This is a genomic window from Mariniflexile sp. (genome assembly GCF_052728615.1).
Map to the genome: position 1 here is coordinate 1 of NZ_JBFVFE010000029.1, position 52,937 is coordinate 52,937.

Here is a 52,937-nt window from a genome sequence, read left to right on the forward strand (position 1 = left end):
AAAAATAAATCCATAGGATAATTACGCTCTGATGGCACTCTAAACCCCCTTTGAATACGCTGTATGTTAATCCTTATAAGAAAAATAAGGCAATAGTATTTGAATTAAAAAAATTAGCAAAAAAAATGACAGAAAAACACGGGTTCAATACAAAAAAAGTCAAAAAAATTATCCGAAAAGATTACTTTTACCACATAAAATAAATGTTTAAAATAGCAAATTAATCGCTTGCGGATTTAAGGTTAATTACAAAATATAAATAAATAGCAATTAAAATGATGAAAGCAATGGCATAAATAAATGCTGAAAATTTAATGATGCTCTTATCCATAAAAACTACATATAATATGCCCAATGATATAGCAGTGTTTATAAAATATCGCAATGAAGTAAATAATGTTACTTTAAATATTTCGCGTCTGGGGCTATCAATATATAGATAGTCATTTTGAAAGAATGTTAAATAGGGGTCGTAAAATAATTCGTCTTCAAAAACCCGGATTAAAATCAATAATCCGAACAATACAAAAAGCAACATGTATTTTACTGTGCTATCCATTATTGGTTTTTAGTTTAGAAAATCGGTTCACCCAAAAAACCCATAATAAAAACACCAAGCCATAAATTATAGCTGGAAAAATAACGGTATGAAAAATATCTTTTTGGTTAGGATAATGATACAGACCCGCAGTTAATAAAACAATACGCAATAAATTAACAGTATAAATCAACACACTGCCAGCAAGGATATAAAAAAACGTGGTTTTAAACTTAGCGGCAAACGCCACGATAAACGACACGAACAAAATAATAACACTAATTGAATTACAACCTTCAATAACACGCGCTAAATACCTGTCATTTATTATCAATTTCATTGATGGCTCGTTGGGATGCGGCACAACCTGTGCGTTATATCCAAAAGCATTTAATAACGCCTCACTTTGTTTAGCGACTACATGCGTTAAGTAATCAGGGTAAAATTTTGACCCGTCCGAAAACTGTAAATAAAATTTATACACCACAGACAAAGCAATATACACCAACAAAAAAGTAAGTATAAATTTGATGACCAATTTGTATTTTATAAAGAGTGTATTCAAAAAACTATAATCTATTTTTTAAGGTTAAAATTATCAGGGCAAACACTTTCAATAACTTAATAATCTTTGTGGAACTTTGTGTTATTGCACAGAGATTCACAAAGAAAGAACAGGATACACAAAGCAAAAAAGCTGTATTAAATAAAAGTGTTTATTAAAAGTTCTACAAGAAAATCTTGTAAAAGATTTTACCGTGTTAAAATTATACAAACCAAATATATAATTTACCCCTTTTTAAATACTTTTGCCAAAACTTTTGAATTTTATGATTTTTGAAAAACTAAAACCTAAAGTAGAAACCATAGTGCTAAACACTGAAAAACCAGTAAATGAGCGCCTTTTAGATATTTGCGAATTACTCGAAAAACATATTGGTTACTATAATTGGGTAGGATTCTATTTTAGAAACGGTAAAAAAGAAGAACTCATTTTAGGCCCTTATGTCGGCGCACCAACCGACCACACCATCATTCCTTTCGGAAAGGGTATTTGCGGGCAAGTAGCCGTTAGCAATCAAAATTTTGTGGTGCCAGATGTGAGTGCTCAAGATAATTATATTGCCTGTAGCTTTACCGTAAAAGCGGAAATTGTTATCCCTATTTTTGTGAATGGGGAAAATATTGGGCAGATTGACATCGATTCTAATACTCCAGACCCGTTTACTGAAAAAGACGAACGCTTTTTGGAGTTTGTTTGTGCGCAGGTGGCTGCTATACTTTAAAATGAAAAATTCCAAATCCCAAAAAAGCTAAATCCCAAAACTAAAGCGTCAAATTCCAAAAGACCTGTCAGGTTTTTAAAACCTGACAGATCTGAAACACAACCTGGTTACAAATCAATATTTCATTAAAAAATGATGTAAGCTTTTGGAATTTATATTTTGGAATTTTAAAAACCTTGTTGATAATTTTCCGATTTAGTTAAAAACTCCCCTTGTTTTTTATTTTATAAACCCTTGTGTTTTAGTTGAAATAACTACTTTTGCAACTTATTATTAGATTTAAAAAATGAGCAACGAAAAAACAGTAAAATCAGCATTAATTTCCGTATTTAGTAAAGACGGTTTAGAGCCTATTGTTAGAAAACTAAACCAGCAAGGTGTAACCATGTATTCTACTGGTGGCACCCAAACATTTATTAACGATTTAGGCATTGATGTGGTTCCTGTGGAAGAAGTAACATCCTACCCATCCATTCTTGGTGGACGTGTAAAAACATTGCATCCAAAAGTTTTTGGGGGTATTTTAAACAGACAAAATCATGCTGGAGATGTTGCGGAATTAGCGGAATATGAAATCCCACAAATTGATGTGGTTATTGTTGATTTATACCCGTTTGAAAAAACGGTGGCTTCGGGCGCCAGTGAACAAGATATTATTGAAAAAATTGACATCGGTGGTATTTCGTTGATTCGTGCGGCTGCCAAAAACTTTGCAGACGTTATTTGTGTGGCATCTGTGGCCGATTATGCGGAATTTTTAGATCTTATTTCGGCAAACAACGGAAGTATTTCTTTAGAAAACAGAAAGCGTTTTGCTGGAAAAGCTTTTAACATATCATCACATTATGACACGGCTATTTTTAACTACTTCAATAAAAACCATGAAGAAGCGGTTTTAAAAATCAGTGAAACCAATGGTAAAGTGTTGCGTTATGGTGAAAATCCACATCAAAAAGGATTTTTCTTTGGCGATTTTGATGCCATGTTCACCAAACTTCATGGTAAGGAATTGAGTTATAATAATTTATTGGATGTTGATGCTGCCGTTAACTTAATAAACGAGTTTAAAAACGATGCACCTACATTTGCCATTTTAAAACACAACAATGCCTGTGGTTTGGCACAAAGTACCACGTTGCACCAAGCATACAAAGATGCTTTGGCAGTAGATCCCGTATCTGCTTTTGGTGGTGTTTTAATCAGTAATGAAGAAATTGATAAAGCTACGGCGGAAGAAATCACCAGTCTGTTTTGTGAAGTTATCATTGCACCTTCTTACCATGCCGAAGCTTTGGGAATCCTTCAAGGTAAAAAGAACAGAATTATATTGGTGATCCATGAAGTTGAAATGCCTCAAACCAATATAAGAAGTTGTTTAAATGGTGTTTTGGTTCAAGATAGAAACACAGTTACCGATACTATTGAAGGGTTAACCTATGTTACCAACAGCAAACCATCAAAAAACGAGTTGGAAGATCTAATATTTGCTTCTAAAATCTGTAAGCATACCAAATCGAACACCATTGTTTTGGTTAAAAACAAACAATTGCTTGCTGCAGGTACGGGGCAAACCAGTCGTGTGGATGCATTGGAGCAAGCCATACATAAAGCAAAAACCTTTAATTTCGATTTGAATGGTGCTGCCATGGCGAGCGATGCGTTTTTTCCGTTTCCAGATTGCGTGGAAATTGCCAAAAATGCTGGTATTACTGCGGTTATTCAACCGGGTGGTTCGATTAAGGATCAGTTGAGCATTGATTATTGCAACGAGAACAACGTGGCGATGGTGATGACGGGGACGCGCCATTTTAAACACTAAAATTCCGCGCCTGCCGGCAGGAAAGTAGGAATCCCATCATCGATTATCACAAATTTTGGTGTTCTTGAATTTTAGCTGATGGTGGCGTTAGGGATTACTCATTGGCTAATATTTTTAAATTAAGGAAATCGTGAATGCTTTGCATCCTTTTTAAAACCAACACGAAAATAACATGGTGCTGAACTGGTAATGGGCACATGGCCAGGTCCTTCGCCCTACCATTGATAAGTGTTTTATGTATTTGATTTTCAAATATCACTCACATTTTAAGAACACCCCCTAAAATCCCCTCTAGGGGACCATCCATATTTTCAAATTTTCAGTTTCAAATTCAATTTAATTGCCAACAATATCGCTTGATAATTTTTTTTTGTCTGATACCTCGCAATGACGTTTTAAAAAGATTTAGCCCTTCAACTCCGCTCAGGATAAACTACAAGCCCGACCCCGAACAAGATTGCTCGGGAAAGGGGAACGCACTAAAATCATTCCCATTAGAGAACTGAAGCTAACTGTTGTGTTTTTTTGGAGATGTTAATTTGAAGTTGGTATTAATCTAAATAATTCCCCGACGTTCTGCGTCGGGGTTTCCGATTATGCTTCCCCTTTGGGAAGGTCGGAATTGCCTTTTCACAATTCTGGGTGGGCCAAAATGATCCCGACAATCATTGGGACGGCGAAATACTTCTATGTCCCGATAGCTATCGGGACTGCCTCGAGGATAGTCGGTTTCAAGAAATTTTTTATTTCTTGAATTAAAAATTTCAAAATGATGCGTAAATACTATGCTTGGTTTGTCCGGGCCATTTTTAAACGACAACTAAACAATTTGATTTTTTTAGAATTCTTGATAAGCTTTATTTTTTTGTATAAATTTAAAAAGCTAGCCCAAAAGTCTGACAATAATTAAAAAAAGCCTAAAAAGCACATGTTGATGCACTACAAATATTTTAACCGGACAACAATGAAAAAATGGCTTTTAGGTTTATAAGGGAGCTGATTTCTTAAAAACATTAACGTTTATGGCCGTTAAATCTTAATGAAAATGTAAAATTTGGGTTTGTTGTGTTAAACATTTCTAAATAGATTTTAATACTTAAAAATAAATACGTCAATTTGTACTCATATTAGTTTTAAGCATATAAATATAGAATCTTGCTTTTAATAGTAAGATTATTATATATGGTTAGTTAGTTTAGTTGGTTAGTTAGTAAAAACCCGGTAATTTAAAATTACCGGGTTTTTTATTTTGAACATTACTTCAACTTTTCCTTAAAAAAAGCAATAGTGCGAGTCCATGACAAGGTTGCTGCGGCTTCATCGTACCTAGGGGTTGTATTGTTATGGAAACCGTGGTTTACTTCTGGGTAAAAATAAACAATGTATTCTTTATCATACTTTTTTAATGCGGCTTCATAAGCTGGCCAACCTTCATTGACTCTTTGGTCCAACCCTGCATAATGAAGCATTAATGGGGCATTTATTTTTGAAGTTTCTTCTTCGGTGGGTTGGCTACCGTAATAAGGTACCGCTGCGGATAGTTCTGGAATGCGTACTGCCATCATATTAGAGATCCATCCTCCAAAACAAAAACCAACCACCCCAATTTTACCGTTGCAATCTTTATGGGACTTGAGGTATTCAAAAGCTGCAATAAAATCTTCAAGCATCCCATATTTATCACGTTTTTGTTGCAAAGCCCTGCCTTCATCATCATTGCCAGGATAGCCTCCCAAAGGCGAAAGGGCATCTGGTGCCAAGGTAATAAACCCTTCAACAGCAGCACGTCTTCCAACATCTTCTATATAAGGATTCAGACCTCTGTTTTCATGTACTACAACAATGCTAGGTAATTTTACCTCCATTTTTTTCGGTTTTGAAAGTAATCCACGAATAGCACCTCCGCCTTTTGGTGATTGGTAAGTGATATAATCTGATTGTAATCTGGAATCGTTAGGTTTAATAATAATGGAATCAATGTAATTGGGCATTATAAAACTTAGAAGCGATGGGATGGTAATGCCTCCAATAGCGTACAAAGAAAGTTTCTCAAGAAATTGCCTTCTATCTACTTTGTTATGGGCGTAATCATCATATAGATCAAAAACGTCCTGACTGATGTCTTCTTTACTGAGCTTTTTCATGGGAATACATTTTATATCAAATTAGCATTTAAATTTCGAATTAGAAGTTAGCTTGGTTAAATTACAAATTATTGAAGACACCATCAAATAAAAAAGAGAACCACATGGTGATTCTCTTTTTAATGATATACTGTAATCTCGCTTTCGCGGAAATTTATATACTAAACCATCTCAACAACCAAATCATCATCCGTTTTAGTAACGTTTGCCAATTTATGTTTGGTTAAGCCTTTAATGCCTTTGTCCCAAGCTTTGTTGCTTAAACCAGATTGCGATTTCAATTCGATTAAAGACATGCTTTTTTGGGATTTCAAAATTTCAAATATGGCTTTTTCGGCGTCACTTAATTCCACTGCTTTTTTCTCTGGGCGCATTTGTGGGAAAAACAATACTTCTTGAATGGATTGATTGTTGGTTAAAAACATAATCAACCGGTCCATACCAATTCCCATCCCTGATGTTGGGGGCATACCATATTCCAAAGCACGTAAAAAGTCGTAATCGATAGTGCCTGTAGCTTCGTCATCACCTTTTTTTGCCAGTTCCATTTGGTGTTCAAAACGCTCGCGTTGGTCTATGGGGTCGTTTAATTCAGAATAGGCATTGGCAATTTCCTTTCCGCAAACCATCAACTCAAAACGCTCTGTTAATTCTGGGTTTTCACGATGTTCCTTGCACAACGGACTCATCTCTTTTGGGTAATCAATAATGTAAGTAGGCTGTATGTAGTTGCCCTCACATTTTTCTCCAAAAATTTCATCAATCAATTTTCCTTTTCCCATGGTACCATCTACTTCAATACCCATGCTTTTTGCAGCAGTTCTTATTTCGTTTTCAGTTTTTCCTGCAATATCAAAACCTGTAAACTGTTTTATGGAATCTGCCATAGTAACTCGGGCATACGGCGCTTTAAAATCTATGTCGTGTTTGCCAAAAGTCGCTTTTGTAGTGCCGTTAACCGCTATGGCGCAATGCTCTAACAAACGCTCACAAAACTCCATCATCCAGTTATAATCTTTGTACGCCACATAAATTTCCATGGCGGTAAACTCTGGGTTGTGGGTTCGGTCCATGCCCTCGTTTCTAAAGTTTTTGGAAAACTCGTAAACGCCATCAAAACCACCAACAATCAATCGTTTTAAATACAATTCATTGGCAATTCGCAAATATAAAGGAATATCCAAAGCGTTATGGTGTGTTGAAAACGGACGCGCCGCAGCACCACCAGCAATAGGTTGCAAAACAGGGGTTTCTACCTCAAAATACCCCGCATCATTAAAAAACTGACGCATGGCATTGAATAATTTGGTACGCTTTACAAATACGTTTTTAACGTGTGGGTTTACCACCAAATCGGCATAGCGCTGTCTGTAACGTTGTTCTGGGTCGGTAAAGGCGTCAAACACCACACCATCTTTTTCTTTAGGTAGGGGCAACGGTTTTAAGGCTTTGCTTAATAAGGTAAAGTCTTTGACACGCACACTTTTTTCACCAACTTGGGTGGTAAAGAGTTCGCCTTCAATCCCAACAAAATCTCCAAAATCCAAGAGTTTTTTAAAAATCCCGTTGTATTTTTCTTTATCGTCGCCAGGGCAAATTTCATCACGGTTAAAATACACTTGTATTTTTCCATCAGCATCTTGTAAATCGGCAAAACTCGCTTTTCCTTGCACCTTAACCATCATCAAGCGTCCAGCAATAACCACCTTTTTACCGGCTTCAAATTGATCCTTTATTTGTTTTGAAGTATGTGTTACAGGGTATAAATCTGCTGGATATGGGTTAACACCCAATTCGCGCAATCTTGCTAATTTTTCTCTCCTTACTAATTCTTGTTCTGAAAGCTGCATGCTAATTTATTTTGAATGCTGTCTTTTGCGACAGATGCATGCAAAATTACATTATTTTCAAAAAATTAGCATACAACTTATTAGTAGATTTTTTTAAGTACATGACAAAAAATTAGATTGACCTTCTGTAAATGGTACTAATCCCACTGAAATTGAGACCTGTCAGGTTTTTAAAACCTGACAGGTCTGGAACACATGAGATTATTAAACTGCTGACAATTAGTTATATAACATTTATTTTTCAATTTTTGTCATGTACTTATTAGATTTTTATAATATGATAAAAGCCTCTTAGAAATTAGTTTGATGCTGGTTCAGGAGCTAAAACTTCGCCTTTAATTCGCAATACTTTACTGGCTTCGGATGCATTGGAGATTACCGTGATGGTTTTTTTGAAAGCCCCAATCCTGTTGGTTGCGTATTTTACTTTAATATCGCTAGATTCTCCAGGAAGAATGGGTGTTTTAGAATATGATGGCACGGTACAACCACAAGACGTGTTTACTGCAGAAATAACAATAGGCGATTTACCTGTATTGGTAAATGTAAAAGTACGTTCGCCATCGGCGTTTTGTTGAATGGTGCCATAATCTATTTCATCCGTTTTAAAAGATAATACGCCCGCATTTGGATTACTCGCAACTTCTTGCGAGAAATTTGTAGCGTAAACAAATAAGCAAACAACTAATAAGAATTTTGATTTTGCAGTTTGTAATGTGTTCACTGAAAAATTCATAATGTTTTGGGTTTTTAATACTGAAACTAGTTCAGCACGGGTTAATAATGGAGCAAACATCATGAAAATATGGGAAAGATTGCTAAAATTTGAGGTTGATATAGGTACTAGTACCTAGGTTTAATTTTATTAACTAGCTGTTGAACAGCGATTTAATAGCCTCCCGAGATTGCACATTTAGTTTTTTATAGATGTTATTTACATGGGTTTTTACGGTACTCAAACTAACAAAAAGGGCATCGGCAATTTCTTTATTCGATTTTTCTTCCAATAAGAGGTTCAGAATATTCTGTTCTTGCTTGGTAAGTTGCTCCTTGGCTTTGTTGACGGTTACGGTTTGTTGCTTTTTTAGTGAAAACCAAAACCAGAAATTACCCATTAAAGACACTGCCAAAAGTGGATAAAGCACATAATTCCAACTGAAACCCATACCGGTGTCCTTATTAATTATAAATTCATCTGAAGTCAATTCTGCCTTATATTGTTTGGTGTAAGGAGAATTTGGGTATGTTTCATTTAACCGATTCAGTAAATTATCATAGTAAGTATTGTCCATAAGATCTTCCAAATAATGTTCGTGAAGGTCGTTTCTTCTATCCGATAAAAATGAATAGATATAAAGTTCGGCGATAGGTTCGTTCAGCTTTTCACCAAAATCCTGTAATGTTTTAAACCATTTTTTGTTATTGAGTTTCCGGTTCGCCTCACTTCGGTATTGGCTAAAGGCAAATTTCATCTCTTCCCTTATAGAATCAATTTTAACAAAAACATTGGATTTTTCGTTGCTGGAGTTTATATCGCAAAACATTTGTTTGTCAAACGTAAACGGAAATTCTATGGAATCGGTGTTTTTTGCTATAAAAATCACTTCTTTACTATCATCGCAATTACCATCAAAATGATTTTGGTTTTGTGCATCATCAAAACAATTATCAACATGGATTCTGTAAATTCTATTTTCATTTTCAAGCTGATTTCCTGTAAATTTAAAATACCCCAAGCTATCGGTGCTTGTTTTGGCAATGATTTGTTCAGAATAAACGCCTGACATTTTTCGGTAATCCTCAATAATGGAGAGGTACACATTATTGTGCCATTGGGTATTATCTACGTGCCCCGTAAAACGATACTGCGCTCTAACAGAAAATGCGGTCAGCGCAAAAAACAATAAAATTAAGTTTGTTTTCATGGCACTAATCTACTATAATTTATTCTAAATTTAAACGATTGTTTTCAAAAGTATTTGTAACAAAAGGCATTAAATAACGTCGTATAAGCAATCATCAATTAAAAAATCAAACCATGGGTTTCTGGAGAGTTTTACTGTCTATAATATGTCCGCCTTTAGCCGTTATCGATAAAGGTTGTGGCTCTATTATTATTGTTTTCCTACTATGGCTTTTCGGCTGGGTGCCAGGAGTTATTGCAGCATTAGTGATAATTAATAATCCTAAAAGGTAGTTTTCATTCGCAGTCGCAGTCGCAGTCTCAGTAAACAGTTGCAGTAAAACAAATCTTTGCGACTTTGCAGCTTTGCGAGCATAAAAAATGTAATTTTGCACCCTATGAATAAGCAAATAGAACTGCAAGATTTAGGACTAAAAGATTATAAACAAACTTGGGATTACCAAGAGCAGTTGTTTAAAGGTATTGTAGATACCAAGATTAAGAACCGAAAGGAAACTACCCAACTTAAAACCAATAATTACTTTCTGTTTGTAGAGCATCCGCATGTATATACGTTGGGTAAAAGTGGTGATTTGTCCAATCTGCTGTTAAGCGAAAAGCAACTCACCGAAAAAGGTGCAACCTTTTATAAAATTAATCGCGGTGGCGATATTACGTATCATGGTCCTGGGCAAATTGTAGGCTATCCCATTTTAGATCTGGAAAACTTTTTTACCGATATACACAAATACCTGCGTTTTTTAGAGGAAATAATCATTTTAACCTTGGCTGAATATGGTTTAAAAGCCGAAAGAAGCCCCGGTGAAACAGGTGTTTGGTTAGATGTGGGCACCCCGTTTGCACGTAAAATTTGCGCTATGGGCGTTCGTGCCAGTCGCTGGGTTACCATGCACGGGTTTGCACTAAACGTGAATGCCAATTTGGGGTATTTTGATAATATTATACCCTGCGGCATTCGGGGGAAAGCGGTTACTTCTTTAAATGTGGAATTAGGTATTAAAACTATTTCGGTTGAAGCCGTAAAAGGAAAATTGTTAAAGCATTTTAGTGTGCTTTTTTGTGCCGAATTTTTAAATTAGTTCGTTTAACTACAAGGATATGAAATGTTTAATGTTTTATATCCGAAGTTGGCATTCATTCAACAGAACGAGAAATTTCGAGAAAAATAGAAGTAAATATATTAGAAATGAAACCTGGTAAAAATGATATAAAGGCAGAAATTAAATTTGAAACTGACGAACTGGAACTGTTGCAAGAAAACACTTGGCAGATGGCTGAATCATTTGGACTAGACAGGCGTATTGATAACTTGACAGGAAAAAGAAAAGTTGGTTTTTACAGTTGGGATTTGGACTGTTTAGAATGTGTCGTTTCAGATTTGCAAAAATCTCCCAAAGACAAGGAAGTTGCAGATAGAATTGCAAGGAAAATAGAAGAAAGCTATATGTTTATTAAAGGAAAATAAAATGATTGATAATATATTGACTATTTCAAAAATAGGAATATGAAGCGTTTTTACTGTAAAAAAATATGACTCAGAAATCTTAGACGAGGATTTAAGCAGAATATTATTTATTCGGAATTATATAGAAGAATGCTCACTATATGTAAAAGAGACCAGTAAAGGTGTATATGCAGGAGAATATTTCACTGAATTAAAAAAATATGCTCTTGAATTGTTTTTGATACAATGTGAAGACGAAATACCTGATGAAGAAAAGAATAGTGAAGATTTTAATCTTGAAGCTCATCAAAAAAAAGATGCAGATTATTTTAACTACACCCATGACAATCTGAAATACCTTGAATAAGGGTGGATTTACAAGAATCAAGATGAAAAAGAACGAAATGTCAACAATGTGTATAATTCATAAGGGTTCCAGAGGTTTTCGAGCGTTATCACACGCATCAATTTTTGGTGGTAACTTGATAGGCTTGAAGACCTAAATCCCTTACGAAATCATACACTCAACGTTGCGGCAAATGCAAAAGCAACCAACGAAATTTAAAATAGTGAAAGCCATTAAACATTTTATTATATTTGAAATAAAAGATTATGGAAGAAATAAACAAACATATAGAGCAAATAAAAAAACTTTGCGAAGCGAATGGAGTTAAATCTCTTTTCGCATTCGGCTCGGTACTTAAAAACAAATTACTACCAAACAGCGACATTGATTTACTCGTAGATATTGACGACCAAGACCCTCTTACCTATTCTGACAAATATTTCGACCTGAAATTCAACCTAGAAAAGATTTTTGACCGTAAAATCGACCTTTTGGAGTTGCGAGCATTGAAGAACAGGTTCTTAAAAAAGGAGATTGACCGGACTAAACTCCAAATATATTGAGAATGAAATCAACACTTGGCTTGAGGACATAAATCAAGCCATTGAAGAGATAAAACTATTCCTTCCCGAAAAGAGAAACTATTTGGAATTTGAAAAAGACCTGAAAGGAAAACGTGCAATTGAACGGAGTTTAGAAATAATAGGAGAGGCTGTAAGTAGGATTTTAAGGCCAAAGCTGATTTTCCCATAACAAACGTCAAAAAAATTGTTGACACCCGAAATAGAATTAGCTACGGTTACGATTCTGTGTCGGATGCTGTTGTTTGGGGCATAATAGTTAGGGATTTGGACAAACTACAAGCGGAAGTGAAAAATTTACTCAACGAATAAGCACTTACCACAAAAGACCGTTAAAGAAAAAGACCGTTAAAGAATTTATAATTTTTTTTCTGATAAAGTCAAGTTATAATTTTTTTTGATACTATTCTTTATCAATACTTCTCCGGCACAAAAGTCTGATAGTCCATGGGTGGGCGGATATAGTCCTTATCATGTGGTAATTCGGGAAGTTCTATGGGTTTTAAATCCATTTTTTCATGCGGAATCTGACTTAAAACATGACTGATGCAATTTAATCGGGCTCTTTTTTTGTCATCTGAATTCACCACATACCACGGTACTTGTTTGGTGTCGGTAAAAGCAAACATATCATCTTTTGCTTTGGAGTATTCCATCCATCTGGCGCGCGACTCTAAATCCATGGGGCTGAATTTCCAACGTTTTACGGGGTTTTTAATTCGGTTTTTAAAACGTTTTTCCTGTTCTTCATCACTCACCGAAAACCAATATTTTAATAATATAATGCCCGATCTAACAAGCATTCGTTCAAATTCAGGACACGAACGCAAAAACTCTTTGTATTCTTTATCGGTACAAAAACCCATCACTTTTTCAACACCCGCTCGGTTGTACCAACTTCTATCAAAAAGAATAATTTCGCCAGCAGCGGGCAAATACTTTACATAGCGTTGAAAGTACCATTGCGTTTTTTCTTTCTCGGTTGGCACACCCAAAGCCACCACTTTACATACACGCGGATTTAAAGGTTCTGTAAACCGTTTTATGGTGCCGCCTTTTCCAGAGGCATCTCTACCTTCAAAAACAATAACCACTTTTAGCCCTTGTTTTTTTATCCACTCTTGAAGATGCACGAGGTGTGTGTGAAGTTTAGATAGTTCTTCTTCGTAATTAAATGAATTGTTTTCTCCCATTCTCAAATTTAAGAATAAAACGTTTACAATATATTCATTACAAAAAATTAAAAGGGTTTTACAATAAATTTAGATTGAATCTAACTAAATTTCTACATTAAAGAACACTTTCGTTGTCTTGACCGCTTCCTAACCATTTTGATTCAGAAAATCTGAGATTTGTTTATGGATTGCTGGGATTTTATTTGTAGGGTTTTGCGTACCAATACCGACATTGCCATTTGCAGCAACCGTTAGTTTAGGGCTGGCGGAAGTCACCAAATGAACCTTACCTGTAGTATTACCTCCTCCTGTTCCAAAATCCATATCATCATTACCAGTATATATCCCTGAATAGCCTTTGTAGCCACCAGCAGAATTGTATGATATGTAATTATTAGTGCTAGTTGTTGTTAATCGAAAAGGATTTCCAGATGTTGATGAAATCTCTTGGCTCCCATTAATACGTAAAAAATCTGTATCAAATTCACCGTAGATTAATGGTGTTAGAGAACTTGAGTTTTCTATATATAGGCGATTGCTATTTAGTTCTTTACTTCCTGCGTTATATCCAATAAATATTCCAGAAGATTTTTCGTGTGTTGTACTACCTCCGGCTTGAGTGTCACTTCCAGCACTATATCCTAAAAACACATTATTACTACCTATTACTTTTCTGCCAGCATTATTTCCTATTGCAATATTATAACCTCCTGAAATATTGCTTGAAAGCGTATTAACGCCTATTGCTACGTTACCATCTCCATCAATATTATCAATAAGGGTATTGTAACCTGTTGCGGTATTATAGGATCCTGTTGTGTTAGATTTAAGTGAGCTTTTACCATTTGCTGTATTATAGAATCCTGTATTATTAGATAAAAGCGCTTGATAACCAATTGCAGTATTATGAGACCCAAATAATGCACTGGTTTCAGATCCAGCGTTGTTTAAAAGCGCTTGATAACCGAATGCTGTATTGAAATCCCCAATTAAATTGTTTTTTAAGACTTCATAACCGATTCCAACATTTGCATTATTTGTACTGTCATCATTTAATCCTGCATTTTTGCCAATAAATAATGAAGAACCGTCGTTGGTACCATCATTATCAGATTTTCCATCTATTAAATCGTTAATCTCTTTTACAGCTCCTTCAACATTTTGTGCATTCAAAGCATAAGGCACGGTCTTAAATTCGGTAGTGTCAAGATTAATCAAATTATCAAGACCACCGTCGATATCGATCTCTGTTTTTAAGGAGGTGATTTTGCTCCAGTCTATTGCCCCAAAGGTGCCTGTTGTTGGTGTACCTTCACCAATGTTAAGTATAACAATACCATTGGCATCGGTGGAGGATGTTGTATGGGTTTCAACATATTTTGTTACAGCATCTTCAAGAACTGTGAATTGTACACCAATAGTTTGATTGGCAACAATATTACCGCTACCATCTTTAATAACGGCTTTGTAATTAATACCTTGTTGGGCGAAACTTGAAATTGTGATTAATAGGGCAACGATTAATGTTATTGACTTTTTCATGATTTTTTGATTTTAAAAAAGGGAAATAAATTAAGAAAAGCCTAAGTATTTCCCTTTTAAGTTGATTAATAGCAAACCAAATTATTCAATGATTATTTTTTTGGTAACAAATCCAGAATCATTAGTAATGCTCAAGAAATAAATTCCAGCTTGATAGTTTCTAAGCTGTAATTCATTTTTACCTTGATTTAAACTTCCTGTATTCACAATTTTCCCGAATATATCTATAACTCTGTACTTGCTTTTTATATTTACACCAACATATAGTAAACCTTCTGTTGGGTTTGGATATACCGATAGCACATTGGGCAATTCAGATGGTTCTGTTGATAAGGTAGCACCACCACTTTCAAACAAGGCATCGTTAAATTGTGTTCCGGGAAAACCAGCACAGTCATCAAAACCAACGCCACCAGTAGAAGGTCCACAAGCTGTAAAAAACTGATCTCGAGATTTGTCCACTCCAGGAGGTTGCGTTTCATTGTCTTCAAAAGCGACCATAGGGAGTTGTCCTGAATCTGTAAATTGCATTTTTATATGAAATAGTTTTGAAGGCGTAGAGGTTACATTATCCACCATGGATCCAGAACTTATTCCTTGCTGATAGGCAAATGAAAATCGTGTATTCGTATTATCATTGGTAATAAAATCGGAGTAATAAGGGAATCCGTTTACTTGACCTAAAATATATCCGGCAGGATACGTAATTTCAAGTCCACCTCCAGTATGTATGCTATTGCCAAAAGCTGATGGATTATAATTAATATAAACCTGACCTATTCCCAGTTTAAAATCTGCTTGTCCTTCAACCGCAGCAATCATAATATCAGCTTCATAAAAGTCAAAACTGGCATCATTGGTTATTTGCGCATTAGTAAAAGTAAATTCAATATTCTGAGCATTCAAGCTCAAAGTTATCATCAATAATATTAAAAATGTAATTTTAGTCTTCATGTCTTTGTTTTTTAGTTTGTTAATTTTCTTCTTGGTGCTATAATTATTGGTATAGGCTTAGTGTTTTCTGAACGCCCTGCCTGACTTCCTAGTCCTAGGTTTGGTAATAAAACGCTTATATCTGTATTTTGAACCTGAGCATTCATATCCAGATCTGCAAAGGAGTAAGATGATATTCCTAATGAAGGCAACATGCCAGTCAGATCGGAATTCTGGACTTGACCATTCCCATCAAAATCACCTAAACTCAGTGCGAAATTACCATCGCCCAAATTTGTTATTGCGTTGGCACCTCCAGCTATTAATGCACTATCTCCAGTTAAATCGATACTTTGGGTGCCTCCAGTTAAACTTATGGTATTTGCAGATCGGATTCCAAGATGATTACGATGGGCTAATACAATATAATAGTTACCTGTAGGGATGTTTAAAGTTAAAGCCGATACGCCATCAACATCTACCACATTGCCATTGGCTTGTAAAAGGGCAGAGGTAGAAGTAATAACCGTTATGCCATCGCTACTATCTCGTATCTCTAGCCAAACCCAATCTATAATAGCATTGTTGCCTGTTACATCAAATATGGATTGAGCGCAGGTTTTTGCATCAATATAAGGACTTGTGGTAGGAAGGATACTTGAATTTCTCAGTCCGTCAAGCATGGTGCCAGCAGTATTATAGGGCCCTTCTAAAAATATTTTGGGATCTATTTTTATAATGAGCTGCTGCGGATTTATAAAGCCTTCAGAAACCGAAAGTGTTGCATTGCTGTATTCTTGTACATTCACTTCGCCAATAGTGTAGAGTATTTGAATGCCACCAGCACTTGCCGAAGCGCCGCCACTATCGATGCTGAATTTTTCGATGGATTGAGAACTACTTAAAAAACCTATAAGTAATGCTGTTAGAAATGTGAGTCTTGTTTTCATATCTTTTGATTTTTTTTGAAATCATTAAAAAGGTTAAACTTTCTGTTACTAAATTACTGTCAATACTTTACATGATATATTACTTATGTAACAAATGATATAACAGATGTAACACAAGCTCTATTTTAGTTGTTTTTGTCACTACTCGATAGTTTTAAGTGCGTTTTCTAATTGTTTTACGCGTTGGTCTAAGGTTTTAAATTGATCCATTTCTGCTGTTAGGTTATTAATTTTTAAATCTTGATTTGTAAGTTTTGAATTTTGCGCTTCAATAATGCCCTGTTGTTCTTGCAAGGCTTTTATAAGTATTGGGATAAGCTCTGTATAAGACAAGGTTAATATATCTGATTCTTCAACATAATGTGTAATGCTTGGAAACAGTTCCTGTACTTCTTGCGAGATTAAACCCAGATTGCGATTGGTATCGGTTTGGTCTTTCATAAGGTAACTTACAGGGTTAAGTAGCATGACTTTGTTAAGTGTGCCGTTATCTAAGGGTGTGATGTCTTTTTTTAGGCGTCTGTCTGAGACATCGTAATAGATACCGTTAATTTCATTAAATCCTCCTCTATAAGCACCATTCTTATAAAGCCCCAAACCACCACTCGTTGCAACCGCAAACTGCCATGAATGTGGAGAACTAATATTTCTAATACTAAAAGCATTGGTGCGGTTTGATGGTGTTGGTGCGCTACTTCCATGTGCCACCTCAAAAAGACTGGCCGGATTTGAGGTATTTACGCCTGTTTTACCATCTTCCTTTACTATAAAAGCATTTTTTCTGTCGGCCGCTGCTGCGCTACTACCATTCCCGACCATAAATAAACCATTCAATTCCGCTACATTGTATTTTCCAAGGGCGGTAGAGGCATTTGCTACTGCTATTGTCTCTAGTCCCATGGCTGTAGAATTAATTCCAATGGCAGTCGTTTTGTTGCCTATAGCTGTAGAATTAATACCTAATGCTGTAGTAAGTTTTCCCATTGCAGTAGCATAAGACCCAATGGCTTTTGTACTTGATCCAGAGGCAAAAGATATATAACCTCTAGCTCCAATTTCGGTTGTCAATCCATCAACAATTGAAAGGTCAACCGCTCGAAAACCAATATTTGCGTGAAAAAAAGCATTTTCGCTCGTAAGTCTCCAGCCAGAATTAATGTCTATAACTCTTTCTAAACCAGTTGGTAATATTATTGTTGGTTGGTTGCTTAAATCGTTATAATCACCACTAAACGGTATGGAGTTATAGTTGGTATCGGCAAACTCTTTGGTAATAAGTGCTTTTGCATCTGTGATTTCAGAAATATCAAAACTTGGTGCGGTTATGGTTCCATTTTTTAGAATAGTCAAGGCATTAGAAGGTGATGCTGATGATAATGAATTACCGATTTCAAACAATGAATCTTCAGGAGACCAACTATCCCTAGTGCCTCCACCTATATTATTACTTCCTATAGCAATAGATCTATACGCTTCTGCTTTTGTTTTGGATCCCATAGAAATTGATTCGTCACCAGATGCACGAACTGCGAAGCCCATTGCTATTGAGTACCCTCCAGTAGCACCAAAATCATTGGTTGGTCCTCCACCAATACTTAAATCTATAGCATTATTACCAATTGGGCCATATACAAGAGAAGAGCTTCCTACAAGTCTCCAACCAATTCCATTACCTTCATCTAACGTTTCCAATCCAGAAACGTTGGCTGCGTTAAGGGCATAAGGTACTGCGTTAAATACTGTTTGATCAATGTTTACAAAACTGCCATCTTGTTCTATATCTATTCCTGTTTCTAAGGCGTGTATGCCACTTCCCCAATCCACATTGATCATAGATGATACTATTGGTGTTCCTTCACCAATATTAACAATCAAAATACCATTGGCATCTGTTGTTTTGTTTGTATGTGTTTCTTGATACGCAATGCTGGTGCCATTATTTTTTAGTATCGTAAATTTAACATTGATAGTTTGGCCAGCAACCAAGTTCCCGTTTCCATCTTTAATGAGAGCTTTGTAGTTAATGCTTTCGGGTTGCGCAAAACTTGATATTGAGATTAAAAAGGCTACGAGTATTGTAATTGTTGTTTTCATGGTGTATTTTTTAGTATTAATTTTTTATCAATTTTTTTAAATCGTCTGTATCAGAATAGGATACCTCCGCAAAACCCAAGCCTGAAATGGTGATTAGCAAATCCTCGGGATTGGCGAGTTCTGTGTTTACTAACCTTAATAGATGTATGGCTTACCTTTTTTAAAAGTATGCTGTAAAACCTAAGTTGAAAAAAATGGTACTCAATGTGGTTTTTACATCTGCAATAGCATCTTTTGGTTTTGAGTTTTGCCATACGTAATAAACAGCGGGTTCTATGGCGATATGGTTTCCTATAAAAAACGAGTAACCTCCTCCAGCCCTAAAACCAAAGACATTCGATTTTAGTTCATCTGCTGCAAAACCTCCCGATTCTTGGGTCTGTTTAGTACTTCCAATAATGGCACCTGCTTCGCCAAAAACGCCATTATCTAAGTGGTAACGTGCAAATGGACCAACACCAAGGCTTGTTGAGGTTACTTTGCTGTCATCTGCTTTTTCACTTGATGCTCCTATTTCCAGAGCTAAACCAACAGCTAAATTGTCCATAATGTAGTAGCCTGCTTTTGGGCTTGCAATGATGCCGAATATATTGGTTTTTGAAGAAGATCCTCCAAAAGTGCGTTTGCTTGTAGTGGCGTTTATTGAAAAAGAACCACTTGCTAAAAACGACCCTTTTACTTTTGCTGAAAAGGCATCTTGTGCAAAACTTGATGTAGAAATCAATACTACTGCGAAGGCTATTATGGTTTGCTTTAAATGTTTCATAATGTGTTGTTTTTATTGATTAATAATTTTGTGTTTGCTTACTTAATACTGATTATAAAGTAAGGTTGGTTTTAATGAGTTTATAACTGCTTTCTGTGTCGTCAAAAGCACTTGCCCAAAAGTTGGTACCATCAAAGGCAATACCTTGCATACCAAAATTGGGCACTTTGTAAGAGGCTATGGCTTTAAACGTTGGTGTGGTTTGGCATTTATGCAGATAGACACCATCAGCAACATATAAGAAGCCATTTTGATAGTCTAGACCATTTACGTTATAAAAACCCAGTGGAATGGTCTGCTCTATGGTATTATCTGCAACATTTACTAAATTAAGACTGCCTTCATCATCATTGGATGCTACCCACAGATAATCTAGATCAACAGAGGCCATGCCAACTATTTTAGTTTCAACTTCTAAATTAAATGGGGTACCACTGCCATCTATTGAAGAAACACGAATTAAATTGGAATTGCCATTGCTTTGAAAGAGGTAGCGGTCTGGAACTGCAAATTTTTCAATTTCAACAACTTTTGCAAGATTTGGTGTGCCAAATAGACCCACTTCTGTAAATGTTGCAGGATCTATGAATGGAATATAGGTAGAAGTATCATTCATGCCATAGACGATTTTTGTTTTGTCATAGGTAAATGCCATATCCACTGCGCCACTCCAAGGCGCATTTCCCTCGGTTAAAATAGAAAGTTCTTGTACCCAATCATTGGCATTGGGAGCAGCATTATTTCTTATCAATTGTAAGGTGCTACCAAAACCATCAGCAATGTTCAGGGCGTTTTCATCTAATGTATATTGAAAAGGCGTTAAGCCTTGTACATTGATCTCCATTTCAGTGTCTGAATTGACGACATAGGCTGTTTTATAATCTGTTTTAAATCCTAAAACTTCTTCTGACAAAAAACTTACGGTATTATCTGTATTAAAAATAAGGTACTTGGGTTGCCCTTCTAAAAAAACACCACCTGTAACTTCCCATTTTCCCTGTATTGTGTTTTGCTCCACATTATTATCATCATCATTATTACAATTAAATACGAGTGCTGATAGTATAAATAGTATTGCGAATTTGATTGAATTTTTCATAGCCTTATTTTTATTTCTTCATCAATTTTTTTAAATCGTCTGTATCAGAATAGGATATATCTGAAAAACCCAAGCCTGAAATGGTGATTAGCAAATCTTCGGGATTGGCGAGTTGGTCTTGTTCATAATCGTTTGAAATGGTTATTTCAGCAGTTCCCGAAGCTTTTCGAGTGTCCTCATTTAAAGAAACAGTACCCGATAAACTTGCTTTTGGGTCTTGGTCTATTTTATCGCCATATTGGGTGTAAAAGGCAGTTATCATTTTTCCGTCTTTAGCAGGGCGTTTTAGCTGTACCCAAACGTTGTTCAACACATTTTTATCGACATCATATTCCAGCTGTATAGATTCATAGCCTTTTTCCAATTGCTTTTTAAAGCCAATGGTGGCAGTACGCACTTGGGTTGAGCTATTTCTTGACACCATACCATCACTTGTAGTGTAATCCCAATCTTTGCCGTTTATTTTGCATAACACCTTGTTGTTGTTTGTCTTTTTTATTTCGGTTTTTGCGGTTTCGAGTGTTTCATTTTCAGAAGTTGAAACTGAATTATGTTCTTTTTTGTTGGCTTCTCCGCAAGCGAGTAGTATGAATGCCAAAAGGATGCTGTTTATATTGTTCATGATTTTTGTTTTTAAATTTTTACAAATTCTACCCGTCTGTTATTTGCTTTGCCTTCAGTTGTGGTATTTTCATCAACCGGTTCGGTCTCTCCTTTTCCTTCGGTCTGTAACCTGTTGTTGGCAATATAAAATTGAGAAACAAGTATATTTTTAACCGAAATGGCTCTTTGTTGTGATAGTTTAAGATTGTTGCCCTCATTGCCATCTGCATCGGTATGACCAATGATGTTAAGGTTTAATGATGTGTCTTGTTGTAAAGCATCTGCAATTTGTTTTAATACCCCATTTGATTCTGGTTTTATTTGATCGGATCCTGAATTAAAAAGGATACCTGTAGTTGAAAACCTCCCTTCATTTAAAAGTTGGCTCCTTAAATCAATACCTGATGCAGCAATCTTGAAATCGCGCACGTAAACATGGTCTATGCCATCACGTATATCTCTGGGGTGCAACTTAAATGATACTATATTCTCGGGTATCAGCCTGGGTATGTCAACTACTTTATTTTCGTTCATCCACATTCTGAAACGCTTACCGTTAACAGCTATAGAAACATGGATTTTCTCTGAGATAATATCCCTAATGTCTTTTTCAATCTTATTTCTAATAACACGTGCACCCTTTACTTTATTTTCAACAATAAAACCTGTGTTACCTAATAACCATAAAGGAATTTCTATGGTTGCCTTGTTTTTAGAGGTATTGAATTGGTTATGATCTTCAAGCCATACCTCTAACTTAGCCTGTGAGCTGGTTTTCTTGTCTAAGCCCTTGGTAAGCATATCAAATTCAATCGTATAATTTTCGGGCAAGGGTTTTAAAACATCGGGTATATATATAGATTTACCTGCCAATTGCATCCATCTCTGGCCTTCAATTATTACCAACTCTCCCGTACCGTTGGTATTCCATTTTGCAGGGAAATCACCCATATTATCCAATGAAAAATCGTCATACAGCAAGATTTTATCTCCTGGTACAAAATCGAACTTAGAATAGACTTCCAATTCTTTTGAGCTTTCTTTTTCTGTTCCCGGTATCTGAATAACGGAAACATCTTTTGATTGGCTTTCATTTTTACCTTTGTTTTTTTTATTATTCTTGTTTTTATTGCCTTCAAAAATGCTATCCAAAGCCTGGTCGGTTTTTTTGGAAGTTTCATTTTCTACACGTCTTTCTACTGTTCTTTCAACTGCTTTTTTGGCTCTTTTGCTTATTTTTTTTAGTAGTTGGGCATTGGCCTGAGTTGCAATACAGATGACCAGTATAAACAGTATTGATTTTAAAATTTTCATAATTATGCTGTTTTTAAAAATTAGTTATCCCTTTTTGCTTCCATAATTTTTTTCTCTATGGCTTTACCAAGCGAGTCTTTTTGCTTTTCGGTTAAATCTTTGGCCTGTAAAAAGTACCAGTTTTTGTATTCTGCTTTTTGGTTTGCGGGCATGTCCATTTTTTCCAACAATTCTAAAAAACTTAATTTTTTGTTTTTGGATTTCCCATCTAGGTTTTCGCCAAAAATTTGACCTAGTGTGCCTGACCCCATGTCTAAAAAATTGTCTTTTTGTACTGGCTTTTTTTCTGTTTTTGTTGAGTCTTTTTTGGTTTGCGCCATACTTGTAGTTGATATGGCAATAGCCAAGAAAAACAGTAGTAATTGCAGTAATTTGCTAATTCTTTTTAATTGGATGCTTTTATTGTTTAAAAAGTTCATGATTTTATTTTTTTTAGATTAGATCGTTGGTTTATAAGCGCTCATACTCTGCTGTGTTTATTTGAAAATGTTCTTTTTCAAATTTTGTGCATAACATGGTGGTTATTTTTTCTCTGTTGCCTCTTTTTTTAGAGGTTACAATTTTTAAAGGCAAGCCCGAATAGATGGCTTTAAGCGAATCATCGTTAACGGTAATACCTCTTGCTAAGATGTAACCAAAAAATTGTGCTGTTACGGCGTTTTCGCCAAAGGATCCTTCAGTTACATCTTTTGCTACCCATACCTCACTGGTTAAATTATTACTGGTCATCCTGAATAGTTCGCATTCATAGTCTAGAATATTTCCGTAACCGGCAGATTCATAAATTTCTGGGTTTTCTGCATCATTAAACTCTTTTACCAAACTTTTTAGGTTAAAAGGCATAGACATCACTATTTTACCGTCTCCTTCGCCCATATAGGTAAACATTTTGTTCATGACATTATCATAAACAACGACCATATTACCATCCGTTTTAGAACAGAAATAACCGCCGCTTGACGGTAAATAATAGTCGATGACTGTTTTATTTCCTCTAGGGTTTTCAATCTCCATTTTATAGATATAATCAAAGGTATAGACATCATTTTGGGCATTTAGTTGTGCACAGAACACCATTGCTAAAAACATAAGTGGTAGTGCAAAAACCCCAGTTAGCTTTTTGTTGGTTTTATAAGTGATCTTTACATTTTTTGTTGCATTTTTCATAATTATATATTTTTGATTAATAGGTTTCGTAAGTCCAGTTGTAATATATGGTTAAGCTTCCTCCAGTGCTATAGTTTACTTGACGTTCTGCAGATATAGGAAGATTATTATCGTTGTTCACGTAGTCATAAGTGTCTGACTGATAAATAGTCCCGTCAGACCCAATTCTTTTATAGGAAAGGATATTATTTTTACTATAATATTTTAAACCATCATAAGCATTATATCTAAAAGTTTCATATTTAATAAAACTGAGCATATTTAATTCGGTAGAAATTCCGGTTTTGGTTAGTGTAAAATAATATGGGTTTATTTTTGTGTCGTAGGTGTATGTATAAGTAAGCTCATTTTCGTAAGTGATATCATCAGCACTTTGGGTGAATAATAATTGTCTAATATTATTATTGGCATCATATTCTAAAGTCATTTTTGAGTAACTGGAAGCATTAGAACCATTATATTCTTTTACTGTTTTCAATTTAGTGCCTTCATATTCCATAGTAGTCTTTGAATTTCCATAAACATTAGATGTTGTATTAATTACAGCTATCTGACCTTCATTGTTATATGCAATAGTACTTGCAGTAGTATTAGATGTAGCTACCCTGTTTACGGTTGCAATTCTACCTTGACCATTATAGGTGTAAGTAATATTTCCCATCTGTATAATTTGGTTATTGTCATTATAAATGATTATATTATTGATTATATTAGTACCTGAAGACGTTTCAAAACCAGTAGGCTTACCTTCGGTACTATAGGTAATGTCGTACTCATTAGTATCAATGCCATAGGTTTTTAAACGTATATTTTCATTTGGTGCATTGCTACCACCATCATCATTTTTGCTACAGTTAAAAATGGTTAGTGTTAACACAAATACAATGATATGTTTCAATAAATTTTTCATAATAAGTGTTTTTAAGTGTTGTTATATTGCTTAATATTTTAAAGGTCTTTTGTTAAAATATAGATAAAGTCTCCTCGTGTTAATACCAGTTTTGTTTCGCTAATGGAGACTATTTTTAAAGTTGCGGTTAAGCCAAAATCTGCAGGGAATTGTATGTCGTTATTCTCATTTAAGGTGTAATTAACAGGGGCATTATTAGAACGAAGACAGCCTTCAATAAACTCATAACCTGAAGGTAAAATACCACCTGTGTCATCGCGAACATCTTTATAGTCCAGGTTTTCAGTATCTATAAAGTGGTAGTATGATTGTGCTTCACAGGCGGAGGCATTGCCATTTGATGTAACGCTGTAAAACCATTTGCCAATGAGCAGTTGCTGTGTTGTTGGCTCTATATTTTCAATAATTGTGTTGTCATCGTCTTTACTGCAATTAAAAAGGCTTAGTGTTAGTGAAAAAATAAATAGGCTTTTCAATAAATGCGTACTTACAAAATACCTATTGATTTTTTGTTGTTTACCGAAAAGGTTATAAAAGCTAGAGTTTTTATTTGAAAATTTCATGTGTTACGGATTTATAAATTCAACTATTTCTGTGCTATTATGGTTATCAATATTTATTCTTAGTCTTTTTGAAACAGCATTTGATGTATTTACGCCACTAAAATTTCTCACAAAAAAATAAAAGTTAACACGTACTGCTTCTCCGAGGGCTTCAAAATTCCCTACTAAAATATTCCCTGTTAGTGGGTTATTAATATTTCCTTGCCATTCATTATCTTGCTTGGAGGACTGTCTCTAATCGTCCAAGGGCTGTTTATTGCTGATCCAAATTCTATGTAATTACTTGGTGGTATTTGCCATTGTATGGTTTTAACTCCACCGTCATCACTTCCTGTATAGATAAAATTATAGCTTGTACCATTTTTTAGATTTAGCAAGATGCTTTCATAATCGTCATCTTGGTCAAACGTATAATCAAAGCTGTCACCCGTAATTCTAAAAGTAAATTGGGGAGGTGTTCCGTCTGTTTCTGGTATTTCGGTTTCACAACTTTGTACTACAATTAGCAATAGTGCGATTAATGGATAGATTAAATTTTTCATTATATCTATTTTTTTATAATTCAATGAGTTCTGTATTGTGGTCTCCTATAAAAATGGTCAGCTCTTTTGACACACTGTTAGAACTGCCGGATTCGCCACCAAAATCTGATACCGTGAATCTAAAAGCTGCACCTGTAAAATCATCAACGCTTTTAGCTTCAAAGGTTCCGGGTAGGATGTTTCCAGTTAAGGGGTTGTTAGGGTCACCATTCCATTTGATGATTCTGCTTAAGCCCGAAACATTGTCTTGCCAAGTGTCAGGTATGGCAGAATCAAACTCTATATAATCACTAATAGGTAATTGCCATTGTATGAGTTTAACACCACCTTCATCGCTTCCTGTATAGATAAAATTATAGCTTGTACCATTTTTTAGATTAAGCTGTCTGTTGCTATAATCTTCATCTTGATTAAATACATACTCAAAGCCATCACCTGTAATTCTAAATGTAAATTGGGGAGGTGTGGTGTCTGTTCTTGGTATGTCGGTTTCGCAACCTTGGGTTACAAATAATAATAGAATGATTAGTGGATACGTTAAATTTTTCATGGTCTATTTTTTAAATATTTAATTGTTTTCTATTTTCGAAGCCCTATTTAGTCTTCTGTAATACTCCATATTTTTCCGGTAGTAGTCTCAAAACCAACGTAACCTCCAAATACCCAAATAGCGTCATTGTAAAGTAAGGTTGTATGTGCTACTATAGGCTCTATAGGGTTTAAACCGGCATATTTTGTCCAGTCTTGTAAATTTTCAGAATAATAAATAGCATTGGTGTAAGCCGCAGCATTGGTGCGTCCTCCAATAATCCAAACTTTATTGTTATAAACGGTAGCTGTATGGCCATTTATTCCAGGAAATACAGAAGCGTTATTGGTTATTAAAGTCCAGTTACTTCCATTGGTGCTGGTCCATATTTCGTTAAGTTTTGTGCCAGCGATATTTTCACCACCAATAACATACATAGCGCCATTAAAAACAACCGCTTTCTGGCTTACTCGTGCCGAAAAGGCATTGGTAGTTTCCTCCGTCCAGTTTTCACCATCTGGAGAAGACCATACTTTTGTGTTTCCAGTGTCAGGATCTGCAGCAATCACATACATTTTGCCATTAAATACTACTGTGTTATGGAAAGCAACGTTGCCAAATGGGGCAGTTAAAAATGGATTTATCCATGCAGTTCCATCTGAAGAGTACCAAATATCACCTAGCCAATCGCCAGCATTATTTTCGCCGCCTATCAACCAAAGTTTGCCGTTAAATGTTGTTAAGGTATGTCCGCATCGCTCTCCTACTATATTGTTAGCAACAGAAACCCAAGCCACACCATTTGCACTGTTCCATACATCGCTATTAAAATCAGGACTAGAATAACTATTCTCACCACCAACAGACCATACTTTACCATTATATAATGCCATGGCATTACAGGCAAAATCGCCCATTTGGTCTTGAGCGGTTTCTAGGGTAATGGTTAATGTAAGCGGCGTAGTTGGATCATTTGAAGTGTTATTGTCATCAGAGCATGATATAGAAAATACCATTATGGCAATAATTAATAGGTTTGTTTTTATTGTTTTCATCATTCTATTTATTAAAGGTTGTTTTTTTTATCACTTTGTTTTTATAAACTATTTTTAAAATGTATCTGCCTTTATCCAAATGGTTCACATTTAGGTAAATTTTGTGTTTAGGGAAGTGGTCTAATTCACCTTCAAAGGTTTTTTTCTTTTTAACCATTTTACCTTTTTATTTCAGCAGGCTATTTAATGACTTTAGGTTTAACGTTATTTAAAAAATCAATACCTAATTTAAAACTCGCTGGTTATAACGAGGTTTTTGTATGGTGCTATTAATTAAGATGTTGTAAATGTAAAATGTAGAAAATGAGAACGTTATAACACATGTAACAAATGTTGTAACTGATGTAACATTGTGGAAAAAGGAAGTTTTCCCTATGTGGAATTTAATTAAGAGTGTTGTTTGGAATACTCAGTAGGCGTGCAGTTATAGGCTTCTTTAAAGCACTTTGTAAAGTAAGAATGATCATTAAAACCAACGGTATATCCCACTTGTGAAATATTGATATCAGATTTTTTAAGTAATTGCGCTGCCAGTTTTAAGCGTTGGGAACGAATAAACTCCGAGGCCGATAACCCTGTTAAGGCCTTAATTTTACGGTGCAGTTGCATTCGGCTTAAGCCTACCGCTTTGCTGAACGCCTCTATGCTAAAAGAAGATTCCACTAAATTTTCGTCCAGGACCACTTGCACTTTTTCCAGAAATCGTTCATCAATATTGGTAATGGCAATATCCTTTGGCCGTAATATAATTTCCTGACTGTACCGTAATTGCAGTTTTTTTCTGGATTCAATCAATTTTTTAACTTTTAGCTTGAGCAATTTCTTGTCAAATGGTTTGGTTATATAATCATCGGCTCCAGTTTCAATGCCCTCAAACCTACTTTCTACTTCTGCTTTGGCCGTAAGTAGAACAATGGGGATATGGGAAGTGCGTTCATCGGTTTTAAGCTCTTTTGTAAGTGCGATACCATCTTTTTCGGGCATCATAATGTCTGAAATAATGAGATCTGGAATATGCTCTAAAGCCAATGCAACGCCAATTTTCCCATTTGATGCCGTCATCACGTTATATGTTGTATCAAAGGTTTGTTTTAATAATGTTCTTAGATCGGCATTGTCTTCTACCACTAATAAAATAGGCAGTTCGCTATCTGTAAATTCTTCAGCATCTTCAGTTATATAATTGGTAGTAATAGGTGTTTTTGTTATAGGTTCTGTTTGAGTGGTACTTACAAATTGTTCATTTTTAAAGCTGTTTTTATCCACCGGAAGGGTTACGGTAAATGTAGTCCACTCGTTTGGTACGCTGTTAGCGCTAATGGTGCCTTTGTGTAATTCCACCAATTCTTTAACCAATGCTAAACCAATTCCCGTGCCCTGGTTTTGTTCGTTTGATTGATAGAATCTTTGGAATATGTTGCTCAATTCATCTGTTGTTAAACCCTTTCCTGTGTTTTTAATTTCTAGATACAGCTTGCCTGCATTTGTATAAGCATGAGCTTCAATAGACCCATTTTTAGGCGTATATTTAATAGCGTTTGATAATAGGTTAACAACTATTTTTTCTACTGCATCTTTATCAAACCAAACATTTTCTTCTGTTTGTTTGATGTGAACTAAATAGCTGATGCCTTTTTGTTTTGCTGAATAGGAAAAAGACCCGCTTAAAGCGGATATAAGTTTAAGGGCATTAGCATTGTGAATATGCAATTTTAACTGGCCTGCATCAATTTTTGAGAGGTCTAATACTTGATTGACGAGTGATAATAAGCGTTCTGAGTTTTGTTTGGCAACCGTAAATTGTTGGCGTTTTTTATCTGATATAGAATCATCATTTAAAGTATCATTAATAGGATCGGCGATTAGTGTTAACGGTGTGCGAAACTCATGAGAAATATTGGCAAAGAAATTGGATTTCAATTTATCCAGTTCTTTTAATTTAGTGTTTGTTTTTTGACGGTTTCGGTACAAAATAAATAAGAACAATCCAGCTATGGTTGTAATGCCCAAACCACCTAAAAATAAATTGCGTTGGTTCTTTTTTTGCTGTTCTGCTAATTCGTTTTCAGATTTTAATAAGGTAATTTCCTGTTCTTTTTTTTCGGTTTGGTATTTGGTTTCTAAATCAAAAGTTTTTTCTGTAATTTTCTTTTTGTCAATTTTTTGCTGGAGAGCGATGTATTCTTCATACGTATTAATAGCCAAACTTAAATCATTATTCATTTTATACACTTCTATTAATGATTTTGTAGTTTCTAGTTCTTTACCAAAATCATCGGCTTCTTTACATTCTTTTATAGCTTTTTTATAGTATTTAATTGATGTGTCGTAATCTGTATCACTATAAAAATCTCCAAGATAGGCTAAACCCCATCTTTGATAGGTTTTATTTTTAGATTTTACAGCTAGGTCATAATACAGTTTATAATCTTTTTCCGCTTCTTTTAACCTATTCATTTTAACAAGTAAAAACCCTCTAACAATAACACCATAAGAATAAGAATTTTGTGTTGGTACCTCTTTTGCATGATAAGCAACAGATTCATTTAGTAATTTCAAAGCTTCATCATAGTTATTTAATGAAGTTTCAGCTTGAGCAATAGCAATATTTAATTCTTGAACACCTATTTCATTTTCTGTTTTTCTATAAAGTTGTTTAGCTATATTATAATATTCTAATGCCTTTTCATAGCCATGAGTAACTCTTACTGAATACCCTAAATAATTATTGATTTGAGCTCTTAAAGCAGATGTCCTTAGATTTGGTTCGGTCTCACATATAGAATCTGCCAAAGCATAATTTCTAAATGCTCTATCATGCTCGAAGTTTTGAAACCACATGTTGCCAATATTCATGTAGCCCTTTGCTATTAGCTCTTTTTTGTGAATTTTTTTGCCGAATTTTATCGTTTTATTAAAATAATACAAAGCAGAATCATATTGGGATTCACTCTGAAATTCTCTACCAATTAAGTGATTTAAATTATAGTTATAATCACCATTTAATGGTAAATCTTGTATGCCTTTTTTATATTGAATAATTGATGAATCAGAATTATATTTTACTTTTTTCCAATTTGCAATTTTAATGTGTGAAGTATAAATCCCATAATTAAACTTAAAATCCTTAGATAGAATAAGAGCTTTTTTAAATTTTTGTAGTTGAATTATTGTGTCAGATTCATTTGAGCCTTCTTTCAAAAGATTCATGACAGCCAATGAATCAATTTCTCTTGTTTGCCCAAATGCAAAACATGACATAAAGAAAAGAAATGGAACAAGAAAATATTTCATATAATTGCTTGGTTAATAAATAAATATACGCAATTATTGGAAAACGAGTGAATTGTGCTTAATATTTATGTAGCAAATAGACAACAATAAAGAAAGAATAAACAGTCGATACTATTGATATTCTTTTTCGGTACAAAAACCCATGACTCTTTCTATACCAGCTCTATTATACCAAATACGGTCGAAAAGTACAATATTACCTGCCGATGGTGAATGATATGCGAACCTTTGAAAATACCATTGCGTTTTTTCTTTCTCGGTTGGCACACCCAAAGCCACCACTTTACATACACGCGGATTTAAAGGTTCTGTAAACCGTTTTATGGTGCCGCCTTTTCTGGAGGCATCTCTACCTTTAAAAACAATAACCACTTTTAGCCCTTCTTTTTTAACGTGTTCTTGAAGATGAACGAGTTCTTTATGTAATTTGGCAAGTTCTTTATCGTAATTGAAATCGTTATTATTGGATATATATGTGCTTTTTACAGACACAAGGTAAGAAAAAGTAAAAAAAATTTGCTATAACTTTGCTTTTTTAGACTGTTTTAAACAAAGAACTCATTTAAACTTTTTTAATTGAAGCGAAAAAGTTTAAATGAGTTCAAAAAGGAATGTTATAAAACAATTTAATTTTCAGCATTAAAAAACACCTTATAATAGTGCATTTTCTTTTCATCATCATAACCACGTTCTAAATATTCAGCTGAGGCATCTGGCGCATCAATATCCAGTTTTATCTGTATGTTGGTGTCGAGTTTTATATCGGTCTTAAACTTTTTTTTTTCTTTATTGACCACATTTTCGGCAACATCAAATTGGTTTCTGATAACAATATTTTGTTCGCCTTCAAATTCTTTTTTATAATCTTCAAACTGCCTTATCTGTTTTTCGTCCTCAAAAAGTTCTTCTTTAAATCGTTCTATATTCACCACTTCATTTTCTTTAAAAAAATCAATGGTTTTGGCTAAAAACGTATTTTGTTCTTTTGCGCCGTAATTGGTTTTTAAAATCTCGGTCGAGAATTCTTTACAAAGGGCAATATATTGTTGAGTGTGATTGTTGGCATCATCGGCATATTTTATATTTAAAAACTGGTTGAGCCAATATTGGGCATCATAACTATTGTTGTCCACGCTTAAAATAATGTTGCCTTCAGTATCATTTTGGTTTAAAATTAAGCAGCCTTTATCTACTTTTTTAGAGTTAATTCCTTTTTGCACCAATACCTCATAACTGTTGTTTTCTAAATAGGTTTGGAAGAAATTTACTTTGTTTTCAATTTTAAAAATACCAATGGCATTGGTGGTTGTTTCGTTAAATTCGATACCTTCAAACATAACCACTAATACATCGCCTGTTTTTATTTGTGCCGAATTGGATTGTTCATACAAATGCGTCACAATATGTTTTGAAACCTCTATAAAAGCCTCATCATCATTAAAAATCTGTGTGATATAGCTATTAATTTCATTTAACGAAATATTAGCATGGTGGTTAAACCTGTAGCTTTGAACCAAACTTCCGAAGGGGCGTAACAAAAAAGGGAGCATCAGGTCGTAACTGGCTTCGTCAAAATCGACCAGTTTTTCTGAAAAGGCATTTTTGGTATCATTGAATTTGTTCCCAACTTTATGGATGATGAATTTTGAAATGGCTGCGTTTTTTCTTGAAATCATGGTTTGTTTATTACGAATGCAATAGTAGTGATTTCAAAAGAAAAAAACCATAAAAAAAGAACGCCAAAGCATAACACTTTGACGTTCCAAAAGATTCGAGGACTTGCGACTTGGTTATCGTTATATTTTAATGAATTCCACACGTCTGTTTTGTGCCTTTCCGTTGGTGGTGGCATTATCGCCAATAAGAATGTTTTTCAGCTTTTCCAATAATTGGGCATTAAGAATATAGCAAAAACAAAAAACAATATGAGAGTTAATCCATTGTCAATTTCCATTAAGATTTTTATATGATTAATAGCAGCGCTAAAGATAAAAATTCATTTATTATATACAAAGATAATTGCAAATTACTTACATATATAAACTTGCAAATGAGTTAAATAAAGCTTTTTTGGCCATCATCAGTTCAATTTGTAAAGCAATATGGAATTGGGTTCGCCTTTGGTTATAAATTCCAATTTGTTGTCTTTGTCTATGTTTTCCAGCGCAATGGGCGAATTTCCATAAACGGGGAAACCAGACAATAAAACACCTTGGCTATCGTATATGTAAACCTTTTTGGCTTGCAGATCGGTAGTGGCAACATAAATTTTGTCTTTTATATAAAACAGTTCTGGCTGTGTGTAATTGCCAAAATCAAGCTCAACGCTGTTGTTTTTTATTGCAAGTTTGTTGTCACTTTGTGTTATTAAACTTTTGCTGGAAGCGAATATGCTGTGTTTTTCAGAAAGGTTTAAATTTTTGGCAGAAACCGTTCCGTTGGTGTTTATAGAAACCAAATTACCGTTTAAAGTGGTAGTTGTAAAGGTATCATTATACAAAAAGATAGGTTGGTCAGAATACGTGTTTTTTGTTTTGGGGGTTAGTCTGGTATTTCCGGTACGGTCCAAAATATAAAACTTGCTTTGGGTTTTAAATACAATATAGTCTTTGCTGTGTATCCTAAAATGTTTTGGTTGTGTAATGATGGTGCCATCTGCCATATTAAAATCAAAACCATCAACGGTTTTAAGGTTTTTGTCGTACACCAATAGGTTCTTCCCTTGGGTAACCATGAGTCTATAATCTTTATTTCTATCATAATCAAAAATAGCCAATGGCTGCGTAATGTCGTCATTAAAATTACCAGGAAAGGGTGCTACATCTTTCCCGTTTCGGTCAATGACGTACACTTTGTTTGGTGTTGCAAATGCCAGTTGGAGCTTGCCGTTTTTAAAAATGTCCATTTGCTCAATAGTGCCCAATACAGTACCTTCCAGTTGCTTTTTCCAAAGAATTTTTCCTTTGTTTGAAATAAGGTACAGGTTGTTTTTTACATCTTGTACCACAATCTCTTTTTCTTTGGTAATATGATTTACCACAAACTGCGGATTGGTTAAAATATCGGCAGACAACTTAATGTTCAATTCTTCCGAAATGGAGTTTTCCACTGCGATGGATTTACTCTTTTTAATGATGCCATTAATATGGGCAAAATTAGAATCGTATATAAATTGCAAAGCAGAAATGGCGTAATTGCCAAAACTTTCACCTAGATCATCATTGAAATTTTTATTTATGATGGTTTTTAATGACGAAGGGTTTGTTACCAATAATATAGAGGACGCATTGCTTAGTTTTTCCATACATTTTTTAAAGGCTTCGGTTTCGCTCAAGGTGGTCTTGTTTTGATAGTTTGAAATGATATTTTGAAGCAGTTCCAAGTTGTCAGAAAACACAAAAAAGTTATCCAATTCGCAGTATATATTAGCTTTGTTAAACTGGATCAAAGGGAAAAACGTTTTAGAGAACAAATCGGGATCGCTAAAACCGAAAATATCAATGCCCCGGTACGTTTCCATAATGGTTTGCTCTCCAATAAGGGCGTCTTCGGTGGCAATAACATCTATGGAATTTAAAACAATGGCTCGGTTTTGGTTTTCATAGACTATACCAACTTCAACAATATTATCAAGAACAGCCGTTAGTGGCACAATAGAATCTTTTTTATAGAGCGTGTTCAAATTGCCTTCAATGGTTTTAAAATTCTTAAAGGTAAAGCTCATAAATCCATCACTATCAAAAGGGGTGATGTTTTGGATTTGGTTTTCCTGCGGAATGGTTTTCTTGAAAATATGGAGGATACGTTTTGTGGTATCGGTGGCTTTGGTGATGCCATTAAAGTAAATTTCATCTTGCTTTACATCCACATCCAAGGCCATATAACTGGTAAACGCTTTTAAATTTAAAGATTCGCCCACAAAAAAGGATTTTATAAAAGGCGTGTCGGCCTTAATAATCACCGAAAACGTTTTGTCGTTGCTGGTAGCGTTGTAAATTTTTACCAACTCATCATTCATGTTGGAATGGGACAGGACCGTATCCAAAACATCTTTTGAAGAAGCCGCAATAAACGTGCTGTCAATTACCGTGCTATAAAACGTGTTGTTGTTGAAAGTAGACTTAGTAAGCGTTTGGTTTTCGTACTTTAAGGTTTCTTCTATGTAGTTTTTTAGCGAATCGGTTTTAAACAAATGCCGCGTTTTTTTTGTGATGATGGCATATTGAAGACTGTCTGTTGCATCTGCTGAAAAGCAAATCAACACATCGCCATTCGGTTTTAAAAGTGCCAGATTGTTCAATTTGCTTTCTAGGCTTTTGTAGGCATTTGTTTTAGAAAATCTATCCAAAAAATCACTGTTGCTGATGCTGCTTTTTAGATCTTCAAGGTTAGAGGTTTTGATAATGATGGAAGTGTTTTCCGGTACGTAATCAATAAGATTTGTGCGCTCTATTTGGGTGTTGGAACAGCTAAAAACAACTAATAATAAGAGGGAAAAACCAAAGATTCTCATAAAACGGATTAATTTATGCAAACCTACATATTTTTCAATTTATTTTAATCTTTTTATCTTTAATGTGTTCAGTCTTTTTTCTTTATTCTTAAAAATCCAATTTTAATTGTTCGGGCAAAAGACGAAACGATTTTCTGTGATATTTGGTAATTCCATAGTTGCGTATCGCCTCTCGATGCTCTTTGGTAGGGTAGCCTTTATTTTGTTTCCAGTTATACATGGGGTATTCTTCATGGATGGTTTCCATATAAAGATCTCTATGGGTTTTTGCCAAAACAGAGGCGGCGGCAATGCTCAAGTATTTGCCATCGCCTTTTACAATGGTTTCAAAAGGGATATTTTCAAAAGGTTTAAAACGGTTGCCATCTACAATAATAAATTCTGGTTTGGTTTTTAATTTTTTAATGGATTGGTGCATCGCCAAAATAGAGGCGTTTAATATATTTATTTGGTCTATCTCTTCTTGAAATACATGGGCAACCCCAAAAGCTACCGCTTCCGATTCGATGATTGGTTTTAAAAAATCTCTTTTGTGTTCGGTAAGTTGCTTGGAATCGTTCAAAACCACATTTTTAAAATCTGCTGAAAGCATAACAGCGGCGGCAGTAACCGGACCCGCCAAACAACCACGTCCGGCTTCGTCGGTACCACATTCCAATAAAAACCTTGAATGGTTATTGAGTAGCATATTTTAAAATATACACAAATTTATAGTTTTTATTTTACAGTGTGGGTTTTGTTGTATGGTTATGTTTTCATTATAAAATAATCATCTTTTACAGGATTTTGTTTAATCTTTTTTATAATTACCCCTTAAATCCTAAATATTCTTTAAACAAAATTCAAAAAAAATAAATTTTAACATATTTATTACTGGTTTTGATTTGTTTATTTAAGATAATATTAAGAAATTCGTTTTTGACTAACTCAAATAATTAATGTATGAAATTAAAGTTGACGGGTTTGTTAATGCTTTTTATAGCATTTTCAATACAATGCTCTTTTGCCCAAGACAAAAAAATTACTGGAAAAATAACGGATGCTGAAGGCATACCACTTAATGGTGCTACCATTATTGTAGAAGGTGCCAACAGAGGCGTTGTTTCAGATTTTGATGGCAACTATACCATTTCCGCAAAAACAGGAGAAGTATTAAAAATTAGTTTTATTGGCATGCAAACGCAAAAAGTGAACATTGCAGATAAAACTACCATTGATATTGTTTTAAAAGAAGATTTAGAAAGTTTAGATACCGTGGTAATAACGGGATATCAAAACGTAAAACGCGAATTGTTTACGGGTGCTTCCCAAACCATTAAAGCTGCAGATATTAAATTGGATGGAGAAGCAGATATTTCGAGAGCTTTAGAAGGAAGGGCAGCTGGTGTTAGTGTGCAAAATGTAACAGGTACTTTTGGTGCAGCGCCTAGAATTACCATTCGCGGGTCGTCCTCTATTTTAGGCGATACCAAACCCATTTGGATTGTTGATGGCGTTATTCAAGAAGAAATTGTGAACCTATCTGTATCCGATTTGGTTTCCGGTGATGCCAATACCTTATTAAGTTCGGCAGTTGCTGGATTAAACGCTTCAGATGTAGAGAGTTTCGAGATTCTTAAGGATGCGTCGGCAACAGCGCTTTATGGCGCTAGAGCGTTGAATGGGGTAGTGGTTATTACCACAAAATCTGGTAAGAAAAACCAAAAACCAACATTCAATTATGCAGCCGAATATGCGGTAAGGGACCTTCCAAGATACACCAATTATGATTTGCTGAACTCGCAAGAAACCGTTTCTGTTTACAGGGAAATGGAAAGTAAAGGGTTTTTGGATTTGCCTTCATCATTTCAAGGCAGATATGGTGGCATCTATAATATCATGTACCGAGCCATCAATAATTTTAATGAAACAACTGGCCAATTCCAACTTCAAAACACACCCGAAGCACGTGCTCAATTTTTGCAACAATATGAATTGGCAAATACCAACTGGTTTAAAACCTTGTTCAGTGCTGCTCCAACACAAACACATACATTGAGTTTTTCGGGTGGTGGTGAAAACTCAACATCGTATGCCTCGTTGGGATATTATACCGATGGTGGCTGGACGGTTGCCGATAGGGTGCGCCGCATCACAGGGAATTTAAGAAACACCTATTACTTAATGGACAATAAGTTAAAGATAACCACCCAATTACAAGGTTCTATTAGAAATCAATTGGCACCGGGTACTTTTGCAAGACAGGAAGATGTGGTAAGCGGTTCTTATACAAGAGATTTCGATATCAACCCCTTTAGCTACGCCATTAATACAAGTAGGGCGTTGCGCGCACGGGACACAAATGGGAACTTGGAATATTCACGGTACAACTGGGCACCTTTTAATATTTTAAATGAATTGGAAAACAATGGTATTGAACTGAATGTGTCCGATATTAAATTTCAAGGTCAGGGCGAATACGAAATAAATAAAAATGTAACCTATACCTTTTTAGGTTCTGCACGTTATGCTACCTCAAATAGCGAGCATTCCATAACCGAAAATTCCAATGTAGCTGGCGCTTACAGAGCAAATGAAACTACTATTGTTCAGGATCAAAATACCTTTTTGTTTTCAGACCCGGATTTTCCGAATTCCAGACCAAAAGTGGTGTTGCCCGTTGGTGGTATATTGATTACCTCAAAAAACACCTTGGTTACTTATACTTTTAGAAACACTTTGGATTTTACGAAACGATTCAAAAACGATGTTCATGGTATTCGGGTGTATGGCGGACAAGAATATAGATATACCGATAGAACCGAAACCAAAAATACCGGTTATGGCTATCAATTTTCTCGTGGTGGTACCGTTTTTACCGACCCCGATATTTTGAAGAAAGTCATTTTAGAAGGCAATCCTTATTTTTCAGCTGAAGAAACCAGGCAACGTGAAGTGTCTTTTTTTGCTAACGTAACCTATGATTTTGAAAAGAAATACGTGCTTAACGTTACAGGAAACTACGAAGGTTCCAACAGGGCAGGTAAATCTACCGAATCTCGGTGGTTACCAACTTACACCATTGGCGGTAAGTGGAACGCCGACAAAGAAGACTTCATAAAAAAATCGGACATCATTTCAACCTTAGCGTTCAGACCGAGTTACGGACTTGTGGCGCTTTTGGCAGACAATGCCACTAACAATCTGGCTGTTTTCAGAAGCCAAATTACGGATAGACAATATAATGATGATCGAGAAAATTATATTGATATTGAAGATTTACAAAACAGCGAATTGACTTGGGAAAAAACCCTTGAACTTAATTTAGGGGTCGATGTGGGCTTTTTACACAACAGGATCATGTTGAATTTTGATGCTTACTTTAGAAAAGGAAAAGATTTGATTGACCTTATCAGAACTACGGGTATTGGCGGTGAATCCATTAAATTGGGTAACAACTCTGAAATGACCACAAACGGTATTGAGTTTCAGGTAAACACCGTAAATATTGATAACGCTGATTTTAGATGGAAAACAGGATTTAATATTTCGCACTTTAACCAAGAAGTCACTTCACTAAAACAAGAATCCAATGTGTTCGATTTGGTAACAGGTACGGGCAGAGGCAACGCGATTGGCTATCCAAAAGGAGCGTTGTTCTCATATAAATCTGAAGGCCTTAACAATTATGGTTTGCCAACCTTTTTAACCGAAGATCCAGATTTTAACCCAGCGAAACCTTACGATTTGATCGATTTTCAAGATACCGATAAGGTGTTGGATTATTTAGTGTATGAAGGTCCCACCGAACCAAATATCTCTGGAGGACTTTCAAATAATTTCTCCTATAAAAACTGGGATTTTAGTTTCTTTATCTCTTTTTCGGCAGGTAATAAAGTGCGTTTAGCGTCCACATACAAATCGGAATATACAGATTTGGATGTGTTTCCACGGGAATTTGTAAACCGTTGGATAGCACCGGGCGACGAAAACCTTACCAGCATTCCTACAATTCCTTCACAAAGCGTGTTACAGTCTTTTGGTGAAAACGAATTGGAAAGAGCCTATAATGCCTATAATTATTCCACCGCACGTACTGCCGATGGCGATTTTATCAGAATGAAAAACATAGCGTTAGGATATACGTTTGACAAACAAACCATCAAAAAATTAGGGATTTCTAATTTTAGGTTGAGTTTGCAAACTACCAATCCGTTTTTAATCTACTCCGATTCAAAATTGGGTGGTCAAGACCCCGAGTTTTTCAGATCGGGAGGCGTTGCGTATCCAATTTCACGACTGTTTACATTTTCACTAAATGTTGGTTTTTAAAATGAATTCTATGAAAAATATAATTAAAGTCTTAGTATGTGTTTTGCTGGCTTCTTCATGCAACGATATTTTAGATGAAGCACCAGATAACAGAATAGAAGCACTGGATTCTCCCGAAAAAATTGCAGAACTACTCGTTGGGGCTTACCCCGATGCAGCCTATGTGCCTTTTTTAGAACCCATGTCCGATAATGCGGGCGATAAAGGCCCCAGTGCCGATACAGGGATCGATTTTGCAACCACCCTTAATAAACGCATGTACTTTTGGGACGATATAAACGATATTGACGACGACACGCCCACAAACTACTGGAACAGAGCTTATAAGGCTATTGCACAAGCCAACCAAGCATTGGCGTCTATAGATGCTTTAGGCGGTGGTACAGAATTTAATATTTTAAAAGGGGAAGCACTTATCTGTCGTGCTTATGCCCATTTTATGTTGGTGAGCATATTTTCAAAGGCATACAATCCTTCAACCGCAAGTTCTGATATGGGCATCCCTTACGTAACCAAACCAGAAACCGCTTTGTTGGGTAAGTATGAAAGAGGTTCCGTAGAGAACGTTTATAATCAAATTCAAAATGATATTGAAACAGGGTTGCCACTTATTAAGGATAATTACAATGTACCGGCTTTTCACTTTACACAAAAAGCCGCAAACGCATTTGCTTCCCGTTTTTATTTGAACAAAGGCGAATGGCAAAAAGTTATAGACCATAGCAATAATGCTTTAGGCGCCAATGCAACGAGTGTTTTAAGGGATTGGACCAATCAATACGCTCCAAGAACGTATTCCGAGCAAAATTACCTTTATACATCGTCAACTGCAGAACCTGCTAATATATTGCTGGTTTCGGCATCCTCACTTTATGATAGGTTTCATGCGAACGCTAGGTACCAAATGAACAGCGCCATTGCCAGTCAGTTGTTTTTTGGTCGTAATATTTCCGGTAGGTTTTGGTCCTTCGGAATATATGGTTCTTCAGATTTGTTTTATAACATCCCTAAGTTCCAAGAGTATTTTAAAGTAACCAACCAAGCAGCAGGAACGGGCAATACGTTTGTATCGTATGTATTGTTGTCAACAGATGAAGTGCTTCTTAACCGTGCCGAAGCATACGCTATGTTAGGGCAATTGGATAATGCAACAGATGACATTAATAGGTCATTATCGGTTAAATCTGAAAATTACGATCCAGCTACCGATGCCCTAACGGCATTGGATATTGCAACTATATACCAAGGGTTTCCACCATCCATTTATACGCCATTTTATACCATTCCAACAGGATCGCTTCCGTTTGTGGCAGCTATTTTAGATATCAAGCAAACCATTTTCTATAACGACGGGTTGCGTTGGTTCGATATAAAGCGACATAATATGGAACTGACCCATACCGATGTTTTAGGCAACAGTTACAAGCTGCCCAAAGCTGATAATAGACGGCAAATTCAAATACCTGAAGCGGCACAATCTTTTGGTATTGCACCAAACCCACGATAATTTTAAAATTCAAATTTCATAAAAATGAAAAACTACATATACATAACATTAGCATTCATGGTTTTGGCGTTTGCAACAGCCTGTGATGATGGTTCCGACAGCGTTGGTGAAAGCCAAATAGACACCAACCCTCCCATTTTAAACGATTTGGATAAATGGTTAAGAAGCAATTTTGTGGCACCTTATAATATTGAAGTGCTTTACAAATGGGATATTAACGATACCGATATTGATAGATACCTGCACCCACCTTTTGAAACCAGCGTAAAACCGGTAGCCAATGCGCTGCAAAAAGCTTGGATAGAACCTTATACACAAGTTGGCGGTGCTAATTTCATTAAAAAAATAGCCCCAAGGCAATTTACCATGGTAGGTAGTTTTAATTACAATCCAAACAGCCCCACCATCACGCTTGGTGTGGCAGAGGCTGGCACTAAAATCACACTCTTTAATATTGATTATTTAGATTTTACTGATATTAACAGTATTAAACAGCCCTTAAAAACGGTACAGCACGAATATGGCCATATTTTAAATCAAAACATCCCTATCGATGTGGCTTACGGTCTTATAAATCCTGAAAATTATACGGCGCAGTGGTTTAATAGAACTGATGGAGAAGCAAGGGAATTAGGGTATATTACCGCTTATGGCTCCAGTCAGGAAAGCGAGGATTTTGTTGAAATGGTTTCAGAAATGCTAACCAATTCAAAAACAGAGTTTGATGCGATGGTAGAAAGCATTGATAATGAAGACTCAAAAGCCATAATAAGAACAAAGGAAGCTATGGTGGTTGAATATTACAAAAAGAAATTCAATATAGATTTATATGAACTTCAAGAACTTGTAGCCACAGCAACCCAAAAACTTGTAAATTAATAGATATGAAATGCAACCCGAACTTGCGAACAGGCGAAGCAATTGCATAGGACCATTAAAAAACAAATATTATCTACATATGAAAAAAATATATATAAAGTTTGGCTTTATCTGCTTAATGTTTTTAGGGTTTGTGTCGTGTAACAACGATGGTGCCGAAACCCTTTTTGCCGATTCCCCAGCCGATAGAATTGCACAGAAAAACAGCGAATTGCTAAATTTGCTATTGGCAGAACCCAATGGCTATAAAGGAATTTACTTTCCAAAGAACGATGAGTTTGGCGGTTTTACATTTTATATGAAATTCAATGCCGATGGAACGGTTAACATGACCTCCGATTTTAATGATGAAACAGCCATTGCATCATCATCATTCGAAGTACGTTATGGTTCTGCACCCGAATTGGTTTTTACCACCAGAAACCATATACAAAAAGTGAGCGACCCCGATTACCCAGGGTTGATAGGTTCGGGCTTTAAAGGCACTTCTGTGTTTCAATATTTTGGCAATGAAAATGGGCTGCTCACTTTTAAGGATGTTAGAAATGCCAACACCGGTCGTTTTGAACTTACACCCTCGGGCTTAGCAAATTTCAATACCGAAAGTGTCCAAAAAGTACAAAGTTCTTTAGCGCAACGCCAAAATTTATTGCCAACGCCCTCAAGTTCGGTTTTTCAAGTTTTAAAAATTAAAAAAGGGAACAAAGAGTCCAATTTCAATTTTAATTATGATGCGTTTAGGTTATATGCATCACCACGAGTACGTCTTGAAGGGGATGTTATCTCGGTTCAAGAATTTAATTTTGGCATCGCCTTTACGGGAGATGGCTTAATAATTAGCCCGTCTTTACAATTTGATGGTGAAAGCTATACCAATTTCACTTATGATGTGGCCACTTTAAGTTATGTTTCAACCGTAAACGGCTCGACGGCCACCATTTTGTTTGATAATGAGCCTGCTTTTATTGGTGAAGATGTAAATGAATTGTTAGATCTAGGACCTACGGGGTTTTTATATAGACCAGCCTTGGGAAAAAATCCTTTAACCTCACCAGGATATGACTTAATGATTTCACAAGTAAACGAAAACCTAGGAGCTATTGGTTTTTCATTTGTAGAACTTCAATTAATTTTAGATTTTGAAAGCGACGATTGTGACACCTATCTTTTTATTAGAGTTAGAAGAGATTCTGACGGTGCTACATTTACAACGTTTTATTGTTATGAGAAAGCCGTAATACAAGATAGAAAGTTGTTTTTAACCTATTTAGGCCCTTCAGGAGGGAATGCGACTTTTTTGGAAGCGAGATTAGCGCCAATAATAAACTTTTTCAACAGCAGTAAAGGATTAATTTATTCAGATGAAGGAAGTTTTTCTTCAAGTGCCGCTAGTTATATCAATAGAGCAGGAACATTCACAAGTTTAGACAATCCTTCCATAAGAATATATGGTCTGTGGTTTGGTTAATTAATAATCATGCTAGCTTTTCAATAATCAAAAAATCCCTAAATCAATTTCGGTTTAAGGGTTTTTGGTTTTCAAATGGTAAATAAATACTATAAGCAAATAATTTTTCCGTTTTACAACGTTATCATATTTTGTATTTACATTTGCACTGTTCAAAAACAATTATGAAGAATATAATTTTAGCAATCACATTAACACTATCTACGTTAAATATTCTATGTGCACAAAATAACCCAAAAAAACCAAGTAGGTTAAGTCGAGAACTCGGTATGGCTAAACCTAATGATTCCGTTGATAAAGCAAAACTTCCTAAAATACAACAGTACTTAATTATAACGTATAAAAATGACACTACTTATGTAGATACTACGCTCACCATCCAAAAAGAGTACAAATTCAATTACTTGCGTAAGGATAATTTTGGTTTGATGCCGTTTTCTAACCTAGGGCAAACGTATAACAGCTTAACCTACAATTTTCAGAATACCAGTTTAATGCCAAGTTTTGGCGCGCGCGCAAGGCACTTCAATTATATGGAAATTGAAGATATCAATTATTATCGCGTGCCAACACCACTTACCGAATTGTATTTTAAAACAGCATTCGAGCAAGGGCAGCAAACCGATGCCTTTATCACCATCAATACATCACCACAGTTCAATTTTTCAATAGCCTACAAAGGATTGCGCTCCTTGGGCAAGTATCAGCATATTTTAACAAGCAGCGGTAATTTCAGGTTTACTTCAAACTACCAATCAAAAAATAAACGATACGTTGCAAAAGGGCACATTGTGACCCAAGATTTGTTAAACCAGGAAAATGGAGGTTTGCGCGATGATTACATAGCTAATTTTGAATCGGGCGATCCCGAATTTTTAGACCGTTCCATACTAGAAGTTAATTTCGAAAATGCCGAAAGCATATTAAGAGGCAAACGGTTTTATTTGGACCACACTTATAAAATCATTCGGGAAAAAGATTCTTTATCAAAAAACAAACTCAGTATCGGTCATATCCTATCTTTTGAAGATAAAAATTTTGAATTTAATCAAACAGGTGTCGATACCACTTATTTTGGAAGTGCCTTTAAAAGTTCTATAAAAGATCGTTCTACTCTTGAAAACTTTTACAATCAATTACAATTAAATTACAGCAATAACATACTGGGCGATTTACAGTTTAATGTAAGCAACAACAATTATAACTATGGTTACGATAAATTGGTGCTTCTAGATGGAAAAACCATTACCAACCGATTAAAAGGCGGTATTTTTTCAGCGGGCGGTAAATACCATAAGCAATATAAAGGGTTCGACCTAAATGGCGAACTGGGGCTTAATATTGCAGGCGATTTTGATGGAAACTACCTAAAAGCAGTCGCAACTTTTAAGCTGAACGATGATATAGCAGCTTCCGCATCATTGAACCACAGTTCCAAAGCACCAAATTATAACACGTTATTGTACCAAAGTCTTTATAAAAAATACAACTGGCAAAATGGCCTTAATAACGTCAAAACGCAACAATTGGCATTTCAGTTAAAATATAAAAGCTTAGCGAATATTACGGTAGATTTCAACACCATAAACGATTATGTCTATTTTAAAAAGGACGAAACAACCCTACAAGTTCGCCCATTTCAAAACAGTGGTACCATTACCTACTTACGCGCCAAACTAGAAAACGAAATCAAACTAGGTAAGTTTGCCTTAAATAACACTGTGCTGTACCAAAACGTGCAAGACGATAACGGCGTGCTAAACGTGCCACAGCTCACCACCCGTAACACGTTTTATTTCTCAAGCCATCTGTTTAAAAAAGCCATGTTTTTGCAAACGGGTGTTACCTTAAATTATTTCACAAAGTATTACATGAATGCCTACAATCCGGTTTTGGCAGAATTCTATGTGCAAAACGCTAAAGAATATGGCAATTTCCCGAGGTTGGATTTCTTTATAAACGCCAAAATCCGTCAAACCAGACTTTATTTAAAAGCCGAACATTTCAATTCATCCTTCACAGGTTACAACTATTATTCCGCACCAAACTATCCGTATCGCGACTTTATAGTGCGCTTTGGAGTTGTTTGGAATTTCTTTTTATAAATTATTTGGGCGTTCCCCTTCGGGTCGGGCTTTCCGCTAAATCTTTTGGTTTTTTGTCATTCCTGCGCAGGTAGGAATCCATAATCAAATATAATAGGTGTGTTTTTAAGGTTATTTCCCTATCCAATAAAACCAAAAGGATATCGCTGCAATCCCTAACGCGGGCGTGCCGGCCATGGGCAGAGCAACACCAAGATCGAGCGCTTTCTGGCAAGCCGCCGCCGCCATCCCTTGGCGTCTTAGAATCTTAGCGCGCCAAAAAAGGCACATCCCGTACCCCAAAACCACTGTCCGGTCCCCGCCATTCTATGCCAAGACCGCCCCTCCGGGGAAAAACCATGGGCCGTAAACCCCATATAATAAGCGAGTTAAAAGGGCACAGAAAAATAAACGAAAAAAGATAAAAAAAAGCTTGTGCGGAACGGAAAAAGCATCGTATGTTTGCACCCGCTAAAACAGGGTATGCTTTGTGCGGCGGAGTTCATAAAAAGGTTTGGATATAAGGATTTGGGAGTTGAAAAAAAACTTTTCAAAAAAAATACCAAAAACTATTGTGGGGTTAAAAAAAGGGTTTTATATTTGCACCCGCTTAGCAAGGAAACGAGCTGGGCCACAAGAAAAACAGTCCATCTCTCTTTCCCTTTGGGGAAGATGTCCGATAGGACAGATGGGGAGGAACAAGTTCATAGACATATTGGATTGACAGCGTAAGGTCTAGTCGGAAACGGCGAAGACCGACAAAGAGAACAGAACATTTAGAGTACTAGAGATTCCGATTGATTGTTAACAGGGACATATTGATATGTCCGATACAAATTAACGATGAAGAGTTTGATCCTGGCTCAGGATGAACGCTAGCGGCAGGCCTAACACATGCAAGTCGAGGGGCAGCACGTCTTCGGATGGTGGCGACCGGCGCACGGGTGCGTAACGCGTATACAACCTGCCCCTTACCGCGGGATAGCCCAGGGAAACTTGGATTAACACCGCATAGTATAATAGGACCGCATGGTTTTGTTATTAAAGGCGACGGTAAGGGATGGGTATGCGTCCTATTAGCTGGATGGAGTGGTAACGGCACACCATGGCAACGATAGGTAGGGGCCCTGAGAGGGGGATCCCCCACACTGGTACTGAGACACGGACCAGACTCCTACGGGAGGCAGCAGTGAGGAATATTGGACAATGGGCGCAAGCCTGATCCAGCCATGCCGCGTGCAGGAAGACGGCCCTATGGGTTGTAAACTGCTTTTATACGGGAAGAAACACCCCCTCGTGAGGGGGCTTGACGGTACCGTAGGAATAAGGATCGGCTAACTCCGTGCCAGCAGCCGCGGTAATACGGAGGATCCAAGCGTTATCCGGAATCATTGGGTTTAAAGGGTCCGTAGGTGGACGGTTAAGTCAGAGGTGAAATCCTGCCGCTCAACGGTAGAATTGCCTTTGATACTGGCCGTCTTGAATCAATGTGAAGTGGTTAGAATATGTGGTGTAGCGGTGAAATGCATAGATATCACATAGAATACCGATTGCGAAGGCAGATCACTAACATTGCATTGACACTGATGGACGAAAGCGTGGGGAGCGAACAGGATTAGATACCCTGGTAGTCCACGCCGTAAACGATGGATACTAGCTGTTGGGACTTGTCTCAGTGGCTAAGCGAAAGTGATAAGTATCCCACCTGGGGAGTACGTTCGCAAGAATGAAACTCAAAGGAATTGACGGGGGCCCGCACAAGCGGTGGAGCATGTGGTTTAATTCGATGATACGCGAGGAACCTTACCAGGGCTTAAATGTAAGTTGCATGGGGTAGAGATATCCCTTTCTTCGGACCACTTACAAGGTGCTGCATGGTTGTCGTCAGCTCGTGCCGTGAGGTGTCAGGTTAAGTCCTATAACGAGCGCAACCCCTGTCGTTAGTTGCCAGCGAGTCATGTCGGGAACTCTAACGAGACTGCCGGTGCAAACCGTGAGGAAGGTGGGGATGACGTCAAATCATCACGGCCCTTACGTCCTGGGCTACACACGTGCTACAATGGTGGGGACAGAGAGCAGCCACTGGGCGACCAGGAGCGAATCTACAAACCCCATCACAGTTCGGATCGGAGTCTGCAACTCGACTCCGTGAAGCTGGAATCGCTAGTAATCGCATATCAGCCATGATGCGGTGAATACGTTCCCGGGCCTTGTACACACCGCCCGTCAAGCCATGGAAGCTGGGAGTGCCTGAAGTCCGTCGCCGCAAGGAGCGGCCTAGGGTAAAATCGGTAACTAGGGCTAAGTCGTAACAAGGTAGCCGTACCGGAAGGTGCGGCTGGAACACCTCCTTTCTAGAGAAAGACGATCAAAAGGAAACAAAAAGACTAGGAAAAGGGTAGTCTGTTCTCATTGCTGTTAATTTAAGATAACAAGTCACCAGTCAACGGTGCTTCAATGACCGGATAGGTTATTGGAAACTGAAAACTGACGACTATAAACAGTCTCATAGCTCAGCTGGTTAGAGCGCTACACTGATAATGTAGAGGTCGGCAGTTCGAGTCTGCCTGGGACTACGAAGCACGCAAGTGCCGGGTATGCCCACGAAGGTGGGTATCTGTTGAAGGCTAACGAAAAGTTAGTTCGAAATAGAAACGTTCATACGATCCTGAACTAAATTCAGGACAAGCATATTGAAAGGAAATTTTGGAAGTTGAGAATTCACAATTCGTAATTCTGGATTCATGGTTCTGAATTCTGAAGACGGGGGATTAGCTCAGCTGGCTAGAGCGCTACGCTTGCACCGTAGAGGTCATCGGTTCGACTCCGATATTCTCCACTATCCCCACCTAGCCTCCCCAAAGGGGAGGGAGTTGGAAAGCTAACTCTCCCCCCTTGGGGGAGCTGGAGGGGGAAACGTTCATTGACATATTGAAAAAAGATACATGAAAATTAAGATTGGATCCGTCCAATCTTAAATAATAATTTAGATCAATTAGGGTCACATCGAGCGATCCCTAATTAATCAAAAAACGTTTAATTTATGAGGTGTAAGAAAGTTTAATTGGTATTTATACTGATTAAATAGGCTGAAAATTATAAATTAAATAGTAACTCATTAAAAAAGCAAAGAGTACAATAAGCTAAATAAGGGCGTATGGGGAATGCCTAGGCTCTCAGAGGCGATGAAGGACGTGATAAGCTGCGAAAAGCCGCGGGGATCGGCACACACGATTTGATCCGCGGATATCCGAATGGGGCAACCCACCATGTTGAAGACATGGTATCCTGAACTTGTTTCAGGAAGCAAACCCGGGGAACTGAAACATCTAAGTACCCGGAGGAGAAGAAAACAATAGTGATTCCGTTAGTAGTGGCGAGCGAACGCGGATTAGCCCAAACCGCACCTGTTACGGCAGGTGCGGGGTTGTAGGACCACGATGTTCGAGGCAGGATGAACTGGAACCCTTTGGAAAGAGGGGCCATAGACGGTGATAGCCCGGTACAGGTAAAGAATGCGTAGATAGTGGTATCCTGAGTAGTGCGGGACACGAGTAATCCTGTATGAACCGGTCGGGACCATCCGATAAGGCTAAATACTCCTGAGAGACCGATAGTGAACCAGTACCGTGAGGGAAAGGTGAAAAGAACCCTGAATAAGGGAGTGAAACAGAACCTGAAACCATACGCCTACAAGCGGTCGGAGTGCTGGATTTATTTCAGTATGACGGCGTGCCTTTTGCATAATGAGCCTACGAGTTACCGTTGCTGGCAAGGTTAAGTGGTTAAGCCACGGATCCGCAGCGAAAGCGAGTCTGAACAGGGCGAGCTTCATTCTTAGGGAATGAAAGCGTATTTATACGTTTAGTCAGTAGTGGTAGACGCGAAACCGTGTGATCTACCCATGGGCAGGTTGAAGCTGTAGTAACATACAGTGGAGGACCGAACCGGTTGACGTTGAAAAGTCTTCGGATGACCTGTGGGTAGGGGTGAAAGGCCAATCAAACTCGGAAATAGCTCGTACTCCCCGAAATGCATTTAGGTGCAGCGTTGATTTATAGTTCTGTAGAGGTAGAGCTACTGATTGGATGCGGGGGCTTCACCGCCTACCAATTCCTGACAAACTCCGAATGCTACAGAATGATGGTCAGCAGTGAGGGCATGGGTGCTAAGGTCCATGTCCGAGAGGGAAAGAACCCAGACCATCGGCTAAGGTCCCAAAATATATGTTAAGTTGAAATAACGAGGTCGGACTGCTTAGACAGCTAGGATGTTGGCTTGGAAGCAGCCATTCATTTAAAGAGTGCGTAACAGCTCACTAGTCGAGCGGTCCGGCATGGATAATAATCGGGCATAAACATATTACCGAAGCTATGGACCCTGGACTTGTTCCAGGGTGGTAGGGGAGCATTGTAGTGTCGTCGAAGGTGTGTCGTGAGGCATGCTGGAGAAGCTACAAAAGAAAATGTAGGCATAAGTAACGATAATGCGGGCGAGAAACCCGCACACCGAAAGACTAAGGTTTCCTCAGCTATGCTAATCAGCTGAGGGTCAGTCGGGGCCTAACGCGAACCCGAAAGGGGCAGTGGATGGACAACAGGTTAATATTCCTGTACCTGCTCACGTTAAAAGTGACGGAGGCGTAAATTTGGTGCGTGCTGACGGAATAGCACGTTGAAGCCAGTGGCAACACGGCGATAGTACACTGAGGCTCCGGCCAAGGTGATAATCCAGAGTAGCGACTTCCAAGAAAAGCGAGTGAAGCAGCCCGTACCCTAAACCGACACAGGTAGTTGGGATGAGAATTCTAAGGTGCTCGAGAGATTCATGGCTAAGGAATTAGGCAAAATAGACCCGTAACTTCGGGAGAAGGGTCGCCCTGAACTTGTTTCAGGGCCGCAGTGAAAAGGTCCAGGCGACTGTTTATCAAAAACACAGGGCTATGCTAAATCGAAAGATGACGTATATGGCCTGACACCTGCCCGGTGCTGGAAGGTTAAGTGGAGGGCTTAGGGGCAACCCGAAGGTCTTAAATGAAGCCCCAGTAAACGGCGGCCGTAACTATAACGGTCCTAAGGTAGCGAAATTCCTTGTCGGGTAAGTTCCGACCTGCACGAATGGTGCAACGATCTGGACACTGTCTCAGCCATGAGCTCGGTGAAATTGTAGTATCGGTGAAGATGCCGATTACCCGCTGTGGGACGAAAAGACCCCGTGCACCTTTACTATAGCTTAGTATTGGTTTTGGACAAGTAATGTGTAGGATAGGTGGGAGGCTCCGATCGTGCGTCGCCAGGCGTGCGTTAGCCATTGTTGAAATACCACCCTTTGCTTGTCTAGAGTCTAACCCTTGTACAAAGGGGACAGTGCTTGGTGGGTAGTTTGACTGGGGTGGTCGCCTCCAAAAGAGTAACGGAGGCTTCTAAAGGTTCCCTCAGCACGCTTGGTAACCGTGCGCAGAGTGCAATGGCATAAGGGAGCTTGACTGAGAGACCTACAAGTCGATCAGGTACGAAAGTAGAGCATAGTGATCCGGTGGTTCCGCATGGAAGGGCCATCGCTCAAAGGATAAAAGGTACGCCGGGGATAACAGGCTGATCTCCCCCAAGAGCTCATATCGACGGGGGGGTTTGGCACCTCGATGTCGGCTCGTCACATCCTGGGGCTGGAGAAGGTCCCAAGGGTTGGGCTGTTCGCCCATTAAAGTGGCACGCGAGCTGGGTTCAGAACGTCGTGAGACAGTTCGGTCTCTATCTACAGTGGGCGCTAGAAATTTGAGTGGACCTGACCCTAGTACGAGAGGACCGGGTTGGACGAACCTCTGGTGTACCAGTTGTTCCGCCAGGAGCACTGCTGGGTAGCTACGTTCGGAAGGGATAAGCGCTGAAAGCATATAAGCGCGAAACCCACCACAAGATGAGATTTCTTTAAAGGGTCCCCGTAGACTACGGGGTCGATAGGCCACAGGTGCAAAGGCGGCAACGCCACAGCCGAGTGGTACTAATAACCCATAGGCTTATTGTATCCTCCCCCGACCCCTCCAAAGGAGGGGGGCAGGCCTGCCCGCCGGGGGGAGCGTTTTTTTTTTTTTTGTTAAGTGCAAAACGGTTATTGTTAAGAATGTTCATGTATAATGGCGGTTATCGCCCTTTTTTCAATATGTTAAGATATTAGTCCTCCCCCAGCCCCTCCGAAGGAGGGGGCCCAGAACGGAAACTGGCGCCCGGATTCTTTCGGGAACAGGGAGGGGCCACGGTTTAAGGTGGCTATAGCGACGGGGCTCACCTCTTACCATTCCGAACAGAGAAGTTAAGCCCGTTAGCGCCGATGGTACTGCATTGTGGGAGAGTAGGTCGTTGCCTTTTTTGGAAACCCTTCATAGAAATATGAAGGGTTTTTTGTTTTTTACCATATTGTTATTATAAATGTCAATACAAACTATCAATAAATGAAATTAGACTTTAATTGGTTTTTATAAATTCAACCCGCCTGTTATTGGCTTTGTTTATAGTGTTTATGTTTGGCACAATTGGTTCAGATTCGCCCTTACGATCTATTTCCATTCTCCTTGCGTTAATACCGAATTCTGAACTTAAGTCATTTTTAACAGAGGTAGTCCGTTTTTTGGAAAGCTCTAAATTACTCGCTTCATCACCATCACTGTCGGTATGACCAACAATCAAAACCTTTACATCGTTGTTTTCCTCGTTTGCAACGAGTGCCGTAACTCTTGGGTATTTTAGAAAGCACTCGTTACAAACGAGCGCTAGCAGGGTAAAAATTTAGAACTTAATAATGCAGATCAAAAAGGATTAATTGATAATGTTGTTATTTTTAGAATGTTTGATGTTTAAACAGAATAGACCACACGAAAGGATTCGTGCGGTAGCGGGGTAATTATAAAAAGCTCAACCTTTAAGAGTCGAGCTTTTTTTACAATAATAATTTATTTCTTTATAAGCCTTATTTGCTTTTTATAAGCCTTATTTGCTTATAATTATTGCCTTGGATCACTTTGACTATATATAATCCAGATTCTAAAGCTCGGCCAAAGTTGAATTCCTGGTCTGCTTTTCCTTCTTCATAATGCACTAATCTGTTGTTTAGATCATAAACATGGATTTTAACTGGAAGAGTGGAATTCTGAGATAATAATTTTAAACTCACATTGACTTTAAATGGATTTGGCCATGTTTTAATTTCAAATTTATCTTCATTTATTGTATCAGTTGGAATTTCTAAATTTCTATCACACAATATTGGTGAGTTAGGAACATTGAAAATTGGGCATTCGTTTAGTTTATACCAATCTACATATTCTTTTGATTTAATCTCGTCCAATGCAATAAACAACCCAGTCATTTTGGTATGATCTCTTCTACTGGATTTTTTGACTTCAATGTCATCTTTTGAATAAATGTTAGCATCTACAATAGATTTCTCTTTAATGGTTACATCATCTTCAACATAGAAAATAACATTAAAACCATTTCTGTCAATCGTATTCTTTTCTCCAATTTTCATCTCATCATCAATTAGAACAATGCAAGGTTGATTGAATTCAATAGTAACATTTTCGTCTGTTTCTAATTTATTAATATAAAGTACCGGAGTGTCAACAATCAAAATTCCTTTATCATCAACTTTTATTGATTTATAAACTTGTTCAGTAAGTATTACCGTTTTTCGTTTGCGTACTTGTATGTT

41 protein-coding genes, 2 tRNA genes, 3 rRNA genes and 1 pseudogene are annotated in these 52,937 nt (G+C 37.0%); 18 read left to right on the forward strand and 29 right to left on the reverse strand.

All coding sequences use genetic code 11. The features are described from left to right. Positions 1-241 precede the first annotated feature (241 nt). Both ACU1LP_RS11740 and xrtF read right to left on the reverse strand, forming a co-directional pair. Positions 242-559 (reverse strand): annotated as a pseudogene (locus tag ACU1LP_RS11740) (exosortase F system-associated membrane protein); the annotation flags it as partial. Beyond that, positions 552-1,103, reverse strand: a complete 552-nt coding sequence (xrtF, locus tag ACU1LP_RS11745; RefSeq protein WP_445736353.1) for an exosortase family protein XrtF — start codon at positions 1,101-1,103, stop codon at positions 552-554. The gene xrtF and the pseudogene ACU1LP_RS11740, both read right to left, overlap by 8 nt. A gap of 265 nt (positions 1,104-1,368) precedes the next feature. Here xrtF and ACU1LP_RS11750 point away from each other — a divergent pair, with 265 nt between their 5' ends. Further along, on the forward strand, positions 1,369-1,824 hold the full coding sequence (locus ACU1LP_RS11750; RefSeq protein ID WP_445736354.1) for a GAF domain-containing protein: 456 nt from the start codon (positions 1,369-1,371) through the stop codon (positions 1,822-1,824). 286 nt (positions 1,825-2,110) lie between these two features. Further along, the gene (gene purH, locus ACU1LP_RS11755; protein ID WP_445733462.1) at positions 2,111-3,643 is read left to right on the forward strand and encodes a bifunctional phosphoribosylaminoimidazolecarboxamide formyltransferase/IMP cyclohydrolase; all 1,533 of its coding nucleotides are present in this window, start codon (positions 2,111-2,113) and stop codon (positions 3,641-3,643) included. Positions 3,644-4,899: 1,256 nt separating this feature from the next. Here purH and ACU1LP_RS11760 read toward each other — a convergent pair. The 4 genes from ACU1LP_RS11760 to ACU1LP_RS11775 form a co-directional block, all read right to left on the reverse strand. Then, positions 4,900-5,787: a dienelactone hydrolase family protein gene (locus ACU1LP_RS11760; protein WP_445733461.1), complete on the reverse strand. Its 888-nt coding sequence runs from the start codon at positions 5,785-5,787 to the stop codon at positions 4,900-4,902. Between the two features lie 161 nt (positions 5,788-5,948). Further along, the gene (gene lysS, locus ACU1LP_RS11765; protein ID WP_445733460.1) at positions 5,949-7,637 is read right to left on the reverse strand and encodes a lysine--tRNA ligase; all 1,689 of its coding nucleotides are present in this window, start codon (positions 7,635-7,637) and stop codon (positions 5,949-5,951) included. A 298-nt stretch (positions 7,638-7,935) separates the two neighbouring features. Then, entirely contained in the window at positions 7,936-8,373 is a 438-nt protein-coding gene (locus ACU1LP_RS11770; RefSeq protein WP_445733459.1) for a DUF1573 domain-containing protein, read from the reverse strand. Between the two features lie 133 nt (positions 8,374-8,506). Further along, a complete protein-coding gene (locus ACU1LP_RS11775; RefSeq protein ID WP_445733458.1) occupies positions 8,507-9,562 on the reverse strand; it encodes a helix-turn-helix domain-containing protein in 1,056 nt (351 codons plus the stop codon). Between the two features lie 113 nt (positions 9,563-9,675). On the opposite strand from ACU1LP_RS11775, the gene ACU1LP_RS11780 reads away from it, so the two are divergent. The 6 genes from ACU1LP_RS11780 to ACU1LP_RS11805 all read left to right on the forward strand — a co-directional run bounded on the left by ACU1LP_RS11780 (position 9,676) and on the right by ACU1LP_RS11805 (position 12,244). Beyond that, positions 9,676-9,834 (forward strand): YqaE/Pmp3 family membrane protein, encoded by a 159-nt coding sequence (locus ACU1LP_RS11780; protein WP_445733457.1) that lies wholly within the window; start codon positions 9,676-9,678, stop codon positions 9,832-9,834. Positions 9,835-9,938: 104 nt separating this feature from the next. Further along, positions 9,939-10,640 carry a lipoyl(octanoyl) transferase LipB gene (gene lipB, locus ACU1LP_RS11785; RefSeq protein ID WP_445733456.1) on the forward strand — a complete coding sequence of 234 codons (702 nt, stop codon included), beginning with the start codon at positions 9,939-9,941 and terminating at the stop codon, positions 10,638-10,640. A 107-nt stretch (positions 10,641-10,747) separates the two neighbouring features. Next, complete coding sequence (locus ACU1LP_RS11790; protein ID WP_445732656.1) at positions 10,748-11,026, forward strand: hypothetical protein; 279 nt, start codon at positions 10,748-10,750, stop codon at positions 11,024-11,026. Between the two features lie 591 nt (positions 11,027-11,617). Beyond that, positions 11,618-11,914 carry a nucleotidyltransferase family protein gene (locus tag ACU1LP_RS11795; RefSeq protein ID WP_445732655.1) on the forward strand — a complete coding sequence of 99 codons (297 nt, stop codon included), beginning with the start codon at positions 11,618-11,620 and terminating at the stop codon, positions 11,912-11,914. Continuing rightward, positions 11,886-12,104, forward strand: a complete 219-nt coding sequence (locus tag ACU1LP_RS11800; RefSeq protein WP_445733455.1) for a HepT-like ribonuclease domain-containing protein — start codon at positions 11,886-11,888, stop codon at positions 12,102-12,104. The genes ACU1LP_RS11795 and ACU1LP_RS11800 overlap by 29 nt, the downstream gene beginning before the upstream one ends. Positions 12,105-12,139: 35 nt before the next feature. Next, complete coding sequence (locus tag ACU1LP_RS11805) at positions 12,140-12,244, forward strand: hypothetical protein (protein WP_445736366.1); 105 nt, start codon at positions 12,140-12,142, stop codon at positions 12,242-12,244. Positions 12,245-12,345: 101 nt separating this feature from the next. Here the strand turns inward: ACU1LP_RS11805 and ppk2 are convergent, their stop codons facing one another. The 21 genes from ppk2 to ACU1LP_RS11910 all read right to left on the reverse strand — a co-directional run bounded on the left by ppk2 (position 12,346) and on the right by ACU1LP_RS11910 (position 35,669). Then, on the reverse strand, positions 12,346-13,125 hold the full coding sequence (gene ppk2 / locus ACU1LP_RS11810; RefSeq protein ID WP_445733454.1) for a polyphosphate kinase 2: 780 nt from the start codon (positions 13,123-13,125) through the stop codon (positions 12,346-12,348). A gap of 129 nt (positions 13,126-13,254) precedes the next feature. Continuing rightward, positions 13,255-14,649 carry a hypothetical protein gene (locus tag ACU1LP_RS11815; protein WP_445736355.1) on the reverse strand — a complete coding sequence of 465 codons (1,395 nt, stop codon included), beginning with the start codon at positions 14,647-14,649 and terminating at the stop codon, positions 13,255-13,257. Between the two features lie 81 nt (positions 14,650-14,730). Next, positions 14,731-15,603, reverse strand: coding sequence for a T9SS type A sorting domain-containing protein (locus ACU1LP_RS11820; RefSeq protein WP_445733452.1), 873 nt, complete (start codon positions 15,601-15,603; stop codon positions 14,731-14,733). An 11-nt stretch (positions 15,604-15,614) separates the two neighbouring features. Then, positions 15,615-16,532 carry a hemagglutinin protein gene (locus ACU1LP_RS11825; RefSeq protein ID WP_445733451.1) on the reverse strand — a complete coding sequence of 306 codons (918 nt, stop codon included), beginning with the start codon at positions 16,530-16,532 and terminating at the stop codon, positions 15,615-15,617. 141 nt (positions 16,533-16,673) lie between these two features. Beyond that, on the reverse strand, positions 16,674-18,626 hold the full coding sequence (locus ACU1LP_RS11830; protein ID WP_445733450.1) for a tail fiber domain-containing protein: 1,953 nt from the start codon (positions 18,624-18,626) through the stop codon (positions 16,674-16,676). A gap of 160 nt (positions 18,627-18,786) precedes the next feature. Then, the gene (locus ACU1LP_RS11835; protein WP_445736356.1) at positions 18,787-19,392 is read right to left on the reverse strand and encodes an autotransporter outer membrane beta-barrel domain-containing protein; all 606 of its coding nucleotides are present in this window, start codon (positions 19,390-19,392) and stop codon (positions 18,787-18,789) included. A gap of 52 nt (positions 19,393-19,444) precedes the next feature. Beyond that, positions 19,445-20,491, reverse strand: a complete 1,047-nt coding sequence (locus tag ACU1LP_RS11840) for a hypothetical protein (RefSeq protein WP_445733448.1) — start codon at positions 20,489-20,491, stop codon at positions 19,445-19,447. Between the two features lie 10 nt (positions 20,492-20,501). Continuing rightward, positions 20,502-21,113: a hypothetical protein gene (locus ACU1LP_RS11845; RefSeq protein WP_445733447.1), complete on the reverse strand. Its 612-nt coding sequence runs from the start codon at positions 21,111-21,113 to the stop codon at positions 20,502-20,504. 11 nt (positions 21,114-21,124) lie between these two features. After that, the gene (locus ACU1LP_RS11850) at positions 21,125-22,408 is read right to left on the reverse strand and encodes an OmpA family protein (RefSeq protein ID WP_445733446.1); all 1,284 of its coding nucleotides are present in this window, start codon (positions 22,406-22,408) and stop codon (positions 21,125-21,127) included. Between the two features lie 20 nt (positions 22,409-22,428). Beyond that, positions 22,429-22,827, reverse strand: coding sequence for a hypothetical protein (locus ACU1LP_RS11855; RefSeq protein ID WP_445733445.1), 399 nt, complete (start codon positions 22,825-22,827; stop codon positions 22,429-22,431). A gap of 31 nt (positions 22,828-22,858) precedes the next feature. Next, positions 22,859-23,575, reverse strand: coding sequence for a DUF4412 domain-containing protein (locus tag ACU1LP_RS11860; protein WP_445736357.1), 717 nt, complete (start codon positions 23,573-23,575; stop codon positions 22,859-22,861). Positions 23,576-23,591: 16 nt separating this feature from the next. Then, complete coding sequence (locus tag ACU1LP_RS11865) at positions 23,592-24,485, reverse strand: hypothetical protein (protein ID WP_445733443.1); 894 nt, start codon at positions 24,483-24,485, stop codon at positions 23,592-23,594. Between the two features lie 38 nt (positions 24,486-24,523). Further along, the gene (locus ACU1LP_RS11870) at positions 24,524-25,048 is read right to left on the reverse strand and encodes a hypothetical protein (protein WP_445733442.1); all 525 of its coding nucleotides are present in this window, start codon (positions 25,046-25,048) and stop codon (positions 24,524-24,526) included. A 179-nt stretch (positions 25,049-25,227) separates the two neighbouring features. Then, entirely contained in the window at positions 25,228-25,590 is a 363-nt protein-coding gene (locus ACU1LP_RS11875) for a hypothetical protein (protein WP_445733441.1), read from the reverse strand. 13 nt (positions 25,591-25,603) lie between these two features. Continuing rightward, entirely contained in the window at positions 25,604-26,140 is a 537-nt protein-coding gene (locus tag ACU1LP_RS11880; protein ID WP_445733440.1) for a hypothetical protein, read from the reverse strand. A 47-nt stretch (positions 26,141-26,187) separates the two neighbouring features. Further along, positions 26,188-27,177, reverse strand: a complete 990-nt coding sequence (locus tag ACU1LP_RS11885) for a Kelch repeat-containing protein (RefSeq protein WP_445733439.1) — start codon at positions 27,175-27,177, stop codon at positions 26,188-26,190. A 384-nt stretch (positions 27,178-27,561) separates the two neighbouring features. Beyond that, on the reverse strand, positions 27,562-30,468 hold the full coding sequence (locus ACU1LP_RS11890; protein WP_445736358.1) for an ATP-binding protein: 2,907 nt from the start codon (positions 30,466-30,468) through the stop codon (positions 27,562-27,564). A gap of 111 nt (positions 30,469-30,579) precedes the next feature. Further along, positions 30,580-30,960, reverse strand: coding sequence for a hypothetical protein (locus ACU1LP_RS11895; RefSeq protein WP_445736359.1), 381 nt, complete (start codon positions 30,958-30,960; stop codon positions 30,580-30,582). A 134-nt stretch (positions 30,961-31,094) separates the two neighbouring features. Beyond that, complete coding sequence (locus tag ACU1LP_RS11900) at positions 31,095-32,144, reverse strand: nucleoid-associated protein (protein ID WP_445736360.1); 1,050 nt, start codon at positions 32,142-32,144, stop codon at positions 31,095-31,097. Positions 32,145-32,548: 404 nt separating this feature from the next. Further along, positions 32,549-34,981 (reverse strand): ribonuclease HII, encoded by a 2,433-nt coding sequence (locus ACU1LP_RS11905; RefSeq protein WP_445736361.1) that lies wholly within the window; start codon positions 34,979-34,981, stop codon positions 32,549-32,551. Between the two features lie 88 nt (positions 34,982-35,069). Next, complete coding sequence (locus ACU1LP_RS11910) at positions 35,070-35,669, reverse strand: ribonuclease HII (RefSeq protein WP_445733210.1); 600 nt, start codon at positions 35,667-35,669, stop codon at positions 35,070-35,072. 254 nt (positions 35,670-35,923) lie between these two features. Here ACU1LP_RS11910 and ACU1LP_RS11915 point away from each other — a divergent pair, with 254 nt between their 5' ends. From ACU1LP_RS11915 to rrf, 10 genes are all read left to right on the forward strand, one after another. Further along, positions 35,924-39,292: a SusC/RagA family TonB-linked outer membrane protein gene (locus tag ACU1LP_RS11915; protein ID WP_445736362.1), complete on the forward strand. Its 3,369-nt coding sequence runs from the start codon at positions 35,924-35,926 to the stop codon at positions 39,290-39,292. A 10-nt stretch (positions 39,293-39,302) separates the two neighbouring features. Continuing rightward, positions 39,303-40,799 (forward strand): RagB/SusD family nutrient uptake outer membrane protein, encoded by a 1,497-nt coding sequence (locus ACU1LP_RS11920; RefSeq protein WP_445736363.1) that lies wholly within the window; start codon positions 39,303-39,305, stop codon positions 40,797-40,799. Positions 40,800-40,823: 24 nt separating this feature from the next. Then, positions 40,824-41,678 (forward strand): zinc-binding metallopeptidase, encoded by an 855-nt coding sequence (locus ACU1LP_RS11925; RefSeq protein ID WP_445736364.1) that lies wholly within the window; start codon positions 40,824-40,826, stop codon positions 41,676-41,678. 79 nt (positions 41,679-41,757) lie between these two features. Next, positions 41,758-43,146, forward strand: coding sequence for a DUF4302 domain-containing protein (locus ACU1LP_RS11930; RefSeq protein WP_445733004.1), 1,389 nt, complete (start codon positions 41,758-41,760; stop codon positions 43,144-43,146). 164 nt (positions 43,147-43,310) lie between these two features. After that, the gene (locus ACU1LP_RS11935) at positions 43,311-45,251 is read left to right on the forward strand and encodes a putative porin (RefSeq protein ID WP_445733005.1); all 1,941 of its coding nucleotides are present in this window, start codon (positions 43,311-43,313) and stop codon (positions 45,249-45,251) included. Between the two features lie 819 nt (positions 45,252-46,070). After that, positions 46,071-47,584, forward strand: a 16S ribosomal RNA gene (locus tag ACU1LP_RS11940). A gap of 148 nt (positions 47,585-47,732) precedes the next feature. Continuing rightward, positions 47,733-47,806 (forward strand) — tRNA-Ile (locus tag ACU1LP_RS11945). Positions 47,807-47,995: 189 nt separating this feature from the next. Then, positions 47,996-48,069, forward strand: a tRNA-Ala gene (locus ACU1LP_RS11950). 297 nt (positions 48,070-48,366) lie between these two features. Beyond that, a 23S ribosomal RNA gene (locus ACU1LP_RS11955) occupies positions 48,367-51,254 on the forward strand. A 234-nt stretch (positions 51,255-51,488) separates the two neighbouring features. Then, positions 51,489-51,595: ribosomal RNA gene (rrf, locus tag ACU1LP_RS11960) — 5S ribosomal RNA — on the forward strand. Together the 16S, 23S and 5S rRNA genes with 2 tRNA genes alongside form the textbook arrangement of a ribosomal RNA operon. A 96-nt stretch (positions 51,596-51,691) precedes the next feature. On the opposite strand, the gene ACU1LP_RS11965 is transcribed toward rrf, so the two are convergent. Then, positions 51,692-52,012 carry an OmpA family protein gene (locus tag ACU1LP_RS11965; RefSeq protein WP_445736367.1) on the reverse strand — a complete coding sequence of 107 codons (321 nt, stop codon included), beginning with the start codon at positions 52,010-52,012 and terminating at the stop codon, positions 51,692-51,694. A gap of 181 nt (positions 52,013-52,193) precedes the next feature. Beyond that, positions 52,194-52,937 (reverse strand): T9SS type A sorting domain-containing protein (locus ACU1LP_RS11970; protein ID WP_445736365.1); only part of this gene is annotated, 744 nt, incomplete at its 5' end.

Excerpts from the sequence above, each read along its gene's own strand:
- ACU1LP_RS11750 (WP_445736354.1), top strand. The coding sequence starts at position 1,369 with ATGATTTTTGAAAAACTAAAACCTAAAGTAGAAACCATAGTGCTAAAC.
- purH (WP_445733462.1), top strand. The coding sequence starts at position 2,111 with ATGAGCAACGAAAAAACAGTAAAATCAGCATTAATTTCCGTATTTAGT.
- ACU1LP_RS11760 (WP_445733461.1), bottom strand. The coding sequence starts at position 5,787 with ATGAAAAAGCTCAGTAAAGAAGACATCAGTCAGGACGTTTTTGATCTA.
- lysS (WP_445733460.1), bottom strand. The coding sequence starts at position 7,637 with ATGCAGCTTTCAGAACAAGAATTAGTAAGGAGAGAAAAATTAGCAAGA.
- ACU1LP_RS11770 (WP_445733459.1), bottom strand. The coding sequence starts at position 8,373 with ATGAATTTTTCAGTGAACACATTACAAACTGCAAAATCAAAATTCTTA.
- ACU1LP_RS11775 (WP_445733458.1), bottom strand. The coding sequence starts at position 9,562 with ATGAAAACAAACTTAATTTTATTGTTTTTTGCGCTGACCGCATTTTCT.
- ACU1LP_RS11780 (WP_445733457.1), top strand. The coding sequence starts at position 9,676 with ATGGGTTTCTGGAGAGTTTTACTGTCTATAATATGTCCGCCTTTAGCC.
- lipB (WP_445733456.1), top strand. The coding sequence starts at position 9,939 with ATGAATAAGCAAATAGAACTGCAAGATTTAGGACTAAAAGATTATAAA.
- ACU1LP_RS11790 (WP_445732656.1), top strand. The coding sequence starts at position 10,748 with ATGAAACCTGGTAAAAATGATATAAAGGCAGAAATTAAATTTGAAACT.
- ACU1LP_RS11795 (WP_445732655.1), top strand. The coding sequence starts at position 11,618 with ATGGAAGAAATAAACAAACATATAGAGCAAATAAAAAAACTTTGCGAA.
- ppk2 (WP_445733454.1), bottom strand. The coding sequence starts at position 13,125 with ATGGGAGAAAACAATTCATTTAATTACGAAGAAGAACTATCTAAACTT.
- ACU1LP_RS11815 (WP_445736355.1), bottom strand. The coding sequence starts at position 14,649 with ATGAAAAAGTCAATAACATTAATCGTTGCCCTATTAATCACAATTTCA.
- ACU1LP_RS11820 (WP_445733452.1), bottom strand. The coding sequence starts at position 15,603 with ATGAAGACTAAAATTACATTTTTAATATTATTGATGATAACTTTGAGC.
- ACU1LP_RS11825 (WP_445733451.1), bottom strand. The coding sequence starts at position 16,532 with ATGAAAACAAGACTCACATTTCTAACAGCATTACTTATAGGTTTTTTA.
- ACU1LP_RS11830 (WP_445733450.1), bottom strand. The coding sequence starts at position 18,626 with ATGAAAACAACAATTACAATACTCGTAGCCTTTTTAATCTCAATATCA.
- ACU1LP_RS11835 (WP_445736356.1), bottom strand. The coding sequence starts at position 19,392 with ATGAAACATTTAAAGCAAACCATAATAGCCTTCGCAGTAGTATTGATT.
- ACU1LP_RS11840 (WP_445733448.1), bottom strand. The coding sequence starts at position 20,491 with ATGAAAAATTCAATCAAATTCGCAATACTATTTATACTATCAGCACTC.
- ACU1LP_RS11845 (WP_445733447.1), bottom strand. The coding sequence starts at position 21,113 with ATGAACAATATAAACAGCATCCTTTTGGCATTCATACTACTCGCTTGC.
- ACU1LP_RS11850 (WP_445733446.1), bottom strand. The coding sequence starts at position 22,408 with ATGAAAATTTTAAAATCAATACTGTTTATACTGGTCATCTGTATTGCA.
- ACU1LP_RS11855 (WP_445733445.1), bottom strand. The coding sequence starts at position 22,827 with ATGAACTTTTTAAACAATAAAAGCATCCAATTAAAAAGAATTAGCAAA.
- ACU1LP_RS11860 (WP_445736357.1), bottom strand. The coding sequence starts at position 23,575 with ATGAAAAATGCAACAAAAAATGTAAAGATCACTTATAAAACCAACAAA.
- ACU1LP_RS11865 (WP_445733443.1), bottom strand. The coding sequence starts at position 24,485 with ATGAAAAATTTATTGAAACATATCATTGTATTTGTGTTAACACTAACC.
- ACU1LP_RS11870 (WP_445733442.1), bottom strand. The coding sequence starts at position 25,048 with ATGAAATTTTCAAATAAAAACTCTAGCTTTTATAACCTTTTCGGTAAA.
- ACU1LP_RS11875 (WP_445733441.1), bottom strand. The coding sequence starts at position 25,590 with ATGAAAAATTTAATCTATCCATTAATCGCACTATTGCTAATTGTAGTA.
- ACU1LP_RS11880 (WP_445733440.1), bottom strand. The coding sequence starts at position 26,140 with ATGAAAAATTTAACGTATCCACTAATCATTCTATTATTATTTGTAACC.
- ACU1LP_RS11885 (WP_445733439.1), bottom strand. The coding sequence starts at position 27,177 with ATGATGAAAACAATAAAAACAAACCTATTAATTATTGCCATAATGGTA.
- ACU1LP_RS11890 (WP_445736358.1), bottom strand. The coding sequence starts at position 30,468 with ATGAAATATTTTCTTGTTCCATTTCTTTTCTTTATGTCATGTTTTGCA.
- ACU1LP_RS11900 (WP_445736360.1), bottom strand. The coding sequence starts at position 32,144 with ATGATTTCAAGAAAAAACGCAGCCATTTCAAAATTCATCATCCATAAA.
- ACU1LP_RS11905 (WP_445736361.1), bottom strand. The coding sequence starts at position 34,981 with ATGAGAATCTTTGGTTTTTCCCTCTTATTATTAGTTGTTTTTAGCTGT.
- ACU1LP_RS11910 (WP_445733210.1), bottom strand. The coding sequence starts at position 35,669 with ATGCTACTCAATAACCATTCAAGGTTTTTATTGGAATGTGGTACCGAC.
- ACU1LP_RS11915 (WP_445736362.1), top strand. The coding sequence starts at position 35,924 with ATGAAATTAAAGTTGACGGGTTTGTTAATGCTTTTTATAGCATTTTCA.
- ACU1LP_RS11920 (WP_445736363.1), top strand. The coding sequence starts at position 39,303 with ATGAAAAATATAATTAAAGTCTTAGTATGTGTTTTGCTGGCTTCTTCA.
- ACU1LP_RS11925 (WP_445736364.1), top strand. The coding sequence starts at position 40,824 with ATGAAAAACTACATATACATAACATTAGCATTCATGGTTTTGGCGTTT.
- ACU1LP_RS11930 (WP_445733004.1), top strand. The coding sequence starts at position 41,758 with ATGAAAAAAATATATATAAAGTTTGGCTTTATCTGCTTAATGTTTTTA.
- ACU1LP_RS11935 (WP_445733005.1), top strand. The coding sequence starts at position 43,311 with ATGAAGAATATAATTTTAGCAATCACATTAACACTATCTACGTTAAAT.